Source organism: Coprothermobacter sp., from assembly GCA_013824685.1.
Lineage (GTDB): Bacteria > Caldisericota > Caldisericia > Cryosericales > Cryosericaceae > Cryosericum.
Map to the genome: position 1 here is coordinate 1 of PNOG01000017.1, position 49,124 is coordinate 49,124.

The following is a 49,124-nucleotide window of genomic DNA, read 5'->3' on the forward strand; positions in this document are numbered from 1 at the left end:
AAGCGTCTGACCTCTATAAACACAGTTATAAACTACACGCTACTTGAGACGCTGGGATGGGCTTCATTCCTGATGCAAAGATCTTCTTCGCTGTACGCCTCCACTTCGTTGCATTGTCACAGCAATGCCCACACAGACTCTAGATGGGACGCAGGGATTGTCAAGGAGAGTGGGTCACTGCCGAGAGGAGGTCCGACGCCCGCTACACCATCCCCGCCCGCGCGAAGGAGAAGTAGTCCTGGCGGGCACGGCCCACGATGATGTGGTCCAGGACACGCACGCCGACATACTTGAGGGCCTGCGTGATCTTGTTCGTGGTGTCGATATCCTCCTTGGAGGGGTCGCACTCTTATCTGGAGTGAGATTCGTCAGGAGGCGAAGCGTCAGGCAACCGTCCAATCAAGAGCTTGTCCGTAGCGATTCCTGCACAGAATATGCTCGCATCATGTGCCAGACCGGTCACGAAGTGATGCGGCGACTTGTACTTGCGGATGCGATACTCAGTTGGGATCCCTGTCGCAGGGTGTGGCTCAACGACATACAGCCAAGGGCCAGAGGGACAGTACAGGTGGTCTTTGTGGATACTGATCTCGTAGGGTCTAGCACTGCCCATTGTCAAGGAGAAATGTCGTTTGGACGACTGGCAAGAGACTCCGTTGAGCGATGGACGTGCATTGGAACGCCAGTACAGAATGTCCCCGAGGAGGACGGGTGTGTATGCACGGACAACCCGGGTACTCTCGGCCACGACTCTCGACTCCCTTGTGGCGAGGTTGAGACAGTATATGCCGCCAACAGACCCTGGCATGATCAGCTCGTCCCCAACTAGAAGCGGGTCCATGTGGTGCCTACCTCCTGTACCGATCAACTCTAATGACCACTGTTCTTCTCCTGTCAAGACGTCAAGACAGTGAACTTCGTCGAACCAGTTCGAGAACACGACGTTGTCCTGCCACACAACAGGGCTAGACGAGACAATGGTGCCACTTTCATCTGAGCAGGCACGTCTCCAGCGCAACTCGCCAGTCGTCAGGTCTAGAGCAACGATATCTCCCTCATAAGTCCCGACTAGCACAAGCGAATCTGTTAGGGCCATGGCACAATGGGCTGCGGTTCCCTCTTCACGGCAGACATGCCTTAGCCAAGTACTCTCGCCTGTGTCCTGCCGGAGGCAGACCACGTTTCCATCATCAGTCCCGATGTAGAGCAGGCCCTTCTGGGCAAGAGGCGAGATTGGATCCACATGAGACCACTTGCCGATGGAGACCTGCCATTGGATGGATCCCGACTTGAGATCCACTGCGACAACAGTGTGTTCACAGAGCCGCCTCCGGATGACCGAGCAGAAGGCTCTTCCATCGACCACAGTGGGCGTGAATGCAACGTGCCCGTTGAGCTGGACTTGAGTACGCACAGCGACAAGCCCTGCATCTAGTACGTCAGATGCCAAGATGCGCTTCATTCTTGACGCAAATACCTTCTTCGTCTCCATCAGTTCACTGTCCCTTGATCCCGAGTAGTGTCGTCAAGAACGCTCTGATCTTGTCCATCGTGTTGACATCGAGACCCCATTCTCCTCCACTATCAAGAAGACCCTGCAGTCTGGACATCCAGCCAAGTAGCTTCTGCTCGCCTCCAGCCCTGTTGGCATCGTTGAAGAGCCCGGTGAGTTGCGTCCAACTGGGATCCCATCTCTGCACATAGCGAACGATGTTCGCACATGCAGTTCCGATTTCCCCGAGAACGTGAATCCAATTGTGATTAGGATCAGGTGGCAACTCGTTCATGTTCTTGTCGAGGTCCCCCGTAAAGGCGCCCTTTATGTTCTTCTTGAGCTTCTCAACTTCGCCATTCAACACCCGCGCTACCAACATCGCGGCTATGGTCGCCAGAAACAGTCCAGCACCAAGAGTGAGGCCAGCTGGATTCAGGCATCCTGCCACAAGTGCGAATGCACCAGCACCTCTATAGGCCATTATCCCCACAGCGGCAATCGCTTCATGTCCCAGGGGATCGATGTACTTCACCGGGTTGTTCCCGCAGTACTGGTAGGGGTTCTGCGTGATGGGAGCAAGGAGGTCGGGGGGATAGCTGTCCTTGGTGAGGAACCTGCCCGTGGCAGGATTGTACCACCGGGCGCCCATGAGATACAGGGACAGGTCGGCGTCCCAGCGGACACCGTATGCACCACAGTACAGGTACGGGTTGGGGAGGGAGGGATTGGTGTTGGTGACGAGGGTGCCCCAGGGGTCGTAGGAATACTGGGCGACAGGGGTGCCGCTCCCGTCGGAGAGAGCGATGGTGTCGCCGTGGGCGTTGAAGTGGTAGTAGTACGTCTGGTTGTTCCAGGTCAGGGAGACCAGCTCTCCGGCGCCATTGTGCTGGTAGGTGACGGGAGAGGAGGACGTTGTCGATTCTCTGCTGACACCGGCGAAGTCATACGCGTAGGTGGTGACCTGGGTACCCTGCTCCTTGCGGGAGAGGGTACCGTCCGGGGCATACGCAAAGGTGAGGGTCGTCTGACCCTGACGGATCACGGAGGAGAGCTTCCCGGTGGCATCCCAGGTGTACGAGCAGACCTGGGTGGTGCCGTTCTGGAGTCTGGTGCGGGTGAGGGGGTTCCCGGCTGCATCGTACGTCCAGGTGTCGGTGGAGCCTCCGGGGACGGTCACGGTGAGGAGTCGGTTGGTGGCGGGGTCCACGGTGAAGGACGTGGTGCCCGAGGGACCCGTGATACTGACCAGGTTGCCACGGGTGTCGTAGGTGTAGGAGGTCTGGACACCGGAGCGGGTCCAGGAGGCGAGCTGCTGGGTGCTGTCGTACGTGTAGGTATCCGGTCCCGAGGCGAGGGCGTTACCGTTCGCGTCATAGGTGGTGAGCGTGTCCAGGAGCTGCGCCTGCGTCGTGGAGTTGACGAGTTTCAGCTCGGTGATGCGGGAGGAGGCGTCGTACGTGTACTGGGTGGACAGGGCATTGGGGGAGAGCATGGCGAGACGGCGGCCCACCGTGTCGTACGTGTAGGAGGTGACGTGGTTCTGGGGATCGGTGACCTGGGTCGTCCGGTCCAGGAGGTCCCACGCGAAGGTAGAGGTGCCAGAGAGAGTGGTCTCCGAGGTGAGACGGGAACCGGCGTCGTACGCGTACTGCACCTGGTACCCGGTGGCATCCGTGGAACTGACCAGGCGACGGAGGGTGTCGTACGTGAAGGTCTGGGGACCGGAGGAAGAAGAGGCAAGGGCAGTGAGGTCGCCACGGGCGTTGTATGTGAGCGCCGTGGTGGTCCCGTCCGGGGAGTTCGTCCCCGTAAGTTCATGGAGGCCGTTGTACGAAGAGGCGACAGGGATACCTCTGGCGTCGACTACCTGGGTTGTATCCCCATGCGCATCGTACGTGTACTGGGCGATGAGAACCCCGTTTTCGTAGACTTGGGAAGGTCGGTTGGCCACATCGTACGTGAACGTCTTGCCGAAGGCCCCCGACTGGACCGAGGTGAGGTTGCCGGCGACGTCATACGCGTAGGTCGTGGACACCCCGTTCGCGTCGACGACCTGGATCAGGCGGCCGGCAAGGTCGTAGTACATCGACTGAGACTGCCCGGTGGGCAGCGTTGTTGATGTCTGATTACCTTCGACATCATACGTGTAATTCGTCGTGGCATTCGTGGGGTCGGTCTTGGCGATCAGGCGGTCCTGCAGGTCGTACGTCCAAGCCGTGACGTTCGCGTTCGTCCCCGTCGGGACATTGTCCAAGTGGTCGCTCTGGGACGTGCGGTTGCCGTCTTCGTCGTAGGTGAAGGTGGTCGTCGCCAGGGCGACGGGTGCTTCCGGATTTGTCGTGTCCGTGGCGATCTGCGTCAGCACCTCGCCTGCGGCATCGTACGTCCAGGAGGTCGTGCGGAGTACTGGGTCGCCGCCCTGCGTAGACGGCCCGACCAGCATCGTCGTCTCGGAAGCACACCAGCCACGGTTGTCACTGTCAAAGACTCTCGTGGTCGGAACGTTCTGTGCATTGGTCGTGGAGGTGCAGTTGCCGAGGATGTCGTAGGCATAGGTCATCCACAGCTGGTCGTTCTGGTACTCTGCGGTCATGAGGCCGCGCGGGGTGTAGGTGTAGCTGTGCCGGCGGCCCACTGCATCGGTCATGGTGGCGACCCGCGCGTGATCCGGCGTGTAGGTATAGGTGGTCATGGCGCCCGCCTGGTCGATCTGGACCGGCTGGTCAAACGAGTTGTAGGTGTACTGTGTCGTGATCCCCGCCGGGTCCCGGACCTGTGTCACGTTCCAGTCGATCCAGGTGACGGTCGTGTATCCTCCGCGCGGGTCGGTCGCCCGGTCCAGCCTGTTGGGGCCAACCCAGGTGAACGCAGACGTCGCGCCGACGGGGTCCACGATGGTGAGCGGGTTGCCCCAGGCGTTCATGGTGACAGCGGTCTGTCCTCCCCGGGCATCGGTGACGTAGGTGGTCGCCGCCGCGAAGTCGTACGAGAGGGTCGTGCCACCGCAGTATCCACGCCATGCCAGCGTCGGCGTGAGACTTCCGACCGTGGTGCCGTTCGCGGGAGACAGCAGGACCGGGGTGACCGGCAGCTGTACGGGCATGCTCCCGCGGGTGTGGAATGTCCACGTGTCGTACCAGACGGTCGCGCCTCCCGGCATCGTCGCCTGGACACGCCAGTAGTAGCTGGTCGCGGTCGTCAGGGTGGGCGTGGAGGTCCACGTGTTGCCGCCCGTGGTGGACGAGACGAGGAAGCCCGCGAAGGAGGGTGATGCCGAGAGCTGGAAGAGGTACGAGGAGGCGCCCGGGTACGCGTTCCACATGAACCCCGGGGTGAGCGTCGTGACCACCGACCCGTTCCCGGGTGAAACCAGCACGGGCGCTCCGGCGGCCGACGGCGTCAGGAAGCTCCACGCCGGGGACCAGGGAGACGTGCCTGCAGCATTCGCTGCGCTCACGCGCCACCAGTACGTGGTGGAATTGCCGAGCGTGGGCGCCGCAAACGAGGCTCCCGTGGTGGTCTGAGTCGTGATGAGCCCGGCACCGAACGCACTGTCCTGACTAACCTGAACGGTATACGAGGAGGCGCCCGTGACGGCGTTCCACCGGAGGGTCGGCGCTGTGGTTGCCGTGAGGGCATGGTGCGCCGGACTGAACGGAACGGGGGCGGTGGGCACCGCTGCAGGGTTCCTGAAGCTCCAGATGAAGGACCAGGGAGACGTCCCCGCCGCATTGGTCGCGCTCACGCGCCAGTAGTAGAGGGGAGCGCTGCCGAGGGACGGTGTCGTGACGGAGGGAGTGGTGACGCTCTGGTTGACCAGGGTCATCTCGAAGTCGCTGCTCGTGCTGACCTGAACGGTCCACGATGGGATGGTGCCCAGAGGCAGGTTCCAGCTGAGGGTCGGGGTCGTCGTGGCAACCGTGGCACCACTGGCGGGACCACTCAGGACCGGCGGTGCCGGCGACTGGAGCGGGGCAGTGACCGCCGCGACAGGCCAGGCTGACGACCATGCGGACGTGCCGAAGGCGTTGACGGCCCGGACACGCCAGTAGTACGTGACGCCGCTCGTGGCACTGAACGTGAACGACGTGCCGGCGGCATCGTCGGGGGAAGACGGCCAGTAGCCCGACTGTGTGCTCGTCTGGACGCTGTACGAGGTGGCTCCCTGGGCAGGGTTCCAGGTCGCGGTCAGGGTGGGAACGTAGGAGGTGCATCCCGCGAGCGTCGGGACAGACGGAACCGGTGGAGTGGCGAAACTCCAGACCGGGGACCATGCGGACCAGGCTGCGCTATTGCCCGCCTTCACGCGCCAGTAGTAAGTGGTGGCCGGGGCAAGGGCTGGCGTGGTGAACGCGGAACCGCTCCATACCGTCTGGCTCGCAACCGTTGTGGCGAAGGTGCTGTCGGTGCCGACCTGGACGACGTAGGAAGAGGCTCCGGAGACGGGGTTCCACACCAAGGTCGGGGTTGCGGTCGATGCGGGGATCGTGACCTGGTACGCAGGGGCGCTGAGCGTTGGAACCAGCGGGGGCTGAGACGGCGTCGTGAAGGTCGAGACCGACGACCACGAAGAGACACCGCCGTCATTCGCCGCATTGACGCGCCAGTAGTAGGTCCTTGCATTGTCGAGCACGGGCGTCGTCAGCGAGGTCGCCGTCGTGGCCCGGCTGATGATCACGGACGCCCCGAAGCCCGAAGTGGCGCTCACCTGGACGGTGAAGAACGCGGTCCCAGCGGAGCCATACCACGAGAGGGTGGGCGTCTGTGTGCTGATGGTGCTGCCACTGTACGGGGACGTGAGCACCGGCGCAGAGGGTGGCTGAGACAGGATCGAGAGCTTGCGCGGTGCAGGAATGGTCGGCATGCCACGGCTCAACAGACCCAGAATCCGTCCGGCGCTCATCTGGCTGCCATCGGGGACAACGAAGGACCACACGGAGGACCACGCGCTCGTTCCTGCTGCGTTGGTGGCATTCACGCGCCAGTAGTAGGTGGTGATGGCCAGAAGCGCGTCTGTAACCGTGAAGGAAGTGCTTGTCGTGCTCTCGTTTACATCCAGCCGCCTGCTGAACGCGCTGAAGACACTGACTTGAACGGTGTAGGAGACAGCACCGGAGGATGCGTTCCACGTGAGGGTCGGCGTCGCTGTGTCCGTCGTCGTCCCGTTTGGGGGTGACAGCAGTACGGGGGCAGCCGGTACTGTCAACGTGGGAGTAGAGAAGGACCATGTGCCCGACCAGGAGCTGGTCCCGCCCGCGTTCGTGGCGTTGACCCGCCAGTAGTAGGTAGTGGAACTGGACAGGGCAGGAGTGGTGTAGGACGTGGTTGTCAGGCTCTGGTTCACGACGGTCGTCGCGAACGTGCTGACGGTACTGACCTGAACCGTGTACGAGGCAGCACCGGAGGAGGCGATCCACACAAGCGTCGGGGTCGTAGTGCCCGTGGTCGTGCCGGTCGCAGGCGAGGAGAGGACGGGAGCGGCAGGAATCGCTGGAAGAGGAGTGACGAAGGACCATGTCCCCGACCAGGCGCTCGTGCCGCCCGCGTTGGCGGCGTTGACGCGCCAGTAATAGGTAGTGGAACTGGAGAGAGAAGGTGTCGTGAACGATACGGCTGAGACGCTCTGGTTCACGACGGTCGTGGCGAACGTGCTGACCGTACTGACCTGGACGGTGTAGGAAGTGGCGCCGGAGGATGGATTCCAGGTGAGGGTCGGGGTCGTGCTGCCAGTGGTCGTGCCGGTCGCGGGTGAGGAGAGCACGGGCGCGGCGGGAGGAGGCGGGGGCGTCGTGAACGACCATGCGGACGACCAGCCCAGACAGCCGGTCACACCGGTCGCCTTCACCCGCCAGAAGTACTGGGTCGTGCCGGCAAGAACTGGGGTCATGAACGATACGGCGGTGGTGCCCTGGTTCACGACCGTGGTCGCGAACGTGCTGACGGTACTGACCTGGAGCGTGTACAAGTCCGCTCCGGCGGAGGCACCCCAGGAGAGCGTGGGGGTCAGCGTGGAAACTGTGCTTGTGTTCGCGGGCGAAGCGAGAATGGGGACCAGTGGAGGCTGGGAGATGGCGGGAGTCACCAACGTCCCCACGGGCGACCAGGCAGACGGGGCAGACCCGTTCGCAGCGTTCACGCGCCAGTAGTAAGGAGTGTTTCCGGCAAGGGAGGGAACGGTGACGGACGTATCCTTGGTGACCTGGTTCAAGACCGTCGTGGCGAACGCGCTGTCCGAACTGACCTGAAGCGTGTACGACGTGGCGTCCATGTCATCGACGCAGGACAGGAGTCGTCCGCTCGTCGGATCGATGTTCACGAGGAAGACGTCGCTGCGCGGATCGGTGATGCCGGTGAGGAGGTGACCGGGAGCCCACTGGAACGACGTCATGCGGGACATCGCGTCGGTGGAGGAGACCAGGTTGCCGTCGCCATCGTATGCGAAGAACCACTGCCGCTGCGACCAGTCCTGCATCCGGAAGACCCTGCCTTCCGCGTTGTACATGAACGTCAGCGAGCGTCCCGCCGGGTCCATGACCGACGCCAGCTTCCCGGACACGTCGTACGCATACGTGTAGGAGTTCTGGCACCAGTCCTGGTAGGAGAGGATCCGCCCGTCGTCCCCGAACACGCGCGCTGTCTGGGCCTTCTTGTTCTCGAGCGTCCCGCTGAGCATGCTCCCGTACTCCTCCATGTAGTCGGGGATCTCAGGGCAACGGTACGCGCTGGAATTCTGAAACGTGAACTCGTGGAAGGTCCCGTCTTCATCCTGCAGGATCCTGGCTCCCGACGTACCGTTGCTCATGCGCGGGCCCAGGGAGCTGGTCCATCCGAACCCGAACGGGCCGTCCTGCAGGGAAAGGCTGTTGTACGTGCGGAGGACGGGGTTGGCCAGGCCATATGCCGACCAGTCGAGGTCCAGCATGCGCACGATGAGGTTGCCGTTGGCGGCGTTCACCGCGGCAGCGTACTGCCGGCTGTCCCGCAGCTTCTGGACCGACCAGTAGTCTTCGGTCCCCAGCCGCTGGGCATACGTCACCGAGAGGGAAGCTGCATACCGGTAGGTCACCGATGTCTGAGCGGGAAACGACAGTGCGAGGCCGTGGTTTGTGCCCGGGTCGAGGAGCCAGTCCCGCACCACGGCAGTGATGTCATTGGGATACAGCTGGGTGGGGTTCCGACTGAACAGGGCGTCCGGCGACTGTGCCGGTTGCGTATTCCATGTGACGGTCTCGGGCGACCAGGAAGACGTGACCTTGTGACAGCTGATCCAAGGATCATTCCCGGGATTCCCCCCTTCCCACCCGGTGCAAGCCAGTGACAGGATAGCTGATGAGATGTCGATCTTGGGTGGTAGGGCATTCAGGTCGGCCTGGATCAAGCCGTACGAGGTGATGCCGGTGGGAGGGGCGCCCAATCCAACGTACAAGCCGGGGAACGTCGTATTCGCACTCGATGTGCGCACGCTCGCGCACGCAAGGCTCGCTGCCCCCTCGCTCAGGGTGATGCTGGGGTCGATGACGACCGGGTAGACCGTGGAGGAATCGGCCAGGAAGCGCGGGTCGGGGGTGACGACCAAGGTCGTCCCGTCCCAGCCGAGGGCGACGTCGGTGCTCCGGTGTCCCGCTGCATCCGTCATGAAGAGCGGGGACATGAGGAAGACGAGGTCGCCCGTCCGATCGTCACGGAAGGTGAGCGACGCATCCTTCTCTGCCTGCGCGGTGAGGCCGGTGAGCTTTAGGGTATACCGCAAGGCAAACGGGGCGAGTGGCGCCTCCCGAAGGACAACGTCTTCCTTGAGAGCATCGTCCTGCAGGGCACACCGGATGGTGACGCCCGGGAGGGCGCCCTCATACTCGACGAGGGTGTCGCCTTTCGAAGGGTATACAGATCGCGCGCCCTCCAGGCTGAAGGACACGGCATGGTTCCCACGGGCGATGGTCAGATAGCCGTCTTTCCCGTCGTTCATGGGACGGAGGCGCGTGGAGAAGCTCATGCCGTTGTTGTCGAAGCCGCCTGCCGTCTCGCGGGACATGACCAGCGAGGGATCGAGCGGCTTCCATGTCTCCGTTTCGTCCTGGTAACAGACAGGGACACTGCTGAATTCGGCCGTCACCGTGCCGTTGGGATTGAGGTACTCGCGTTTGAAGCGGGAACGGCTTCCGGCCAACTCGACACGGTCGGTGACGCCCACCGGGTGGGCAAGACGCGACACGACCTCGTCAGCAAGTGCCTGATTGACACCGCAGAGCGCCACAAGTGCCACGATGACCAGCAACGACACGATCGAACGGATGCCCTTCCTCATTGCATGCCTCCCCTTCGTTTCATCGTCGAACCACTACTGAATCTGACTGTATTCCACGCGAGAGAATTGTCAAGGGGATAGTGAAATGTGCGGCAGGACAAGCGTCAGATGCTGTCTACACCATCCCCGCACGTGCGAAGCTGAAGTAGTCCTGGCGGGCACGGCCCACGATGATGTGGTCCAGGACTCGGATGCCAACGTACTTCAGGGCCTGTGTAATCTTGTTGGTGGTGTCGATATCCTCTTTGGAAGGGTCGCACTCTCCGCTCGGGTGGTTGTGGACGAGCACGACACGGCTGGCATGGTGGACGCAGGCCTCGCGGACGATATCGGCGGGATCCACGACGCTAGCGCTGATGCTGCCCCGACTGACCTCGGCGTCTTTGATGACTTTGTTGCGGATGTCCAGCAGGACGACATAGAAGAACTCCTTGCCGGCGTCGCGCAGTTGGGGCGTGAACCGGTCGCAAACATAGTCGATGGCGTCCTCGGCGCTGGTGACGCGCTTCATCGTGGATGCCGGACCCTGCTGGAGGCGCTTGCCGATTTCGATGGCCGCCTTGAGTTCGACCGCCTTGGCGAGGCCGACACCGCGCACATCACAGAGGTCCTCGACACTGGCCTGGTCCAGCTGGCCCCAGCCGCCGAACCGGTTGAACACGTCGCGACCCAGCTCCTCGGCACTCTTGCCGTGGCTGCCTGTCCTGAACAGAATGGCCAGCAGGCGTGCGTTGCTCATCGTGTCGGCCCCACGCTTCGCCAGCTGCTCGCGGGGACGCTCCTCGATCGCCCAATCCTTGATGGGAACGTAGGTGCGCTCGGCGTTGACGCGCGACAGGACTTCCTTGCGGACAGCGGTGCAGGCCTCCTTGGTGACGAGGTCCAGTGCCTGCACGATGGCGAGCCCTTGCGGCTCTTCTACCCGCCCACCGTCCGCGTCACGAAACCAAGCTCCCGTCTTGGACCACATTGGATACGTTGCCCTCTGAACGAGATACGCAACGGCTTCCTCGCGTTTCGATATGTCCACCCTCTCCCCCTGTACCGTTTTTCGTGAGTACCGCTCACACTAGCACAAGGTAGCACCGTCTCCGGAACACGCAACACCGGCAATCCCTGCTCGCCATCCCCGCGAGCGGCCATAGGCATCACGTCAAGCTGTGAACTTCTCCCAGCACACGAGGTCGTCCAGCATCTTGCGGGGACGTGGCTGGTGTGCATGACTCTCGTCGGGGTACCCCAGCGCGAGGATGGCCACGACGGGGTTCTCGGACGGTATGCCAAGCAGCGCACGGACCTCTTCGCCATCGAAGTTGCCCAGCCAGCACGTCCCCAAGCCCATCGACGCAGCCTGCAGGGTCATGTGGTCCAGGGCGATGGTGATGTCGATGATGGCCCCTTCGTACCGGTTCCCAATGTTGTAGCCCGTGCCGTTCATGCAGGCGACGACGAGGACCGGCGCCTGCTCCACAAACTGCTGTCCACCGATGGCATGCACCATTGACCCTATGACCGCACGGTCACGCACGACGACGACCTTCCAAGGCTGCAGGTTGCAGCCTGATGGGGCCAGCCGGGCTGCTTCCAGAACCTCAGCCAGCTTGTCATCCTCGACCGGCTGGTCCTTGTAGTGACGTACGCTATAGCGCCTTTCTATGGCCTCGAGTATCATGGTTGCTCCTTATCGTGATCTTATGGCGCCGTCTTGAAGTACCGGTCCATTGTCCAGCCTCCCCACCCCGTGGCCGTGCCAGCCGATACGTTCCACGTGTATACTGCGCCTGCTTCCAGTTTTCCAGTCGGAACCGTGTAGGATGTGCCGGTGACCACGACGTTCAGGACCTGCGAGTCCTGCGAGCCACTGGTCCCCTTGCCGAGCCAGAACGTGTAGCGGGTGGCACCCAAGACAGGAGCCCAAGTGAACGTGCCGGTCCGTGACAGACCCGTCGCATAGGGCAATGGCGTCAGCAGTGCCGGCACCGGAAGACCGGACGGCACCTCGACCGTGAAGTACTGGTCTTCACCCCAGTCTCCCCAGTCCGAGACATCGCCGGCGGAAACGTTCCACGTGTACTGCCCGCCGTCTGCCAGTATCGATGCGGGCAGTGTGAACGACGTCCCCGTGACCATGTCGGAGAGTACCTCTGAGTCCTGTGAGCCGCTGGTGCCCTTGCCCAGCCAGAACGTGTACCGGGTCGCGCCAGGTACGGCGCGCCAGAAGAAGGTTGGCGTCAGTGTCGGAACGGTGACCTCCTGATCAGGTTCCAGGGCCTCGGGGACGCCCAGGGTCCCAGCCGTTTTCACAGAGAACACGCTGTCCTGCGACCAGTCGCCCCACCCCGTCTCGTTGCCGGCCGCGACTGCCCACGTGTACGTGCCGCCGTCGGTCAGGATGCCCGCGGGCACGGCCAGGCTGTTGATCGTCACAACCTCGCTGTAAATCTTGCTGTCCTCAGTGCCAGTCGTCCCTTTGCCCAGCCAGAACATGTAGCGTGTTGCGGTCGCCACCTTTGTCCACTGGAAGGTTGGCTTAAGCGTGTCGACCTCGGTGGTCGCAGCAGGCTGAATCAGGCTGGGGACGCTCACGGACGACGTCACGCTGCCAGACGTCTGTGCCGTAAACTGGGCAAGCGTCAGTGTCCGGTCTGTCGCCAGCGACTTGACCTCATTGATGGGAATGGCGAACCCGAGGTTCGCACCTTCTTCCATGCCCGCGGACGTGATGCCGATGACCTCCCCCATCATGTTGAACAGCGCTCCTCCGGAACTCCCATGGCTGATCGGAGCGGTCGTCTGCAGATAGCCTTCACGCCGGGCGCTGACGATGCCTGTGCTGACCGTGTTCTGCAGGCCGAGTGGGCTGCCGATGGCTACAACTGCCTCACCGATCTGGGCGGCGTCGGAGTTCCCCAGTGCCACAGCCGGCAGACCGCTCCCGGCGACCTTGATGATGGCCAGGTCGCCTTCCTTGTTCCAGCCGAGGACCTTGATGTCGGTGAACGTCGTGCTGTCGTTGAGGACGACCTTTCCCGACACGGCACCGTCGATGACATGGTAATTGGTGACAATGCGCCCGTCCGTGGAGATGATGAATCCGGAACCAGAGGCACCCTTCCCATCGCCAAACGCGACCTCGATGTAGACAACGGATTCCACCTTCTTGGCGATTTCGGTCACCGACAGCGCTGTCAGTGTCGTCGTCGACCCAAACGTCAGGGTGGCTGCCTTCGTGGCGTCGTTCCAGGCGACTGTCCCGCCAAGCCGTTCCGCGACGAACCGTACGGGGAGCATCGTCCGCCCCCCGACGATGAAGGGAACAACCTTTGGGTTCGTGGGGTCGACACTCATCGGCGTTCCGTTGACACGGGCAGTGCTCTTGCCGATGAACAGTTCGAGAACATCCGATCCCATGATGATGGTGACCTTCTGGTCGGCCGCGGTCCAGGCGATGGTCCCGTTCAGCGCCTCGACAACAGCGCGGATAGGCAGGAACGTCCTGCCCTCAACGATGACCGGGACTGTCCCCTGCACGTCGATGAGCTTGCTCACCCCGTTCACCGTCATCGACGGCTTGCCCACTTGCAGGACGATGATGGTCTGCGTCCCACTGGCCTGCCCTAGGGCGCTGTATGGCACGAATGACGACGCAAGCAGGATGGCAACGACGATCAATATGGCAACAAAACGCTGTGCATGTCTCATGACGGCCTCCCAGCCTGTGCAGCGACCCCGGCTTCTACTGTGGCGCCGCTCCACACATGGTCATATGATAGGGAAGTGTCACAAGATACAACACAGGACATTCTGATTGTCGGCACATGTGCTAAGATACGTGTTCAGTACCATACGTCCAGAAGTGAGTCAAATAGAGCAGTACGACGCTGTGTGTATTGCGGGAACCCAAACGGCTGACAGGACTGGATTCCCGCCTGCGCGGGAATGACGGAGCGACAGATGCCCTCTGTCGTCGTCCCCGCGAAGGCGGGGACCCATACGGTGATACGGGATGGATTCCCGCATACGCGGGAATGACTGACCGATTGGGAATTGGCGGTATACTGACAGCATGAGACTACTGCATACCGCCGACTGGCATGTCGGAAGCACACTCGCTGGGCTGGACAGGTTTGACGAAACAGGCAAGCTGCTGGACGAGCTGCTTGCCGCCGCGCAGTCGGAGCGGGTGGACGCGGTGCTCGTGGCGGGGGACATCTTCGACAACCCGATGCCTGGCAACATCAGTCAGAAACTCGTGTTCGACTTCTTTGCCCACCTCAGCGGTGCGGGCATTCGCGCCATCGTCCTTGCCGGCAACCACGACGGACAGGTCTTTGTCCCCAGCAAGAGCCTGTTGAGTCTGGGCACAGCGTCGGTATTCGAGAAGCCGTCGGGGGAGCAGTATCAGGTTGGGTTCCGTTCGCGCGCTGACGAGCCCGTCGTCGTGACGGCGCTCCCGTACCCCCACGAGCGGGTCGTCATGAAGCTGAATGGAGCAGGCGATGACGTCCACGGCGATTACGCCAGCAGCGTCAGCACCTTCATCCGGTGGCTTGCCAGCCACATGGATGCGTCGGACCTCAACGTCTTCGCCGCGCACCTCATGATCGGCGGTGCTCAGTTGACGGACACGGAACGCCCCATGTCGGTCAGCCCGTTCTTCGCCGTCCCTGCGCAGAACCTGCCGTCCCAGACGATGTACAACGCCCTCGGGCATGTCCACCGGCACCAGCAGATCGTGGGCGCTCCAGCACGCACGGAGTACTCGGGCAGTATCTTCCGTGTCAACTTCAGCGAGGAAGGGACCCCCAAGGGATTCAACCTTGTGGACGCAGACACGAGGGGCAACCTCACCGTCCAGTTCTGCGAGCTGAAATCCGCCATCGAACTACACAATGTCGAGTGCGCCGTGGACAACTGGGCAAGCCGCCTTGGGCCGTACAGGGGCCGGGGATACACGAAGGCGCGTGTCCACGCCGACGACCCGCCGTTCAACCTGCAGGGCGAGATGCACGCAACCTGCCCGTGGGTCGTCAAGGTCGAGTTCCTGCGCTCGGAGCCTGAAGCGACGACCCGTCCGACCATCGAGGCGCTGGCAAGCACAAGCCTCGAGACCGTGCAGTCAATGTATCGCACATACAACGGGGACGCCGGCGACGAGGTCATAAAGGTGCTCGGTGAGCTGTACCAGGAGGTGACCCATGCGGATACAGACGCTTGAAGTCGAGAACTTCATGCCCTACCGCGACCCGGTCACCCTGGACTTCCAGGACCTGTCGCTGTTCGCCCTCGTCGGCGAAACGGGCTCCGGCAAGTCCTCGATCGTCGACGCGATCTGCTATGCCCTCTATGGGCGCATCCCACGCATCCGTACGGAAAACGGTCAGCGCGAGAACGTCATCAGCCGTGGCGCCAAGCAGTTCCATGTGGGACTGACCTTCGACCTCGGTGGCGCGACGTACAAGATTATCCGGCAGGGAACAGCCATGAGGGAAGATGTTCAGGTCTTCAAGGACGGCGACCAGCTCAACCAGCTCCTGAAGAAGAAGGATGCCGACCGCTACATCGAAGAAACGCTCCTGCACATGAGCTTCGACGTCTTCACGCGCATCATCGTTCTGCCACAGGGGCAGTTCGACCGCTTCCTGAAGCCCGACACGCCCCGCGCGCGCAGAGATATCCTCATCTCGCTGCTCAGCCTCGACATCTACGAGCGCATCGGCAAGGCGGCCGGCGCCCATGCGGGGACGCTGATGGGCGAACTGGGAGGTCTGGACCACGACTTGGCGGGTATTGACCAGAACAGCATCACCGACGAAGCCATGGGTCTCCTCGACCACACCGTCGCGGACGCCGGACACCAGGTCGCGCTGCTCCAGGAACAGCTCAAGGCTAATGAACTGGCACTGGCCATGATGGAACAGCGGGCGTCCAAGGCGCACCAGCTGGCCAAGCTTCAGGGACAGCTTGCGACCCTTCGCGCCAAGGCGGACGAGGTCACCGGCGACCGCGCACGCCTTGCCATCGGCCTCGCTCTCGCATCGCTGCAGCCATCCCTGGCCAACTGGGCGCTCCTGGCTGCTGAACTGCAGGAGCTGGTCACCGACCACGACAAGGCGTCCGCTGCCGTCACGGCTGCAGAGAAGGCTCTCGAGACTGCCCAGACCACCCGTGCCGATACGTCCCTGCGCGCAGGCGAGGCCGCGTTTGCCGAGAAGCTGGATGAGATCTCCTCTGCGATTGCGCGTCTCAGCGACCTCCAGCCCTTTGCCGCCCGGCTGGAGGAGCTCCAGCACAAGACCGATGCCGCCGCCGACAAGGCCAAGGGACTGGAAGACAACATCGCTCTGTTGAATGAGACCATGAAGCTCCAGGACGATGGCCGGACCCAGCTCAAGGAAGCGATCGCCGGGGGGCGCGACGCTTCAACACAAGCCGACGATGCGTTCGAACGAGCACGCTCGGACAACGCTGCAGTCGTTGTCCAGCAGGGCCTCAGGCCAGGTGACACTTGCCCTGTGTGCGGTCACGTTGTGGGAGAGCTGGTCGCACATGCCGAACACCTGGACTTCACTCGCCTCAAGACAGCCCGTGACGAGGTGCGCAAGCGTGTCGAGCACTGCCAGAACGACCTCACGGAGCATGAGAAGAAGTCTGAAGCAGACAGGGTCCGGCTTGAGGAACTGGCCCGACAGCTGACCGTCCTGAAGACCGAAGATAAGGACGACCGGCATGAAGCGCACGAACTGACCCTGCGCCTGCTCATGGACCCGACGGTCGCCCGCGAGGGCAGCAGCAACCCCGTGGCGTTCCTCCGTGCACGGCTCGCGCAGCTTAGGGGGCAGGAGACGACGACCCGCACGGCGCAGAAAACGATCGCCTTCCAACTCGAAGAACAGCGTCGAAAGGAAGAAGACGTCCGTGCACAGCTGACTGGGTTCCAGACGAAGGCTGCGACACTGGCAGGCCAGTGCAGTCAGGCGGAGGCCCAGTATGAAACGCTGCAACGTGACCTGCTCGCGCAGGCGAAAACGCACGGATTCGATTCCATCGCGTCGATGAAAGCCACCGTCCTCCCTGACGACCAGCTGACCGCACTTCAGGCGTCGGTGAGACAATACGACCACGACACCGCTGCTGCTGCCGCGCAGGTGGAAATGCTGGAGCAGGAGCTCGGTTCCGATCTGCCGTCGGAGGCGGACCTCGACACAGCGCGCGCCGCACGTGAGATTGCCGCCACGGACTTCGCCCGCTCACAGGAGGACTTGACAGCCGCCCGCCGCAGTAAGGACGACCTCCTCACCCGCCGCGCATTCCTCGCCGACCGCCTGGCGCGCAAGGAACAGGTGACGCGTCTGCTGTCCACTTACCAGCAGGTCGCCCGCGACTTCGGCAGCAAGGGTATGGTGGCGTTCGTCAGCAGCGGGATCCTCGAACAGTTGCTGGTGACGGCAAACGACCACCTGCGCATCCTGAGCAAGGGACGCTTCGAGCTGCTGCTCGACGAGGGCGACCAGATGATGGTGCAGGACTCCTTCAGCGCGTCCGGACCACGCGACGTCGCCACGCTGTCCGGGGGAGAAACGTTCCTCGCTTCACTTGCACTGGCTCTCGCCGTCAAGGACCTGCTGTCGACGAGCGTGGATCTGGACAGCTTCTTCATTGACGAGGGCTTCGGTACACTGGATGAGACCACTGTCCAGGGTGTCGCCGATGTCCTGGAGTCCCTGCGCCGGGACGGCTCGCTCGTCGGCATCATCACCCACCGGGCGGACCTCGTGGAACGCTTCGAGACCGTCCTTGAGGTCACGAATCAGAATGGTTCGGCACACATCGCGCGCCGGGAGATGGCGTGATACCCCCGAGCCTTTCACTCCAAGGTAAGGGGTGCTTTCGTATCCGCCCCGACTACTGGCAAAGCGTCTACACGGGTTCCACGGAGGTCGCATTGACTGATGAAAAACGTTCCTATAAGGTCGTGCCGACCACCGAGTGCCGCGACCTTGACCACTGGGCGGCCGTCCGGGTTCCCGACGCGGCCTTCGCGGAAGTCGACACGGTACGCGTCGCGTTCGTCGACGGCGTGCGCCGCACCGACATGCACGGCATCATCGACGGCAACCCCCCGTACTATGGCGTCTTCGGTTCCGTGGCCGCGGGCTGCATGCAGATGTGCGGCTCTCGCGCCCACGACGTCACCGAGGCATTGTGCGACGAGGCGGTACGGCACTACTTCGTGACCAACGCGCCCGATCCGGACACGAAGACGCTCAAGCTGGTGAGCGAGGCGTCGTGCCCGTTCGACGTGGAGTATGAGATTCGCAGTGCCGCAAGCCATGAGCCGGGCGACTTCGGCCAGGAGCTCAACAACCTCATGCAGGAGCTGGAACACAGTGTCGCACAGAAAGAAGTCGACCGTCCGGATGTGCAGGCGGTCATGACGGACGGTCCCATCCCCTACGAACACCGCCTGGCAGCCGGGACCGGCAAGTTGGCAGGCATCATCAAGAACGTCCAGGAGGCCTACCTCCAGCGTGAGCAGTTTGCAACGGTGCTCGACCTCAAAGCCGCGGAACGAACCCCGATCTTTGAGATACGCTACCCGGAAAGCAGTGGCAGCAGCAAGATGAGCTTCTTCCTGCGCCTTCGAGCCGTCACGCCCTTCGCCAGCCAGATGGCCAACCTGGTCCGCATCGAGATCCCCGTCATGGGGCTGACCGAGGCCATACACTTGGCCAACCTCGCCTCCGCCATCGCGGTGCACTACTCCAGCAACCTGTGGGGCGACACCAGAGCGCCGCAGAACCTGTATCCCGTGGGAGCACTCGAGACAGCGCTGAAGAAGCGGCTTGGAGACCAGCGCTTTCTGCGCAGCGTCATCATGCGGACGCTCGCCGCCGACGAAACGCCGGCACCAAGACCAGCGCAGGCTCCTTCATGTGAGCCATGACCCATCGCGCCGCTGTCGCCGTCCATCCAGGCAGCTCATGAGCTGCCTGGATGCATTTCAGGAACAATACACTATTTGTAGAAAATGGCGAACAAAACACCAGCTACGAAAATATTGATGAACGTAATCGGTACAACCGCCTTCAAATAGTCCTTCCACTCCACATCAACGCCCGCCTTGGACAATATTGAAAGACCAATAACGTTTGCTGACGCACCAATTGGCGTGAAATTTCCTCCTACGTCTGTGCCGAAGCTTACGATCAGTCCCATGCTCAACAACGATACGGCTCCTGCTGGTGCAAGGAGTTTCACGACGGGCACCATAGATGCTGCGAAAGGAACGTTATCAATAACGCCAGAGAGAATGCCTGACATCCAAAGAAGGATACCTTTTGTAAGAAGAGCGCTTCCATTTGAAACGTGCGCGATGGCTTTACTAATCGATCCGATGACCCCGGTCTTTTCCAGCGAACCTATGATGATGAACAGTGTGCTGAAGAACAGGAGCACTTCCCAGTCAATGGACTCCCAGATATTTGCCACCTTCTTCCCATTGAGCATAAGTCCCAGAGAAGCCCCGATAAGTCCTGCATATGCTACCGGCATATTGATCTTTTCATGCAGTATCAGCAGGACGATCGCTACGGCGAAACTGACCATTGATGCGACCATCATGTAATAATCCTTCACGTGCTCCCTGGGGTTCAGGTTTTTCAGGTAATCCGCATCAAACTTCTCCGACTTCTTAAACATCTTCTTGTAAAACAGGACGAAGTACAGCGTATTCAACAAGAGAATCGCCATTGAAATTGGCGCAAGGTACTTGATAAACTGGACAAGGGTGATCCCCAGGCCTGTCCCGAGGATGATGTTTGGAGGATCGCCCATGAGCGTCGCGCTGCCGCCGATATTCGCAGCGGTGATCTGTGAGAGGACAAATGGGACCGGACTCATCTTCAATTTCTTGGCGATTTGTATCGACAAGGCGCTCATAAAGAGAAGGACAGTGATGCTGTCCATAAATGCCGCAAGCAATCCCGTGAGCAGGGCAAACGCGATCAGGACATTGATGGGCACACCTTTCGTAAGCTTGAGGACTTTGACACTCAGGAAATCAAAAAAACCGCTATCTGTCAGCATTCTTACCAGAATGAACATGCCAAAGATAAGCCCAATTGCGTCCCAGTTAATTGAAGTGACAATTTCTCGTGGCTCAAGGACGCCAAGGACGACAAGCAGGAAGGCTCCCACCAGGGAAACGCTTGAGCGCGGCAGGACGTTGAAAATGATGAAAGCGTATACCAGGACGAATATGACCAGTGAAGTTATCTGAGGACTCATATGTCTACGTTATCTCCTTGAAGTCAATCGCAAACCAGCAGGAACGGCTTTGGAAGAAATGCCACAATGAGTCTAATGGTGGGATCAAGCGCAAGAGGACGGAATATGAATCTTAGCTTATAACTCTTTCTTGGTGAGCCTCTACTACCGATGATGATGTCAGCGTTTGAGGCTTGAGACATGACAGAGGAGACTTCTTTGCCGTGCTCGGCAAAACTGAAATCAGCACCCACTTTGGAGTCTGCCAGGATTGACTCGACCCTTGTCTTGACGCTCTCTTTATTGTCGCTTAACACAAGCACGTCTACGGGGCTCTTCCACTGAGCTGCAACTTCGCCTGTTATCCGGGTCGCAAGTTCAGAATACTTGCTACCGGAAGTGGGATGTAGAATTCTTGGGGTTGGATTGGACTTCAAGTCCTCTCCAAGAAGCAACTCGGGGATATTGGAGTGCATGATTATGGAGAATGTCGTCTTGCCCAGCTTGATTTTGTTGGCAGTCATTCCAGCATGAGTCTCCATGACAATGAGGTCAATCTCGTTGTTGCGAGCAAAACCGCAGATCTCATCAACGGGATTCCCGACCTCGGTCTTTGTTGTGAACTGAATCGACCTCTTTTCAAGAAGATCCTCGAGCATCAACAGTGTTTGCTGGCTCAATTCGTTCATTTCCTTGTACACTGCTTTTGCATAGTAACCCGCAAACGAGCCGAGATTGATGATACTGAAAAGGTAGAAGAAAGCATCAGGGAAAAGCGTTGTAGTGTACTCAACTACATCCTTCATGACTTCAGAGTTATCAATGACTATGAGAATCTTCTTGAACATTCGACTGGCCCCCTTGCTTAGGCAATGCCTGGAGTGAGCAATTCTCTAAGATTCGTGCGAATTCTAGATGTGTCTGGGCAAATTGCAAGTTCCTTGAGTCTGCTCTTCCTGGTTCCACTTTTGGCATGTTCAGGACGGCTTTTCTCCCTCGTATCCGTCCTCGTTGTCCCTTGAGGATTTCCCCTCTGCAACACGCGTTCGAGCCCAACGCGACGCCGGCGAGAAACGTCAAGCTGCCGGTGGTCTCCTGCGGTGCCTGGTCACCCATGCCTCGATGATGAACACCAACGCCAGGAGCGCGACGAAGGAAATGACAAGAAGCCACAGCAGGGACATGCCACGGGATCCTTCCGTCCCACTCTGGTCTCCTGAGCCGGGAGAGGAGGGCAGTGTCACCCGGAGCGGCTCGGACATCGGTCCTTCGGCGTCGGCAGAGGTCAGCCCCGTGGCGGCATACAAGTACGTCGCCCCGGACCGGACGTTCGTGTCGACAAATGCGCCTGCTCCAGCCTTCACCGTAGACATGCGGTGATAGACAATGCCAGCTGCGGGCTCTGCGCGCCAGAGGACGAATGACGTCGGCCGGCCTCCGCCTGTACCGGCCTCTAGTCCGAGCCGCACCCTCTCTTTACTCACGTCTTCGAGTCGTAGCACGGGCGGCGCCGGCGCCGGCCGCACCTCGAGACTGAACGTTGCACTGCCCTTGTTCCCGGTACCGTCAGTGGCCTGGACGGTCAGTACATGGCTGCCTTCCGCAAGAGGATCGACGACGGTGAGCGTCCCTTGCAGGGCCGCCGCAGACCAGTCCGCCTGGACTGGGTTGCCGTCGATCGAAGCGGTGAACGTCGACGGCACAATGCCAGCTCCCTGGTCACGACACGCCACGGTCAGTTGTGGCAGTAGCGCGGTCACGACCGGTGGCGTCCCGGACGGGAGCAGCAGCTCGAATGCTGGAGGCAGTGTGTCGGATCCGATACAGTAGCCACCCAGCTGGCTGATCTGCGCCGTGAGCTTCCTCGCCGTCTTGTCGTGCGCTGCCGGCACCGGCGTCCAGCTCCGTGTCCGTAGGTCATAGTGGTAGACCCCAAAGGTCTCAGGGTCGCGCACGCCCACGGCCCCAGCAGTGTAGCTGATGCTCAGCGACGCCGGCTTCGAAAAGATACCGTTCTCCGGCTGCAGCGTGTAGATGCCACCCACGGAGAACCCGGAACCGTCCGAAGGAGCCGCAATCTGAGTCACTCGCTTGGTCGACGTGGCGGCAACCGGAACTACCCACACACCGGGCGCGGCGCCCAATGGCGACAGCAGGATGCTCGTCCCCTTTCCGATGACTGTCGTCGCGCCACCCAGCAGTTCGCCCCCGAGGTCCGCTCCGGTCGACAGGATCGTGTCCGCCGCCGAGGAGAGCAGACCTGTCGCGATATCCCATACCTTGGAAAGGAGTTCGCCGACGACCTTGAGCAGTTCGACGATGACACTCGACAGCGAATCCACCTGGGCACTGAACAGGCTCGTGGGATACGACTCCAGCTTGACCATGCGGCCGATCCGGAGTTCTTTGTCGACCGGAACGAACAGTCCCCGCTCGACTGGATACGACTGATAACGTCCCCAGGTAGGCTTGATGGCCAGATCGACCTCGGTGCCGAGGATATTGACGCCCAGTCCAACCTCGATGCTGGTCGGGTTCTTGTCCTGCGTGACGACGTGTTCATACGGGATCGCGACCGACGAGACGGCATTCACGACACTGTGAAGGATCTCCCCGCAGAACTCCTTGCCAATAACCAGGCGTTGATCACTCAGTGACGCGGCAGTCGGAGCCAGTGCCATGAACTGTGCGATAGCCGCTTCTGTTGCGACGCCGAGTACGGAGCGGTCTACCGTGAGCCTCGTCTCCTGGGACTCACCGCGACCGTCTGGCGGCACCGACATGGTGACGACGAACCGTTCGAACGACGTGTTCAAAGGGTCTACGACGACTTCTGCCGAGACCGCATCGGCGCTGGACCATCCAAGCACCGAGTATCCGAGCGCCTCCAGCACCGAGAACGATACCCCTATCTGGACAGCCGCCTTGCCGCTGACCTCACCTACCCCAGGATATCCTGTGATGGAAACGAGGAACTTCTCACCGACCCCTGCCTTGCCGATACTCACGCCACTGAGGCTCTTGACGCTCGAGGCCCCGCTGGACGTCTTCTTGTCGCTCTTGGCAAGTTCGAGAGCCACGCCCGCCACTTCCCCGGATATGCCAACGGACATTCCGCCAGTGATGTGCTCCATTTCCACGTCGCTGGACAGTGCTGCTGCAATGGCACTCTGCGCTACGCCCATGATGGTCGTGACGCCAGCGCTAGTGACCTGGCTCACCCCACACAGGAGGGCAAGCGCTGCCATCAGCTTGTCGGTGGTGGAGCACTCCGATGGCTGATTGAACAGGGTGGCAAAGTCGATGAACGTGCCGACGGTTGCCTTGGCCGACGCATCGGCCGCCTTGGCCTGCACGGTACCGAACCGCACCTTGCCGAGGTCTCCCTGGACGCCGATCGCCGCCTCTGCCGACATGCTGTCGGTCACCGACATCGAGCCGTCACCATCTCGAGCTGGATCACCGGCAGTCCTTGTCACGACCATGCCCCCGCCTTGCTGGGCAGCCCCAAAGACGCCACCTCCGATGCCGAGTCCCACTTTCCCCGCAATGCCGCTTCCCATCATCCAGTTCGTCGACCACGAGAGCGGCAAAACATCGGTTGCGAAGTCAGGAGCACTGGACAGCACACTGCGGCGACCATTCACGCGCACACGGTCGATGGTGAGTGTGCTGTCCCAGTGCTGCACCTTGGCAGTCCGCGGCACGAAGAAGCTGAAGGAGATCTCCCCGTGTTCATCCGAAGTGGCCGTCCGTGCAGTATTCGAGAACGGGCCATAGTAGCGCAGCTCCGCGCCGGTGACGGTCTTGCCCTCAGCATCCAGCACCGTGTAGTACCGGTACATTGTCCCACCCTGCATGATGGACGAAGGAGTGATTGGGTCGGCAGGATACAGTGGCAGCAGGGTCAGCGTCGCGAGGGCAGTCCCCTCGACCTCGGTGCCAGCAAGTCCCGCATCCGACGGCGATACCTGCATATCCCCGACATCGCACGTGACGGTCTGAGAGGTCCTGGTAGACGCCGCCGACGTGACCGTCGGGTGCTCGATACGAACGAGCCGGGCGTTTCCGATATCGACCCGTGTCAGGTAGCTGCCCAGCTTCCCTGCCGAGCCGTCTGCCCCCATGCGGATGACGAACGCGTCCCAGTCTGATGTGTTTGTACGGTTGCTCGTGGCTGCCCAAGCCAAGCCCCCGTCGTCCATTGCGATGACGGCCCCAGGGCGACCAGCCGCAGTGAAGACCTCGCGGTCGACCGTCGACATCCAGGCAACATCTCCCCCGGCGGTCAACTTCATCGCGAGGCCATCATATCCGTAGTCCTCGTGTTCACTGAACTCGGTCGTGGCCCCTACGAGGACAAGGCTGCCGTCAGAACCCACGTCGATGCCCTGCAGGCCGGCATCAGCGCTACCTTTCCTCAGCCCACCGACCCATGTGGTCCACTGCACGGCTCCGCCCGTGTCCAACTTGATGACGTTTGTCCCAAAGCAACCTTGGGAGTAGCGCCACTGACACAGGACAAGGCCCGTGGATGTCATGATCATGTTTATCATCTGGCCATACGAAGACGTCGGCGTCGTAGTGTCTTCATAGGCGAGCGAGCGCTGGACCTTGCCATCCGCGCTCAGCCACAGCAGCCCGACTGTATGTGTCCCGTCCGTCTGGTCCGGCGACGTCGCACCGAGGAGGAATCCTCCGCCGGGAAGCGCGAGAACACGCGCACCGATGAATTGCTGCAAGGCATACGCCTTCGTCCAGATTGCCGTGCCGTCCGACTTCAGCCTACAGAGGAAAACGCGGTAATCGTACGTGACCCCGCAGGCGGCAAACCCCCCGTCCGCAAGCTGCACTGCATCCGTGAAAGCGGTCACATGCCACGCGTCGGATGCCGTGTGGACCTGGTAGCTGTGTGCCCACCGGACCGTCCCGGAGTCGTTGAGCCGCACAAGCTCCTGCCCTCGGAAGACCAGCATCCCACTGGGGGTGCAGGTGATCGCCCTTATGATCTCGTCTGCATTGGTGCCACCAGTGCCGTAGGTGTTGCTCCACCGTACGTCGCCGTCGGGGCTCAGACGCGTGACGAACAGGCCTCCATCCAGCGTCCCTGTGACGGCGATGTCGCCGTCAGGCATCCGCAGGATCCCTTTGCCGAATGCGCCACCGTTGCCACCATAGGTCCGCGCCCAGGTCGACGTAGCGTCCAGCCGGGCAACGGGCGGCACCGCGGCGGCGGTCAGGACGAGAACCAGAAGCATACAGACGTTCCTGCGCCAGTTCAGGTTCCAGCGTGCGGAACATGTTCGCGGTGTTGCACTCCACAGGCTATGCATACTCCACCCCCTGCACCGATCTCGACGCTCAGACGCTGCCTCGTATTGCCAGCATGCTAGCAGGAATGCCGGGGCGATACAAGAGCTCTCCGACGCGTGACGCCGGCGCGGCGCGCGCTATACTGGCGTGACAGCATCCTTGGAGGCGAGATGACATATCCACAACCGTTGAGCGTTCGCAGCATGCATAGACCGATCCGTGTCCGGTTCTCTTCATCCCCATGAAGCTAACAGCACTGCACATCACTGCGCGGCAAGCGGCCGACTTCGCCCTGGCACGGGGTGGCATCTCGCAGCCGTTCGACGAGCCGCTTGCGGCCGTCCGTGCCATGGTCGCCGTCCAGGCGCAGTATGCCGCATCCATCCCATTTGCGGTCCATGCCCGCTGCCCGTCGGCCCCGCGCGCGTGGGCCGACCGTGCGCTGGCTCACGACCGGTCGCTCGTCAAGACGTGGTGTCTTCGCGGCACCCTGCATACGCTGGCGACTGAGGACCTCGCCCTCATGGTCGGCTCATTTGGCGAACGGTATCACCTCGCAGTCGAGCGGGTGATGCTGCGCATGTGCGACATGGATACCGTCGCATGGCATCGCGTCGAGCAGGACGTCCTGCATGCGCTCGCAGGGGGACCACTGGACCGCACGGCGCTCCACGCAGCCGTCCCCCGACTCCGGGACGTACCGTGGTCAGGCTGGGGCGAAGACGTGAAAGGGCTTGCGTACCAGGGAGACCTTCTCATGGTTGGCAGCAAGGGCTCGAGGCCTGTCTTTGCCCGCCGTGACAACTGGCTGCCCGACCTGCACTTCCGTCCGCGCACGCGCATCAAGTCCCTCGAGGAGCTGCTGGTCCGCTATCTGCGGACGTTTGCCCCGGCGACCCTCAGCGACTTCGCCCACTGGACGGGCCTGCCTGTGGCCACGGTGCGCGACACCGCCACCCGGGCAGCCACACTCCTGGTGCCCGTGGCTGTCGAAGGCCGCAGCTCTCCCCTGCTGGCCCTGGCGGAGGACGCGGATGTCCTTCAGAAGCCTCTACCCGACGCTCCAGCAGTCACCTTCCTGCCCAAGTTTGACGCCATGCTTCTTGCCTGGAAAGATCCATCCCGCGTTCTCGACGGCGGAGATCGTGACGCCGTGTTCCGCCCGGCGGGTCAGATCGAAGCCGTCGTCCTTCTCCACGGACACGCGGCGGCAACCTGGCGTGTAAAGCAAGGGGCGAGCGCAATACACGTCACCGTCGCGCCCGTCCGGCACGTGAGCAGCGTTGCACGGCGGCAGGTCGAGGCCGCCTTCGAGCATCTGGGCGCCTGGTCGGGCGCGCGCAGAACAGCGGTGTCCTGGCAGGACTGATTTAGTGGAACAGGCGCGCGATGTTCCCGACCACGACGCCGACCCACAGGAAATCGGCGTCGCTCCAGGTCGTGTTCAGCGTGCTCAGTTGTGGCCCGAGCAGCGGCAGCAACAGTGCGGGCAGGATGCTGATGATGACACCGTTGGCGAACCCGCCCAAGACCGCGCCCTTGCGTCCGCCCGTCGCATTGCCGAAGATGGCAGCCGTTGCACCGGTGAAGAAGTGCGGCACAAGGTTGGGGATGATGATCGGCAGGCGCAGCGCCTGCAGGAGAACCATGCACAGAACACCGGCGGCCAGAGACGACAGGAACCCGATCATCATCGCCGTCGGCGCTTTTGGGAACGTGACAGCAACATCGAGTGCCGGTTTGGCGTTGGGGACGATCTTCTCGCCGATCCCCCGGAAGGCGGGTGTGATCTCGGCCAGGGTCATGTTGACGCCGATGACGATGATGGCCATGCCGGCGGCGAATGTCATCGCCTGGACAAATGCAAAGACCAGCGGATGCTGGGTGACCCCCAGCGTATCCCGCACGAAGGTGGAGCCTGCTTTGAGCGTGACCACCATGAAGAGAACGGTCATGACTAGTCCCGAGGAGATCAGTGAATCACGCAGGAAGTCGAGCCCTTTGGGCAGCCTGATGTTCTCGGTCGACTGGTTCCTGTCGCCGAACCACTTGCCCAGCAGTCCAGCGACGATGTATGACAGCGACCCGAAATGACCGACGGCGACCTCGTCTCCTCCCATCACCTGCCGCATGAACGGTTGAGCCAGTGCAGGCATCAGCGTCATGACCGTGCCCAGAAGAACGGAAGCCACCACCGTGACCCAGACCCCGGGTATGCCGGCTGCCGTCAGCACGGCGACCAGCAGGATAGCCATATAGAGTGTGTGATGACCGGTGAGAAAGATGTACTTCCACTTCGTCACACGCGCCAGAACAACATTGAACAGGAAACCGAAGATCATCACCCATCCCGGCTGCGAACCCAGAGCTTTGAGCGCGATTGCGATGACGGCTTCGTTGTTGGGCAGGACCCCACGGATGTGAAACCCGAACTGCAGCATCTGCCCCAGATAGTTCAGTGAGCTGATGAGTGTGGCCGCGCCGACACCGAGCACCAAGAAGCCAACGATCGTCTTGACAGTGCCCATCAGCACTTCACTGAACGATTTGTGCAGAACGACCAGGCCGACGAGTGCGACCATACTGACTAGCACCGCCGGCGTGCCCACAAAGTCCCTGATGAACGTGAATACTGACTGCATACCTGTCTCCTCCACCTGTCAACGTCTACAGATTGTCACCGATGTACCCTCGGGGCACAGACTCCTATTGTACAAGTCCTGCCGCACTCGGCAACCCGTGCGCTTTCATGGGACGCGCAACCATGAAGCGATTTTTGTTGACTCCACTATACTGACAGCAGGACTCAGGCAGAGTCTCACGCTGGAATGAAGGAGTTCCTATGATGATCAACGAAACCAGACACCGCGCAATTCTACAGGGCATCGCTCACCGTGTGATGCTCGAGCGGGGACTGCTTCCTGACTTCTCGGCAGAGGTACTGGCCGAACTGGACAGGATCACGGCACCCGCTGTCTCGGAGGGTGCAGGCCTCCATGACCTCAGGAACCTTCTGTGGTCTTCCATCGACAATGATGACTCGCTCGACCTGGACCAGCTTACGGTCGCGGAAGCCATGCAGGATGGAACCACCAGGATTCTCGTCGCCGTGGTCGACGTCGATGCTCTTGTCAAGGCCGGGTCCGCAATCGACGGCCACGCGCGCACCAACACGACGTCTGTGTACACCGCTGCAGAGAAGTTCGCCATGCTTCCCGACAGGCTGTCAACCGACCTCACCTCTCTCAATCAGGATCAGGATCGCCTGGCCATCGTCGTCGACATGGTCGTCGGCGCAGACGGCACTCTCCGGGGATCCGATGTCTACCGGGCCGTCGTCCGCAGTCACGCCAAACTGGCGTATAACAGTCTCGCAGCATGGCTGGAGGGAACCGGACCGATGCCACAACCGGTCGCGGCCGTACCCGGCCTGGCCGAGAACCTGTCGCTTCAGGACAGGATTGCCCAGCGCCTGAAGAACCACCGCCATAACCTCGGTGCGCTCAGCCTGCAGACCATCGAGGCAAGGCCGCTGTTCAAGGGCGATACAATCAGTAGTCTCCAAGTCAAGCAGAAGAACCGTGCCACTGAGCTCATCGAGGATTTCATGATCGCGGCCAACGGCGTCACGGTTCGCTTTCTCGCCGCCCACAAGTTCCCATCGATCCGCCGCGTGGTGCACACGCCCAAGCGCTGGGACCGCATCGTCGAAGTAGCCGCCGAGCATGGATTCGACCTTCCCCGCACTCCCAATTCAAAGGCGCTCGAGGACTTCCTGACCAGTGCGCAGGCGGCTGATCCGGTGACGTTCCCCGACCTGTCCCTCACGATCATCAAGCTCCTGGGGCCTGGCGAATATGCTGCAGAACTGCCAGGAGCGAATGCCGAGGGACACTTCGGCCTTGCTGTCCGGGACTACACCCATTCGACCGCGCCCAACCGCAGGTACCCGGACCTCGTGACTCAGCGCCTGCTGAAGGCAGTGCTCGGCGGGAGGCGTGCATCATATGGCATCGACGAGTTGACCGAACTGGCAGCCCACTGCACTGAGCAGGAAGATGCCGCCAATAAGGTGGAACGGCAGGTGGGCAAGTCTGCCGCGGCACTGCTCATCGGATCCCGGATCGGCGAACGGTTCGACGCCATCGTGACTGGCGCTGCTGCCAAGGGAACGTGGGCGCGACTGCTCACCCTTCCGGTCGAAGGCAGGGTGGTCCACGGCTTCAAAGGACTGGATGTCGGCCAGCGCACCCGGGTCCAGCTTCTCTCGGTAGATGTCGACAGGGGATTTATCGATTTCAAGAGGGTCCGTCGCTAGAAACGGGAGTTGAGACATCAGCTGACGGATGACGGCCCGGCATCAGATTGTCGTCCGTCAGCAGCGACTGTGCCCTCTTTCCGGCAAGACCGCCGCGTCATCTGTGAAGGGAAGCGCTTGCACGCCAACACGACTTTCATATACTTTTCAAGGGTCACGTGCCCCGTTACTCAGACAATGGGGGAACAGTATGCTCAAAGGCAGGCACCTGCTTGACCCGACGGACTTCAGTCCTGGGGAGCTCGACGAGATTTTCGACTTCGCTGACCAGATCATTCAATCTCCCGCTCAATTCAATCATCTCTGTGACTCCTCCATTCTCGCAACACTCTTCTACGAACCCTCCACGCGTACCCGTTTCAGCTTTGAGGCTGCCATGCTCCGTCTTGGCGGCAACGTTGTCGGCTTCTCCGAACCCAGCTCAAGCTCAGTCGCCAAGGGCGAAAGCGTTGCCGACACCATCCGCACGGTGGCGTGCTACGCTGACATCATCGTCATGCGTCACCCCAAGGAGGGGGCACCGCGCATCGCCAGTCAGTATTCCCCCGTTCCCGTCATCAACGCGGGCGACGGCGGCCACCTGCACCCGACGCAAACGCTGACGGACCTCCTGACCATCCGCTCGGTGAAGCACCAGCTGACGGGGCTCACCATCGGCTGCTGCGGGGACCTCAAGTTCGGCCGCACTGTCCATTCTCTGCTCAAGGCCACCTCACGCTACCCGGGCAACCGGTTCGTGCTCATCTCCCCCAAAGAACTGCGCGTCCCCGACTACGTCACCGCAGACCTGGCCGCCAAAGGCACGGCGTACCAGGAGGTCGAACGCCTCGACGAGGTCATCGGCGACCTGGACATCCTGTACATGACCCGTGTCCAGAAGGAACGCTTCTTCAACGAAGACGACTACGTCCGTCTCAAGGACGTCTACATTCTGAATGCCGAGAAGATGCGACTGGCCCGCAAGGACATGATCGTCATGCACCCGCTGCCGCGCGTCGGCGAGATCGCCTACGACATCGACGACGACCCGCGCGCCTACTACTTCAAGCAGGCGAAATTTGGCATGTATGTGCGCATGGCCCTGATTTCGAAACTGCTGGGGAAAGCACCCCTCACCTTGGACGAAAGGGCTCGGGGGGTGAGCTGAGATGTTGACCATCACGAGCATCAGGAATGGCATCGTCATCGACCACATCCGCGCAGGCCTCGGCATCCGTATGTTCTATCAGCTGGGTCTGGACAAGGCCGACTACTCGGTCGCCCTCATCATGAATGCGGCCAGTACACGCCTCGGGCGCAAGGATATCATCAAGATCGAGAACAACGTCGACTTTGATGTCACGATGCTGGCGCTCATCGACCCGAACGTCACCATCAACGTCATCGAAGACGAGCACATCGTGCGCAAGGTGAAGCCCGAGCTGCCGGAGCGGGTCGAGGACATCATCAAGTGCAAGAACCCGCGCTGCATCACGTCCGTCGAGAAGTACGTGCCGCACGTCTTCACGCTGGTGAACCGTGAACTCGGCCAGTACCGTTGCCAGTACTGCGACGAGATCTATACCGTCGGCCAGGACTGAGGGAAGATGGTATCTGACACCACATCGCTCCTGATACATGGGGCACGCGTGGTCAGAAGCACCCCTTGCCTTGGACAAAAGGGCTCGGGGGATTCCGTCCAGGACGGAGCAATGGACATCCTTGTCCGGGGTGGCGTCATCACCGCCGTCGAGAGGGGAATCTCCTCTGACGACGCCGCACTCGAAGCGGGCGGGCTCACGTGCCTGCCCGCTTTTTGCGACCTGCACGCCCACTTCAGGGATCCCGGGTTGACGCACAAGGAAGACCTCACGAGTGGCAGCCGCGCGGCTGCGCATGGTGGCTATACGGCCGTCAACCTCATGGCGAACACAAAACCTGTCATCAGCAGCAGGCTGCAAGTGCAGGACGTGCTGAACCGCGCGGCCTCCATTGGCCTCGTCGACGTGCACCAGTGCGCATCCATCACGCGCGACATGAACGGGCAAACGGTCGATCACCTCGAGACCCTGGGCCATGCTGTCCGCATCATCAGCGACGACGGCCGCGACGTCATGGACGCCCGGGTCATGCTGCAGGCGATGACAACCGCATCACACCTTGGTCTGACAGTCATGTGCCACTGCGAAGACATGAACCTCTCCGGCACTGACTATCGTCTGGCCGAAGACCTGATGACGCAGCGCAACATCGAGCTGGCGCGCGCGGCCGGCTGTCGTCTGCACATCGCACACGTCAGCACCGAGGGCTCCATGCGCGCCGTCATCGCAGCCAAGGAACGAGGGCAGGCGGTCACGTGTGAAGTCACCCCGCACCACCTGGCACTGACCAGCGCAACCAGTTACCGCGTGAACCCCCCGCTGCGGACACAGCAGGATGTGGACTTCCTGATCCGTGCCGTGGAACAAGGGTGGGTCGACGCCATCGCCACCGACCACGCACCCCACACGGCGGATGACAAAGCCGCCGGCGCTCCGGGTATGGTAGGTCTGGAAACGGCCTTCGGCGTCTGCTACACGACGCTGGTCCGCCCAGGGCACATCACGCTCGCACGGCTTACCGAACTCATGAGCAGAAATCCGGCACGCATCCTGGGCTTGAACAAGGGCTGCATCGCTCCCGGCTATGATGGAGACCTCGTGCTCGTCGACCTCAACACCCCGTGGACCGTCGACGCCATGACATTCGCGAGCAAGGGGCACAACACCCCATTCGACGGCCAGACGCTGGTCGGCCGCGTGATCATGACCATCCGGGCGGGGAGAATCGTTTACGATGATACCACATCAAACCAGGAGGTACGCCAATGATCGTCGACAAATTGTTTGATGCAGTAGCGATGCGCGGCCCCGTCTGCGTCGGGCTGGATACCGCCCTTGAGTACCTGCCGGAGCAGTTCCGCGCAGGATTCACGGGTCCCGGCGAGGCCCTGTTCCAGTTCAACCGGCGTATCGTGGACGCCACCATGCCAAGCTGCGCATGCTTCAAGCTGCAGATCGCCTACTACGAGGCACTGGGGCTGGAGGGGCTGCGCGCCTACGCCATGACACTGCGATACATCCGCAGCAAGGGCTGTATCGCCATCGCAGACATCAAGCGAGGTGACATCGCCGCAACCGCCCAGATGTATGCCAGGGCACACTTCGAAGGTGAGTTCGAGGCCGACTACGTGACCCTCTCGCCGTACATGGGCATGGACAGCATCGAACCCTGGCTGCCCTGGGTCCAGGACCATGAGAAGGGCCTCTTCGTCCTCATTCGCACAAGCAATCCGGGGGCCGTGGACATCCAGTATCTCGAGCAGAAGTCCGGCGCTCGCGTCTACACCGAGGTCGGTCGGCGTGTCGCCGAGCTTGGGGCACACACCATCGGCGCATGCGGCTACAGCAGTGTCGGGGGCGTCGTCGGCTGCACCCACGTGGAGGAGGCGCAGGCGCTGAGACAGCAGCTGAGCACTGTCTTCTTCCTGGTCCCTGGCTACGGCGCCCAGGGCGGCACGGCTGCCGACGTTGCACTGTACCTCACAAATGGCAATGGTGGCGTCGTCAACTCCAGCCGCGGCATCTTGCTCGCATGGAAGAAACGGGAAGACGGAAGCACCCCTCAGAAGCACCCCTCGCATGGGAATAAAGTGCTCGGGGGCCTTGAAGAACACCTCGCATCTTGGACAAAAGGATGCGAGGGACAAAAGGGCTCGGGGGGTGCTGCGCACTTCGACTCCTGTGCAGCAGCCGAAGTGGAACGCATGCGCGCCGACATCGTCAGCGCGGTAGCGGCAGTCCCAAAATGACCACACCTTCCCCCGTCTTCACAACCATCCCGGTGCTCTCGCACGAGCAGCTCACCAGCGACGTCTGGAGGCTGACGGTCGACACGCCGGCCGCTGGCGCCCCTGGTCAGTTTTATCTCGTGCGAGCGTGGGGACACGACCCTCTCCTGTCACGACCACTAAGCATTCATGACGTCGGACCGGGGATGGTCAGCTTCCTCTACCAGGTACGCGGAAAGGGGACCGAGCTGCTGACACATTTGGCGCCGGGCGACACGCTCACCGTCACTGGGCCACTGGGCCACGGGTTTCGTACCGAGGACCTCCACGGAAACGTCGCCATCGTCACCGGCGGCATCGGGATCGCCCCGGCGCTCTACCTGGTCCGATCACTGCCAGAGTGTCACGTGACGGTCGTCGCCGGATTCCGCCACGAGGTCTACGGCCTGTCCGAGTTCCGGCTCCTGGGCACGGACGTGCTGGTCGCGACCGAGGACGGCTGCCAGGGTGCAGGGGGCTTCTGTACCGACATCTTTGACCCCACCGCATTCGACACGGTCCTGGCGTGCGGACCGACCCCCATGATGGCCCGCGTGGCCGACCTCTGCGCAAGGGCCGGTGTGCCCTGCCAAGTCTCGCTCGAAGCACATATGGCGTGCGGCGTCGGCGCCTGTCTGGTCTGCCCATGCGCGACAGTCGTCGGCAACAAGCGCGTCTGCGCCGACGGTCCAGTGTTTGACGCAGCGGAGGTGATCTGGCATGCTTGAGACAACCCTGTGCGGCATCACGCTCAAGAACCCCGTCATCGCGGCATCCGGCACCTTTGGCTTTGGCGCCGAGTACGGGCAGCTGTTCGATGTCGGCAGGCTGGGCGGCATCTGCACCAAGGGTCTCACCCTGCATCCACGCGAGGGCAACCTCGGCCTGCGCGTGTGGGAGACACCCGCCGGCATGATGAACTCAGTGGGTCTCCAGAACCCTGGCATCCCAGGATTCCTGGAGCGCGAGCTGCCGCGCATGCGCACGCTGGGCACTGTCGTCATCGCCAACGTCGGCGGGGGTGACCTGGAGGAATACGTCGAAGGCGTCCGCCTGCTCTCCAATGCCGAGGGCGTCGACATCGTCGAACTCAACATCAGCTGCCCCAATGTGCACGAAGGCGGCATGGCCTTCGGCATCAACAGCGACGTGGCAGCGGGCGTCGTCACGGCGGTTCGCCGCGTGTGCAGCAAGCCACTCATGGTTAAACTGTCTCCCAACGCCGAAGACATCACGGCGATGGCGGTCGCCTGCGAACAGGCGGGAGCTGACGCTGTCTCGCTGGTCAACACCTTCAAGGCCCTGGCAATCGATATCCACACCCGCAAACCGGTCTTCGACAATGTGACCGCCGGCCTTTCCGGTCCGTGCATCAAGCCCATCGCCCTGCGCATGGTCTGGGAAGTGGCCCGTGCCGTCCACATCCCAGTCGTCGGCATCGGGGGCATCACCACCTGGGAGGACGCCCTCGAGTTCATCATGGCCGGCGCGACCGCGGTGCAGGTCGGCACCGCAACCTTCGTCAAGCCGACCGCCATGCAGGGCATCGTGGCTGGCCTCGAACGCTACTGTACAGCCGAGCACCTGACCAGCCTCGCGACCGTCCGTCACATCTTGTAACAGGGGACAGTCGTAGTTGTTGTAACATCCTATGGAGGATACCATGACAACTGACGAACTCGTTTTGAACGAACTCAAGGAAACTGGAGCCCTGCTCCAGGGGCATTTCCTGCTCTCGTCCGGCAGGCACAGCGACCGCTATGTCCAGTGTGCGCGTCTCCTGCAGTACCCCGATCGCGCGGCCCGTGTTCTGGCAGTCGCGGCCGAACAGTTCCGCCCGGTCCCCTTCGACCTCATCGTGGGTCCTGCCATGGGCGGCATCATCGTTGCATATGAGCTGGCGCGCCAGCTAGGCAAGCCCGGCATTTTCGCGGAACGTGAGAATGGCATCATGTCCCTGCGCCGCGGCTTCGCCATCGCCGAAGGCACCCGCTGCATCATCAGCGAAGACGTCGTCACCACGGGCAAGTCTTCGGAGGAGACCGCGAACGTCATCCGTGAGTGCGGCGGCGAGGTCGTCGGTATCGCATGCATCGTCAACCGCAGCGCCGAACTCATCCAGTACCCCGTCTGGAGCGCCATCCGCCTCACCATCGAGAGCTGGTCCGCAAACGACTGCCCGCTCTGCAAGCAGGGGACCCCATGGGTGAAGCCGGGAAGCAGGGGGAATGCCTGACCTGTTACAACAACTACGACTGTCCCCTGTTACAGGTGCGCTTGACAGAAACGTCCGGTCCGCTACGCTAGCTCTCAACTCCTCGGTGGCGGAAGCCCCGGGGGATCCGCAACAGAGGGGATAACAATGGAGCGAACGAGAGCAGTTGTGTGTGGAGCAACAGGGATGGTCGGTCAAATCTACGTCGCGATGCTGTCAGACCACCCCTGGTTCGAGCTTGTGGGCGTCGCCGCCAGTGAACGGTCGGCCGGGAAGCAGTACGGAGACGTCGCACGCTGGTACATCCCTGGAGACATCCCGGCCAGCGCGCGCAGTATGACCGTCCTTCCCTGTACCGCCGAGGCCATCGCCGCAACGGGCGCAACACTCGTCTTCTCCGCACTGCCCAGCGACGTGGCCGGCCCCGTCGAGCGGTCGCTTGCGGACGCAGGGATGGCGGTCGTCGCAGACACCGCGTCACACCGTATGGACGCAGACGTTCCACTCATCGTCCCCGAGGTCAACGCCGACCACCTGGAAGCATTGTCCGTCCAGCGCAAAGAGAGCAAGAGGGGATTCATCGTCACCGGCCCCAACTGCAGCACCGCGGGGCTGGTCCTGTCGCTCAAACCTCTCCAGCTGGCGTTCGGTATTCGACGGGTCGTCGTCGTGACGATGCAGGCCCTGTCGGGCGCCGGGTATGCCGGGGTGCCTTCGATGGCCATCGTCGACAACCTTATCCCTTACATCAAGGGCGAAGAGGAGAAGATGGAGCGAGAGACCCAGAAGATGCTCGGCTCCTGGTTGGACGGGGCCTTCCAGCCGGCTGACATCCCCGTCAGCGCTTCATGCAACCGTGTCGCCGTGCTGGAGGGACACACCGAGTCCGTTCTGGTGGAACTCGACCGTCCGGCGTCCCCCGAAGAGGTCGAGCGGGTGATGTGCAGCTTCCAGGGGGAACCCCAGCACCTGCAGCTCCCCACGGCTCCCGGTCACCCCATCATCGTGCACTCCGAGTCTGACCGCCCCCAGCCACGCCTTGACCGTCTGGCCGGCGAACCAGCACGAGCCCGCGGCATGGCGGCGGTCGTGGGACGCGTCCGCAGCGATCCTGCATTCGCAACGGGGATCAAGTACACGGTCCTGTCTCACAACACCATCCGGGGCGCCGCGGGCAATGCCGTCCTGACCGCCGAACTGCTGGTGGCGAAGGGTCTCCTGTGAAGACTGTCGTGATGAAGTTTGGCGGTGTCCTCGTGCAGGACGCCCCGGCCATCATGCACTCAGCCCAGCTGGTCGTGCAGGCGGTGCACCAGAATACTCGTGCCGTCGTCGTGGTCTCCGCCATGGCCAGCGTCACGGACGGACTCCTCGACCTGGCCGACAAAGCGCGCCAGGGGCATGGAGACGAGGTCACGCAAGCGGTGGACCTCCTCGAGAGGCGGCACGAGGACGCGGTCCAGACGGTCTTCAGCTCGACTCCTGCCATGGCTGTCCAGCCGGTGGTGGACGAAGAGCACGTATTGTTCCTGTCGCTCAGGCAGGCACTGGCGGGCGTCGCCATGCTGCACGAACTCACGCCCCGTTCGCGCGACCTCATCGTCTCGTTTGGCGAGCGCTGCTCTGCCCCCATCATGTCCGCAGCTCTCCGCGCGGCCGGTCTGACGTCAAAGTCGCTGACCGGCGGCGAGGCGGGGATCGTGACCGACGACACCTTCGGCAGCGCCGCGCCCCTGCTGGACGTCGCCAGGAGAACCGTTCCACGCGCCCTGACGCCTCTGCTGGACCGCGGGCTTACCCCTGTCGTCACCGGGTTTGTCGGAGCCGACGACGAAGGGGTCATCACGACACTGGGCAGAGGCGGGTCGGACTACACGGCCACCATCCTGGGCGCATGCCTGCCCGCCGACGAGGTATGGATCTGGAAAGAAGTCGACGGCGTCATGACCGCTGATCCGAAGCTCGTCCCGGATGCCGTCCGTGTGCCGGCCCTTTCGTATCGCGAGGTCATGGAGCTGGCCTGGTTTGGTGCTAGGGTCCTCCATCCCATGACGGTCGCGCCCGTCCAGGAGGCCGGCATCCCCATCCGCATCCGAAGCGCCTTCCTGCCGTCGTCTCCCGGCACCATCGTGCGCGCCGACGCGCCCGAAGCGGGTCCCGTCAAGGCGGTAACCTCGATCCGAAAGCTCACGGCGCTGACGATCGGTGGGGCAGCAATGGTCGGCACGTCGGATGTCGTCAGCAGGGTCTTCAGCCTCCTCGCAGCCGCTCAGCTCCCCGTCCTGATGATCTCGCAGAGCTCATCGATGGCCAATGTCTCACTGGTCATGACCCAGCCCGACGCCGAACACGCGACACGCCTGCTGCGCAAGGAATTCGCCGGCAGCACGGTCATCCGGGACATCACGGCGACGTCACATGTCGCCATCGTCGCCGTCGTGGGTGACGGCATGCGCGGTACACCCGGTGTCGCCGCCCGCCTGTTCACCTGCCTGGCTTCCGAAAACATCAATCTGCTCATGATCGCCCAGGGCTCCAGTGAAGTCAACATTTCGGTCCTCATCACCGAGAAAGAGGCTCCGCGGGCCGTGCGCGCGGTTCATGCCGCATTCGGCCTGGCGAGGGCGACGTAGCTAGGCGTCAGGACCAAGCTTTCCGGCCGCCACAGGGCTTTTCGCCAGCTTCCAGGTCCTTGTCATCGAATGGGACACCGGGGCGAACGACAAACATGCCCTCGACTACATCACGCACTACAGCCGTATCGGCGGCTACGAGGGGGTTCAGCAGTATCCCCGAAGTCATCGGCCCACCACTGGCATCGCGAATCTTTCTGTGCTCGCCGGCCAACCTCAACGGCAACGAAGTCGTCGACGTCCTGGACCTCAGCATACTGATGACCGTGTGGCGTCCCTGAGCAGCCGTATCATATGCAACCTTCTGACACCAACTGGGATATCTATACTGATGACCATGGGTGTCCCTGGGCAGTTGCACCTGTGCCTGACAAAGCACGAATGTGGCGACTGCATGTGAAAGCGGTCCTGAGCCGCCTCCATGAAACACTTGACATTATTTTTGCGGGTTTCATAGTTGTTATATGGTGTTTTCAAATGCTGAACGGGAAGCTGCTTCGTTGGATGCTTGTTGAAGGGAGCCATGCATAACAAGCAAGAACCAGGGGTTTGGTGGAGTTTTCGTTCATACCAACGTCTGTGTGGGCCCTTGCCCACAAGTGTCGCCACATTCTCGATGCTGGCGGCCCATCCTAGAGGGGAGGAACGTATGAGGAGAGTTCTCGCAGCACTTGTCGCACTATCCCTGGTTGTTTCCATGTTCACCGGGGTCTTCGCACCGATGCGCGCAACAAGAGCGGCCTCGGTAGTGAATCTTGGCACGGCGGGTGACTTCGTGATTCTGGCCAAGACAGCCATCACGACCACAGGAGCCACTTCAATCAGCGGCGATATTGGCATCAGTCCTGCGGCCGCGAGTTCTATGGCTGGGTTTGGACTGGTCATGGACAGCACGAATACCTTCTCCACGTCATCCCTGGTGGATGGAAAGGTATATGCGTCCAACTATGCGCTGCCCACCCCGACCAAAATGTCCACGGCCGTATCCGATATGGAAGCAGCATACACAGCTGCGGCCGGACAGTCAGCCGACGTCACCGAGCTGGGCGGCGGAACGGTCGCCAATAGGACTCTGGTTCCCGGCGTCTACAGGTGGTCTACGCCAGTGACGATAACCACGGACCTCACACTTGCAGGTGGCCCGAACGATGTCTGGATCTTCCAGATTGCCCAGACTCTCGACCTTGCTGCCGGTATGAAGATCCTCCTGAGTGGTGGAGCACAGGCCAAGAACGTCTTCTGGCAAGTCGCGGGAGCTGTGAACCTCCTGGCGGGCTCGCACTTTGAGGGGATCATACTGGCCCAAACCAACATTGCCATGAGAGCAGGCGCAACATTCAACGGCAGGCTACTCGCACAGACTGCAGTCACACTCATCAGCACCACGGGCGATGCTCCTGCTGCCACTGGGGCATCCGGCACCATCACCATCATCAAGAACACCGTCCCGAACGGGCCACAGGACTTCAGCTTCACGATATCGAACGGCCAGGACACAGCGAGCTTCACTCTGGACGATGATGCTGATCCCACTTTCTCCAATATGGAGAGTATCGGCGAACTCTCCCCCGGCACCTACACCATTACGGAGCAGGCAGTCTCCGGCTACTTCCTCATCGGCATAACCGGCGCCACCTCGTTCAACCTGAGTACGAGGACGGCCACCGTCACGCTGGTCGCAGGAGCCGCGGTCTCGTCGGCCACGGTCAGGTTCACCAACATGCAGAGCGGGACCATCACCATCATCAAGGACACGGTTCCGAACGGGCCGCAGGACTTCAGCTTCACGATGACGAGCGACTCGACTCAAACGACCTTCAATCTGGACGATGATGCTGATCCCACCCTCCTCAACTGGGCGCTCTTCGGTGGTCTCCTCCCTGGGACCTACACCATTACAGAGGCGCCAGTTGTTGACTACGTCCTCACTGGCATTGCCGGCGCCACGTCGTCCGACCTGGGCACAAGGACAGCCACCGTCACGCTGACCGTAAACATGCCCTCGGGCACGGTTACATTCACCAATGCGCTCGGCGTCCCGGGCATCCACCTGGTCAAGTCCGTGAATCCCACGGGGGCAGTCTTCCCGGGCACTCGCCTGACCTACACGCTGAGCTACAGCAATACCGGGACTGCGGGCACCATGCTGACCATCACCGACGTCCTGGACGGCTGGCTGGATGAGACAACCCTCAACGCTGGCTGGGGAGTGTACAACAACACAACCAGGACCATCACCTGGACTGTGTTGGTCCCCGCTGGAGCCAGTAGTGCCGTCACGTTCTCTGTGAACGTCCGGTCCGTCCTCGACATGTTCCTGATGATCTACAACACCGGTCTGTATAGTGCGACTCCTGGTGGCACGGGCCATTCGAATACAGTCGAGACACCGGTCCTGCCGATCGTCACAGTGCCCGTGGAGCCACCTGTGATCCCGCCGGCTCCACCCTCCATCATCATCGACGTCACGGCTCCGGAGCCTCTGTGCGTGGAAGCCTACCTGCCGTACCAGATCTGCTTCACGAACGGAGTCCCGCCCTACAAGTACACCGTGGACTTCGGTGACGGCACGCCGGTCATCACCGGGACGACATCGTCCTCGTGCGTGACGCTTGAGCACGCGTATCTGGAGCTCCGGCAGTATGCCTTCTCTGTTGTGGTCCGCGACAGCAAGGGCATGGAGAGCACACACACGGAGACCTTCACGCCCGTGGATTGCACCAAGAAGGTCGTCGTCTACCACCACAACTTCTTCATCGGGTACCCAAACGGCACGTTCCAGCCGGACGGCAACGTCACACGGGCTGAAGTGGCTGCCGCCATGTCACGCGCATTGGGCCTCGGCTGGACTACCGACCCATCCGGCTTCTCCGATCTGAAGGCGACCCACTGGGCATCCGGGTTCATCACGCTCATGACGCAGGAAGGCTTCATGACGGGCGACACTGATGGAACGTTCAGAGCGGACGACCCGATGACGCGCGCGGAAGCTGCCGCCGCGTTCCTGCGCATCGCAGGCATGTCTCCGGTCCTCAACCCTAGTTCGTCCTCCTTCAAGGATGTGCAGCCGATGTCCTGGTCAGCCGGGTATATCGAGGCGGCACGCACTGCCGGACTCCTCGCCGGCTATCCCGACAACACGTTCAGGCCCGCTGACCTCCTGTCCCGCGCTGAGTTTGCCACACTCGCAAGCAACGCGCTCGGCCGGGTACTGACCACCACGAATACACGAGTGAATCCACAGTACGAGGTGAAGTGGCCGGACGTGCCCGCTGACTTCTGGGCATACAACTACATCCTCGAGGTGTCGACGCCGCACACGGTCACTAACCCGACACGCCTGACACGTCTCATCACTCTGAAGAACCGAAAGATCCCGCTCTTCTCCGAAGGAAACAACGGCATCATCACCTTCCTGCGCGTGGGTGATACGATCACCGCCATCGTCCCGGTGGACGGACTCCAGGCGGACGGCTCTGATCCTGCTCCACGCCAGGTGAAGGTGCGCATCCTCAATCACGAGCGGCCATAAGGGACAAGCACAAGATCTGGCCAGCCGGTCTGCCCTTAGGGCAGACCGGCTTTGTATTGGACGGGAAGGTCCGCGTCGCGGTCGGACAGGAACTGCTTCAGCCGGCGATGCCGTCGGAAGTCCCGCAGTGCAGCAGTGTCAAGGGGCGCTCGGGGGTCGTGCCGCAGGCTCGCCAATTCACATTCAGGCAACGCTCCGCCACTGTACTCTCGGGGAGTCCGCCCACGCTCCTGACCTACACCTCACCCAAACCACTGAGACGCGATGTCCAGCTCAATGCTGGATGAAGACGGCGCCCAGTCGAAGCATTTGGCCGATGGGTCATCGCCGATCACCCTTGCACTGTCACAGTCCGACTAGCTTGATCCCACTCGACTTGCAGCCCAAGACTCTCTGCAACGAACCGGAGCGGCAAGAATGTGCGTCCGGAGATGATGATCGGGACCACCTTTGAGTCGGACGAATCGATCGCTTTCTGCACACCGTCGACATAACCCTGCCAGTTGCCAATCTGGAGATTGACCCCGTGACCATGCAGGTATGTGATAACCACGCGCAGCTCAGCATACCACTCGATGGTTCCACCAAACGCTTCCACGATGGCGCGAATGGGAATCAGCGTTCTGCTGTTCTGGATAACGGGTGCGGCGTCGAGCACAGTTTGGATCCCGTCTGCTGTCAGCCACGTCGACCCAATCGTGAGGCGAACGACATGGGTCTCTGGAGCAACTGTGATCGGAACGAAGCTGCATTGCACCTGACGGTCTGATGTCACATACCCCAAGTCGCAGGACTGGGCTGCAGTCGATGACAACGGCACCGACATCCCATCAACAAGGAGTTTCTCGATCTGATAGCCGGCATTCGGTTGAATCTCGATGCGCAGGGCATTCCCGTCCTTCACGATCTGTGACCCCGTGGGAGTGACTCTTCCGTTTGTCCCACCACTGATCACGACGTTCCATGTCTTCTCTTCAGAAAGCCGCTCAAACACTGCGATAACCGTCTTGGTGCTGATCATGGGAAGCCACACGGCAGAGGTGTTTCCACTCAAGTCGCTTCTCCACTCGGTGAATACCCAGCCCGTTTCTGGGACCGCTTGAAGTTCGACCGTCTCGCTGGGGTCGAACAGGTCGCGGTCAGGCGAACGTCTAACAGAACCTCCTCCAATGACAACGATACGCAGCGATGATGTCAAGGACGGAGCTAGTGGCTCGAAATGGGCAACAATGGAGTGCGTGCCGCTGACAACCAGAGTCGCCGGGTTCGCGGTGGTCGCGAGATCTCCAGTCCATCCAGTGAACCTCCATCCCATGGCCGGAGTGGCCAACAATTGTACCGAAGTGCCATAGCTGACGGTAACCTGATCCGGGAACCTGGCGACCGAGCCGGAACCGGATACGTTGACCGCGAGCGTATACGTGTTGACGGTGAACATAGCGGTGACGGTCTTGTTGGCGTCCATCGCGACGGCCACGGGATTCGCCATGCCACTGAGGTCGCCGGACCAGCCAGTGAAGAGGTAGCCGGCGGTAGGGATGGCGGTGAGGCTGACGACCGAGCCAGGGGCGTACAACGAAGCTTCGGGAGACCTCGCGATCGAGCCACCAGCAGACGGCGACACAGTGCTCGTGAGCGCGTAATCATACCGGAAGACACCGCTGCCACCAGTACCGGCATACAGAGTGGTGGGGATGCGGGGACTGATGGCGAGGGACCAAACCCAGGGATCAGTGAGCCCGGCATTCAGGGCGGTCCAGCTGGTGCCGCCGTTCGTGGAACGGGAGACGCCGCCACTACTAGTACCGGCATACAGGGTGGTGGGGGTGAGGGGATCAATGGCAAGAGAGAGGACCCACAGGTCGGCGAGGCCGGTATTTACGGCGGTCCAGTTGGTGCCGCCGTTCGTGGAACGGGAGACGCCGCCCACGGTACCAGCGTACAGGGTGGTGGGGGTGAGGGGATCGATGGCAAGGGACCAGACCCAGGGATCGACCAGGCCGGCATTCAGGGCGGTCCAGCTGGTGCCGCCGTTCGTAGAGCGGAAGATGCCGCTTGTCGTACCAGTGTATAGGATGGTGGGAGTGTGGGGATCAATGGCAAGGGAGCTGACATGCAGATCGGCGAGGCCGGTGTTTGCCGTCGTCCAGGTCGTGCCGTTGTTCGTGGAGCGGAAGACGCCGCGCCCATCGGTCCCTGCATACAGGGTGGTGGGAGTAAGGGGATCGATGGCAAGGGAGCTGACATGCAGATCGGCGAGGCCGGTGTTTGCCGTCGTCCAGGTCGTGCCGTTGTTCGTGGAGCGGAAGACGCCGCGCCCATCGGTCCCTGCATACAGGGTGGTGGGGGTGAGGGGATCAATGGCAAGAGAGAGGACCCACAGGTCGGCCAGGCCGGTATTCACCTCGGTCCAAGTAGCGCCACTGTCGGTCGAGCGGAAGACGCCATGGCCACCAGTACCGGCATAGAGCGTGGACGGCGTGAACGGGTCGATGGCAAGACACAGCAGTCGGCTTTCGTGCAGCGGCAGTTGTGCCCAGGTCCCCGTATCTGCTGCTCGCGCGGCAGGGGTTCCAGCCAGGATACCCGAAACACTCACGACGAGGCACAGAACCAGCAGCAAGATGAACCGGATGGATTGTCTCATAGGCAAGGGCTCCTCCAGGCTCCGTCTCTTACCGGCAGCCCCATTCTTGCTATTGGCTATTATAGTCGCGCGTGCAGCGATGGTCAAGCGTTCTGCTCATTGGGTGCATGGCTCCGGCTGCTGCCGGGTATGTCGAGGTGGGTCGCCAGGCTGGGCTCCTCGCTGGCTATCCGGACAATACGTTCAAGCCGCCCGCTTCCTTATTGAACCGGAGCCTCTGCGTCGTGGTCCGGCAACAGCTTCTCAAGATTGCGGAGGCGAGGCACGAGAAATCCTGCCAGGGTGACCGCCGAAGCAGCCGTGGCGCTCAGCAGGTACAAGACGGCCATCCCTGCCCCGGAGCCGGTCCCGGTGATACGCGCGAAAACGGGGACCAGCGCTCCGCCCGGACGCATCGCCGGCTCGAACACCTTGTCGGCCAGGGGACCCGCCAGCAGCGTGGCGACAGGCATAACGATCCAGGCGATCATACGCCTCGCCGAGAACACGCGCCCCTGCAGTCCAGCGGGCACTTTGGCCTGCCAGATCGACTGGGAGAGACCGTTCACCATTGTCCCGACACATGCGGACACCAGGAAGCCGGCTGCCCAGATGACTGGACCGCGCCCGAAGAAGACGCAAAGGCCCAACACCATGAAGTTGAGGGGATCTCCAATCAGGATGCCTCGCACTTTGTTCTTCGGACCGCCCCACACGCCGAGCAGGAAACCACCCAACGCCCCGCCGATACCCGCCGCCGACTGAACAAACCCAAGCGCGGTGGCATTCTGGCCTGTGCGGGCCAGGATCATGGGCGTGAACAGCGGGTTGGACAGCGAAATCATGAAGTTGGAGACTGCGAAGATGCTGACCAGGGACAGCAGGGGGCCGCGCTCGCGGATGAACCTGAACCCAAACGTCATTTGCCTCCACATGGACTCCTGGGCCGACACGTCCGGGACGTGGCGCGGAATCTCCACGGCCAGCAGGGCCAGAACGGCGACGCCAAACGTGAAGATGTCGATGGTCAGGATGCCCCCGACATGGATGAAACGGATCAGGAGTCCGGCCAGGATCGGCGCAATGATGAGTGAACCGCTGTCAGCCAGCGACATGAGCCCGCTGGCACGCGCATAGTGCTCCTTGGGCATCATCTGTGAGATGGCGGCCGAGTAGGCCGGCCACTGGAACGCCGATCCCAGCCCCTGCAGGGAGGCGGCCACATACAGGTGCCAGATCTGCAGATACCCTGACAGATACAGCACCAGTGCGGCGATGGTAGCCGTAACCGCCAGGAGGTCCGACAGCATCATCGTCAGCTTGCGGTTCCACCGGTCGACATACACGCCCGCCAGCGGAGTCGCCACGATTGTTGCCCCAATGAAGAAGAAGTCGACCAAGGCGAGAGATGTGGCGAGGCCGGTCTTCTGGTAGGCCCAGATGCTGAGCGCAAACGCTGTCATGGCCGAGCCGACCATCGACAGGACCTGCCCGGACCACACAAGCAGGAAGGCCCGGAACCCAGCGGGGCGGCGGAACGTCAGATGTGGCATGTCGTGATGAGATTCCTCCCGGAATGGACTGCAGACTTCATCGCCTGTGACTTACCAGCATAGGGGGCCGCCTCGCGGTTGTCAAACGCGGCAGCAGCCCTGAGGCCCCTCTGTTTACACGGTGACAGCCGTCTCAGGGCGGCTGGGGCTCGGTCAAGAACCCGCATTCGGAGCAGTCTTCCATGGTGGGGACAGAAGATGAAACTCGGCGTTTGTACGCCGCGCCTTTCCTTCTATACTGCCCCCATGTACCTGCGCACCAGACTGCTCACAGTTGGTCTCATTGCCTTGACCGTCTTCGTTGCGGTGTTCTACGTGTTAGCTGGCGTGACGATCGACAGAACGTATGCGCGCCTCGACAGTGAGAACGTCGAGCGTCAGGTCCTGCGGGCACATTCGTACCTGGACTACGCTCTGGGCGCGTTCGGACGTACCTGCGAAGACTGGGCGTACTGGGACGATACCTATGAATTCGTCGTAGACCACAACAGAGCGTATGCAGACTCGAACCTTGCCCCCATCAGTCTTGCCACGATAGATGTGGATATCATGGTGTTTCTGGATACGAGCGGCAAGGTCGTCTATGCCGGGTTCGAAACCCCCACAAGCCAGGCTCCGAATGGCAGTCTGACAGACCTCGTCAGGCAATTCGGGCTCGGAACAGAGCTCTTGGCGCAGGCCATGCATCAGCCTGGCCTCACCGGCTACATGCTTGTCGGCGGACGCGTGGCGTTTGTGGCCGCGCGCCCTATTCTGACAAGCGCGAAGACCGGTCCGGCACAGGGAGCGCTGGTCTTCGTGCGCTATCTCGATGAAGCCTTCTTCGCCAGCATGGCTGAGACGGTCGGCGGCAATGTGACCATCCAGCCTGTCGGTCAAGTCCAGCTAGAGACTGTCGAGTCACAGGCGCTCGTCCTGCTCGCGGAGGGACACCCCACCGTGGGCCTGCCAGCAGGAACTGACGAGGTCCGCGGATTCACGAAGCTCACTGATCTCTCTGGAAGTACTATTCTCCTCCTCTCGACCACCGCACAGCCTACCCAGTCTGCCGAGATCGCCCGGCTGAAGCGCATACTTGTTACGGCCACCAGCATAATAGGCGTCCTGCTGGCCGCCGTTGCCATTGTCACGATGAACCACTTCGTCCTGCAACGGATTACTTCGCTGGGACGCCAGGTTACGGAGGTCGGACATACCAGCGACCTCTCACTGCGCGTGCACCTGCCCGGCTCGGACGAACTCTCACAGCTGGCTACAGATGTCAACACAACCCTGGAATCGCTGCAACAGACTCAGCGGGACAAGGACCGGATAGCGGAGGAATTGGAGCGGGATCGGAAACGATTGCATGACTACTTCGACCACGCACACGACCTCATCTTCGCCTTGGACACAGGTGACAAGGTGACCATGGTCAACCAGTCCGCATGCTCGGTTCTTGGGTACGAAGAGAAAGACCTGCTTGGTCGCAGCATCCTCGACATTGTCAGCCCGGACAGCCGCGAGTTCGTACTCATGGCCAACGACGATATCCGAAGCGGGGACGCTGTGTCGAGGACCGTCGACGTTCTGACACGTGACGGGGACCGCCGGACCCTCGATCTGAGTGGCCAGCGCCTCTGGGACAACGGACAGGAGACAGGCACCTTCTACATCGCCCGGGACATCACCGATCGGCTTCGCATGGAACACGAGTTGCTGCACAATCAGGCCCTGGGATCGCTGGGAACGCTGGCCGCTGGGATCGCCCACGACTTCAACAACGTCCTGACGGTGGTCAAGGGAAACGTCTCCCTGGCAGACTCGTCTCTGGAGGAACCTACTGAGTCGCGGCACCACCTGGAGGTTGCGCGCGTAGCAGTGGACCGCGCTCAGGCTCTCGCCAGCCAGTTGCTGACCTTCTCCCGCGGTGGCGCTCCGGTCAAGGAGAACGTTGACGTCGAGTCCATCGTCCGGGAAGTGGCGCGATTTGCCCTCAGCGGATCGGGTATCTCACTACAAGTGAGTGTCGATGGGGTCCTTCCCGCCGTGGGAGCTGACCGCAACCAGTTGTTTCAGGTCGTGCAGAATATCATCCTGAACGCGCGGGACGCAATGCTGTCGGGGGGGACACTGGACATTGCTCTTCGCTGTCAGACCGTGTCGGAGGAGCATCCCTTCGGCATCGCCGCACCCGGAGACTACGTCGTCATCCGCATAGCAGATAGCGGTTCCGGCATTGCCCCGGAAGACATGAAGCTCCTGTTCGATCCCTTCTTCACGACAAAGCCTTCAGGACACGGGGTCGGCCTTTCAACGGCACGGTCCATAGCCAGGCGACACGGGGGAGACCTGCTCATCGAGTCGGTTGCAGACAAGGGAACGACGGTCTGGCTGTGCATGCCTGTCGCCCATGGGCCTGTGACCCAAACCCGGCTCGCAAAGCCGGAGGGGGAGACTGTCTCCGCCACCGGCCGCCTCCTGGTCATGGATGACGAGCAGACCGTAGCTGACGTGACATGCGCCATGGCCCGGCGTCTTGGCTACCAGACGACCACCGTACCAGACGGGGAAGCCGCGCTCACAGTCTATGCGCAAGCAGTGACCGACCAGCGCCCCTTCGACCTGGTTATCATGGACCTGACGGTCCCGGGCGGCATGGGGGGTCGAGAAGCAGTCCAGAGACTGCACGAACTCTATCCCGACGCCCGCGTCATCGTCTCCAGCGGCTACTCTGATGACGCTTCGATGGCCGAGTACACTCAGTGTGGCTTCATCGCATCCCTTGCCAAACCCTACACGATGGAGCAACTGGAGCACGTCCTGCGTGAATCGTCCAGGCCGCCATTGAGTTCATAGCAGTAAGAGCCTGCCTTCGTCCAGTCACGTCCGGGGATGGTTTGTCTCCGTCGTTCCCCCGAGCCCTTTTGTCCAAGGCGAGGGGTGCTTCTCCGCGCAGGCGCAAACCCATCCTGTTCGTCGTTCCCCCCGAGCACTTTTTTCCCATGCGAGGGGTGCTCTCGCGAAGGCGGGAACCCA

The 49,124-nt window shown here is 61.7% G+C and carries 28 protein-coding genes; 16 read left to right on the top strand and 12 right to left on the bottom strand.

Annotated features, from left to right (window positions below):
- Positions 1–202: 202 nt before the first annotated feature.
- From C0398_05285 to C0398_05310, 6 genes are all read right to left on the bottom strand, one after another.
- The gene (locus tag C0398_05285; GenBank protein ID MBA4365404.1) at positions 203–325 is read right to left on the bottom strand and encodes a hypothetical protein; all 123 of its coding nucleotides are present in this window, start codon (positions 323–325) and stop codon (positions 203–205) included.
- Positions 326–349: 24 nt separating this feature from the next.
- Entirely contained in the window at positions 350–1,492 is a 1,143-nt protein-coding gene (locus C0398_05290; GenBank protein ID MBA4365405.1) for a hypothetical protein, read from the bottom strand.
- Positions 1,493–1,496: 4 nt separating this feature from the next.
- On the bottom strand, positions 1,497–9,800 hold the full coding sequence (locus C0398_05295) for a hypothetical protein (protein MBA4365406.1): 8,304 nt from the start codon (positions 9,798–9,800) through the stop codon (positions 1,497–1,499).
- Positions 9,801–9,915: 115 nt separating this feature from the next.
- A complete protein-coding gene (locus C0398_05300) occupies positions 9,916–10,830 on the bottom strand; it encodes a hypothetical protein (protein ID MBA4365407.1) in 915 nt (304 codons plus the stop codon).
- 123 nt (positions 10,831–10,953) lie between these two features.
- Positions 10,954–11,472 (bottom strand): nitroreductase, encoded by a 519-nt coding sequence (locus C0398_05305; GenBank protein ID MBA4365408.1) that lies wholly within the window; start codon positions 11,470–11,472, stop codon positions 10,954–10,956.
- A gap of 20 nt (positions 11,473–11,492) precedes the next feature.
- Entirely contained in the window at positions 11,493–13,502 is a 2,010-nt protein-coding gene (locus C0398_05310) for a hypothetical protein (GenBank protein ID MBA4365409.1), read from the bottom strand.
- Between the two features lie 364 nt (positions 13,503–13,866).
- Between C0398_05310 and C0398_05315 the strand changes: the two genes are divergently transcribed.
- From C0398_05315 to C0398_05325, 3 genes are all read left to right on the top strand, one after another.
- Positions 13,867–15,018, top strand: a complete 1,152-nt coding sequence (locus tag C0398_05315; GenBank protein MBA4365410.1) for a hypothetical protein — start codon at positions 13,867–13,869, stop codon at positions 15,016–15,018.
- Positions 14,999–17,653, top strand: a complete 2,655-nt coding sequence (locus tag C0398_05320) for a hypothetical protein (protein ID MBA4365411.1) — start codon at positions 14,999–15,001, stop codon at positions 17,651–17,653. The genes C0398_05315 and C0398_05320 overlap by 20 nt, the downstream gene beginning before the upstream one ends.
- A 92-nt stretch (positions 17,654–17,745) precedes the next feature.
- A complete protein-coding gene (locus C0398_05325) occupies positions 17,746–18,747 on the top strand; it encodes a hypothetical protein (GenBank protein ID MBA4365412.1) in 1,002 nt (333 codons plus the stop codon).
- Positions 18,748–18,818: 71 nt separating this feature from the next.
- Here the strand turns inward: C0398_05325 and C0398_05330 are convergent, their stop codons facing one another.
- The 3 genes from C0398_05330 to C0398_05340 all read right to left on the bottom strand — a co-directional run bounded on the left by C0398_05330 (position 18,819) and on the right by C0398_05340 (position 25,402).
- A complete protein-coding gene (locus C0398_05330; protein MBA4365413.1) occupies positions 18,819–20,090 on the bottom strand; it encodes a hypothetical protein in 1,272 nt (423 codons plus the stop codon).
- A 23-nt stretch (positions 20,091–20,113) separates the two neighbouring features.
- Positions 20,114–20,917 carry a hypothetical protein gene (locus tag C0398_05335; protein MBA4365414.1) on the bottom strand — a complete coding sequence of 268 codons (804 nt, stop codon included), beginning with the start codon at positions 20,915–20,917 and terminating at the stop codon, positions 20,114–20,116.
- A 228-nt stretch (positions 20,918–21,145) separates the two neighbouring features.
- Positions 21,146–25,402, bottom strand: coding sequence for a hypothetical protein (locus tag C0398_05340; protein MBA4365415.1), 4,257 nt, complete (start codon positions 25,400–25,402; stop codon positions 21,146–21,148).
- 221 nt (positions 25,403–25,623) lie between these two features.
- Here C0398_05340 and C0398_05345 point away from each other — a divergent pair, with 221 nt between their 5' ends.
- The gene (locus tag C0398_05345) at positions 25,624–26,751 is read left to right on the top strand and encodes a hypothetical protein (protein MBA4365416.1); all 1,128 of its coding nucleotides are present in this window, start codon (positions 25,624–25,626) and stop codon (positions 26,749–26,751) included.
- Position 26,752: 1 nt separating this feature from the next.
- Here C0398_05345 and C0398_05350 read toward each other — a convergent pair whose 3' ends face one another.
- Positions 26,753–28,024, bottom strand: coding sequence for a PTS ascorbate transporter subunit IIC (locus tag C0398_05350; GenBank protein MBA4365417.1), 1,272 nt, complete (start codon positions 28,022–28,024; stop codon positions 26,753–26,755).
- A 203-nt stretch (positions 28,025–28,227) separates the two neighbouring features.
- Between C0398_05350 and C0398_05355 the strand changes: the two genes are divergently transcribed.
- The 11 genes from C0398_05355 (at position 28,228) to C0398_05405 (ending at position 41,927) form a co-directional block, all read left to right on the top strand.
- On the top strand, positions 28,228–29,700 hold the full coding sequence (locus C0398_05355) for a ribonuclease II (protein ID MBA4365418.1): 1,473 nt from the start codon (positions 28,228–28,230) through the stop codon (positions 29,698–29,700).
- Positions 29,701–29,890: 190 nt separating this feature from the next.
- Entirely contained in the window at positions 29,891–30,847 is a 957-nt protein-coding gene (locus tag C0398_05360; protein MBA4365419.1) for an aspartate carbamoyltransferase, read from the top strand.
- Between the two features lies 1 nt (position 30,848).
- Positions 30,849–31,280: an aspartate carbamoyltransferase regulatory subunit gene (locus C0398_05365; protein MBA4365420.1), complete on the top strand. Its 432-nt coding sequence runs from the start codon at positions 30,849–30,851 to the stop codon at positions 31,278–31,280.
- A gap of 111 nt (positions 31,281–31,391) precedes the next feature.
- Complete coding sequence (locus C0398_05370; protein MBA4365421.1) at positions 31,392–32,549, top strand: dihydroorotase; 1,158 nt, start codon at positions 31,392–31,394, stop codon at positions 32,547–32,549.
- The gene (pyrF, locus tag C0398_05375) at positions 32,546–33,529 is read left to right on the top strand and encodes an orotidine-5'-phosphate decarboxylase (GenBank protein MBA4365422.1); all 984 of its coding nucleotides are present in this window, start codon (positions 32,546–32,548) and stop codon (positions 33,527–33,529) included. The genes C0398_05370 and pyrF overlap by 4 nt, the downstream gene beginning before the upstream one ends.
- Positions 33,415–34,275, top strand: a complete 861-nt coding sequence (locus C0398_05380; protein MBA4365423.1) for a dihydroorotate dehydrogenase electron transfer subunit — start codon at positions 33,415–33,417, stop codon at positions 34,273–34,275. Before pyrF ends, C0398_05380 begins: the two co-directional genes overlap by 115 nt.
- Positions 34,268–35,167, top strand: a complete 900-nt coding sequence (locus tag C0398_05385; protein ID MBA4365424.1) for a dihydroorotate dehydrogenase — start codon at positions 34,268–34,270, stop codon at positions 35,165–35,167. Before C0398_05380 ends, C0398_05385 begins: the two co-directional genes overlap by 8 nt.
- Positions 35,168–35,210: 43 nt before the next feature.
- The gene (locus C0398_05390) at positions 35,211–35,783 is read left to right on the top strand and encodes an orotate phosphoribosyltransferase (protein ID MBA4365425.1); all 573 of its coding nucleotides are present in this window, start codon (positions 35,211–35,213) and stop codon (positions 35,781–35,783) included.
- Positions 35,784–35,909: 126 nt separating this feature from the next.
- The gene (gene asd / locus C0398_05395; protein ID MBA4365426.1) at positions 35,910–36,986 is read left to right on the top strand and encodes an aspartate-semialdehyde dehydrogenase; all 1,077 of its coding nucleotides are present in this window, start codon (positions 35,910–35,912) and stop codon (positions 36,984–36,986) included.
- 11 nt (positions 36,987–36,997) lie between these two features.
- A complete protein-coding gene (locus tag C0398_05400; protein ID MBA4365427.1) occupies positions 36,998–38,395 on the top strand; it encodes an aspartate kinase, monofunctional class in 1,398 nt (465 codons plus the stop codon).
- A 523-nt stretch (positions 38,396–38,918) separates the two neighbouring features.
- Positions 38,919–41,927 carry a hypothetical protein gene (locus C0398_05405; protein MBA4365428.1) on the top strand — a complete coding sequence of 1,003 codons (3,009 nt, stop codon included), beginning with the start codon at positions 38,919–38,921 and terminating at the stop codon, positions 41,925–41,927.
- A gap of 331 nt (positions 41,928–42,258) precedes the next feature.
- Here the strand turns inward: C0398_05405 and C0398_05410 are convergent, their stop codons facing one another.
- Entirely contained in the window at positions 42,259–42,753 is a 495-nt protein-coding gene (locus C0398_05410; GenBank protein MBA4365429.1) for a copper amine oxidase, read from the bottom strand.
- 2,021 nt (positions 42,754–44,774) lie between these two features.
- Positions 44,775–46,106 (bottom strand): MFS transporter, encoded by a 1,332-nt coding sequence (locus tag C0398_05415; GenBank protein MBA4365430.1) that lies wholly within the window; start codon positions 46,104–46,106, stop codon positions 44,775–44,777.
- A gap of 198 nt (positions 46,107–46,304) precedes the next feature.
- Here C0398_05415 and C0398_05420 point away from each other — a divergent pair, with 198 nt between their 5' ends.
- Positions 46,305–48,944: a hypothetical protein gene (locus tag C0398_05420; GenBank protein MBA4365431.1), complete on the top strand. Its 2,640-nt coding sequence runs from the start codon at positions 46,305–46,307 to the stop codon at positions 48,942–48,944.
- The last annotated feature ends 180 nt before the right edge of the window (positions 48,945–49,124 follow it).

What these genes read in the sequence shown, in the direction of transcription:
- C0398_05290 (MBA4365405.1), bottom strand. Translation starts at nt 1,492, where the DNA reads ATGGAGACGAAGAAGGTATTTGCGTCAAGAATGAAGCGCATCTTGGCA.
- C0398_05295 (MBA4365406.1), bottom strand. Translation starts at nt 9,800, where the DNA reads ATGAGGAAGGGCATCCGTTCGATCGTGTCGTTGCTGGTCATCGTGGCA.
- C0398_05305 (MBA4365408.1), bottom strand. Translation starts at nt 11,472, where the DNA reads ATGATACTCGAGGCCATAGAAAGGCGCTATAGCGTACGTCACTACAAG.
- C0398_05310 (MBA4365409.1), bottom strand. Translation starts at nt 13,502, where the DNA reads ATGAGACATGCACAGCGTTTTGTTGCCATATTGATCGTCGTTGCCATC.
- C0398_05315 (MBA4365410.1), top strand. Translation starts at nt 13,867, where the DNA reads ATGAGACTACTGCATACCGCCGACTGGCATGTCGGAAGCACACTCGCT.
- C0398_05320 (MBA4365411.1), top strand. Translation starts at nt 14,999, where the DNA reads ATGCGGATACAGACGCTTGAAGTCGAGAACTTCATGCCCTACCGCGAC.
- C0398_05330 (MBA4365413.1), bottom strand. Translation starts at nt 20,090, where the DNA reads ATGAGTCCTCAGATAACTTCACTGGTCATATTCGTCCTGGTATACGCT.
- C0398_05335 (MBA4365414.1), bottom strand. Translation starts at nt 20,917, where the DNA reads ATGTTCAAGAAGATTCTCATAGTCATTGATAACTCTGAAGTCATGAAG.
- C0398_05340 (MBA4365415.1), bottom strand. Translation starts at nt 25,402, where the DNA reads ATGCATAGCCTGTGGAGTGCAACACCGCGAACATGTTCCGCACGCTGG.
- C0398_05345 (MBA4365416.1), top strand. Translation starts at nt 25,624, where the DNA reads ATGAAGCTAACAGCACTGCACATCACTGCGCGGCAAGCGGCCGACTTC.
- C0398_05350 (MBA4365417.1), bottom strand. Translation starts at nt 28,024, where the DNA reads ATGCAGTCAGTATTCACGTTCATCAGGGACTTTGTGGGCACGCCGGCG.
- C0398_05355 (MBA4365418.1), top strand. Translation starts at nt 28,228, where the DNA reads ATGATCAACGAAACCAGACACCGCGCAATTCTACAGGGCATCGCTCAC.
- C0398_05360 (MBA4365419.1), top strand. Translation starts at nt 29,891, where the DNA reads ATGCTCAAAGGCAGGCACCTGCTTGACCCGACGGACTTCAGTCCTGGG.
- C0398_05365 (MBA4365420.1), top strand. Translation starts at nt 30,849, where the DNA reads ATGTTGACCATCACGAGCATCAGGAATGGCATCGTCATCGACCACATC.
- C0398_05370 (MBA4365421.1), top strand. Translation starts at nt 31,392, where the DNA reads ATGGACATCCTTGTCCGGGGTGGCGTCATCACCGCCGTCGAGAGGGGA.
- pyrF (MBA4365422.1), top strand. Translation starts at nt 32,546, where the DNA reads ATGATCGTCGACAAATTGTTTGATGCAGTAGCGATGCGCGGCCCCGTC.
- C0398_05380 (MBA4365423.1), top strand. Translation starts at nt 33,415, where the DNA reads ATGCGAGGGACAAAAGGGCTCGGGGGGTGCTGCGCACTTCGACTCCTG.
- C0398_05385 (MBA4365424.1), top strand. Translation starts at nt 34,268, where the DNA reads ATGCTTGAGACAACCCTGTGCGGCATCACGCTCAAGAACCCCGTCATC.
- C0398_05390 (MBA4365425.1), top strand. Translation starts at nt 35,211, where the DNA reads ATGACAACTGACGAACTCGTTTTGAACGAACTCAAGGAAACTGGAGCC.
- asd (MBA4365426.1), top strand. Translation starts at nt 35,910, where the DNA reads ATGGAGCGAACGAGAGCAGTTGTGTGTGGAGCAACAGGGATGGTCGGT.
- C0398_05400 (MBA4365427.1), top strand. Translation starts at nt 36,998, where the DNA reads ATGAAGTTTGGCGGTGTCCTCGTGCAGGACGCCCCGGCCATCATGCAC.
- C0398_05405 (MBA4365428.1), top strand. Translation starts at nt 38,919, where the DNA reads ATGCATAACAAGCAAGAACCAGGGGTTTGGTGGAGTTTTCGTTCATAC.
- C0398_05410 (MBA4365429.1), bottom strand. Translation starts at nt 42,753, where the DNA reads ATGTCGGTGCCGTTGTCATCGACTGCAGCCCAGTCCTGCGACTTGGGG.
- C0398_05415 (MBA4365430.1), bottom strand. Translation starts at nt 46,106, where the DNA reads ATGCCACATCTGACGTTCCGCCGCCCCGCTGGGTTCCGGGCCTTCCTG.
- C0398_05420 (MBA4365431.1), top strand. Translation starts at nt 46,305, where the DNA reads ATGAAACTCGGCGTTTGTACGCCGCGCCTTTCCTTCTATACTGCCCCC.